This is a genomic window from Chitinophaga tropicalis (assembly GCF_009758205.1).
GTDB lineage: Bacteria > Bacteroidota > Bacteroidia > Chitinophagales > Chitinophagaceae > Chitinophaga > Chitinophaga tropicalis.
This window is the reverse complement of the sequence record NZ_WRXN01000001.1, coordinates 403,701-461,371: the sequence shown is the minus strand read 5'-3', so window position 1 is coordinate 461,371 and position 57,671 is coordinate 403,701. Positions and strand designations below refer to the sequence as shown.

Below are 57,671 nucleotides of genomic sequence, written 5' to 3'. Positions count from 1 at the left end.
GAACAGTTGCAATTGATATAATGGAGTTTGGCACGCCATACGGCTGGCTGGGCAGGATGTTTGAACGGTTTTACCTGAATAAATACATGACCCGGCTGCTGCAGGTGCGGAACGAAGTGATAAAAGAGTATGCGGAGAGTGAGAAGTGGAGAGTGATTTTAGACTAAAACAGGGCCATAGCCTTTGATTGTCATGGGCTATGGCCTTAAAATAACGAGAATGACAGGAGAGCAGAAACCTTCTTTAGAGGTATGTTTATCGCCGGCACTATTACATTTATATGATGTAAAGAACAGTATAGTCGTGATCATCGACGTATTGAGAGCTACTTCCACCATCTGTACCGTGTTATATAATGGCGCCAGCCGGGTTATTCCGGTAGCCAGCGTGGCAGAATGTATAGAGATCGGAAATAAGCTGAATGCTATTACTGCCGGAGAACGTGACGGAAGAATTGCGGAAGGCCTGGAACATGGAAACTCTCCTTTTGAATACCCCAGGGAGTTCATTGAGAACAAAACCCTGGTGCTGACCACCACCAACGGCACCAAGCTGTTGCATATGGCTAAAGACGCCATAGAGATCATTACAGGATCATTCCCCAACATTTCTGCCGTATGTGATTACCTGGTGGCGCAAAAGAAACCGGTCATCCTGGGCTGTGCCGCATGGAAAGACAGGGTAAACATGGAGGATACACTTTTTGCAGGAGCAGTAGTGAGCCGTATCCGGGAACATTTCTCTGTAGACTGTGATTCGGCGCTGGCAGCGGAAGCATTATACCAGACATCTGCCGGTAATATTCATGAAGTAATGAAACAGGCATCCCACTACAAACGCCTGGCTAAATACGGACTGGAAAAAGATATTCATTACTGCCTCACTCCCGATGGCGCCAATGTACTGCCCATTTACCGGAATGGAGAACTTATAGCTGCGGAATAACTGCAGATAATCGCTTTTTATAAAGTGTTTGCCCCTGTGTGCTATACCATGTAGCGCAAGGGTTATCTGTGTTGTAGCTTTTTAAGTTTTTTCTGCGTACTTTTGTGAATTGCCTTTTCACCAGCTGCTAAATATTTTAGTTTAACCCAGGCTGGCAAATAAAGCAGGCAATTTTAAACTATGTCGCTGCCCCAGCTGCTGAAATATGTCTATAATAACGGAACCGATGAGGTGATCCGTAGGGGGAAGCGCATATTTGCTACCGGCGGTGTTGAGCTGCTGGAAGCTGATCCCATCCTCAAATCAGCCACTTTCCGCGTAAAAAGTGATACCCACGCTAATTACTACCGCGTATCCATCAATAAGTATCACGAAACATCCAGCATGTCTGTACGCTGTCAGTGTCCCTACAATCTCGGAGATATATGCCGGCATGAAGCGGCTGCTATGTTCCAGTTGCAGGAAATGCTGGATAAGAATCACTTCGAAAGCTATGATACTCAATACAACCAGCAGCATACGCTGGTGAAAATGAAGTTCATAGATATGAAATCCCTGAAGTTGCTGACTTCAGCAGATATATTCAACGAAGCGGAAAAGATTGCCAAACAGGTAAAAAACATTAAGGTCACTTCTGCCAAAGATGAGAAAGTAGAGGCCACCCTGAAATTTGAAGGGCAGGAATACCCGCTTATCATCCAGCGGAATGAAGAAAGACATTTTGATACCCATTGTACCTGCGACGAAACAGAACATGCCCTCTGCAAGCATAAAACAGCTTTGTTCCTGTATCTGCTGAATGCACACGGGCCATACTATTTTGATACGCTGCGCAACTGGGACAAGGAAAAGAACAAATTACTTTCATTATACGGCTATTCCCTGAGTGACGACCTGGATGGTAAATTCACTTTCTCCTATATGGAAGGAAAGCCATTCCTGCGTGTGCTGGACCCCAGTATCAAACGTGTGGATGGCGCCAATATCAGCCGTCAGCAGGCCCCTCCTCCTCCACCGGATACAGCTGCCGTGATCACACAGCGCCTGGGAGTGGTGTTTAACGGGAATGAACAATTATACCCGTTCTTCAGAATAGACCTGGTAAGCGGGGAAGTGAATGATGAACAGACAGGCTTCGTGTCTCTGGTAAGCAGGCTGGACCTGAGCAAGTACGTAGATTTCTATCAATATAAAGAAGCTGACCGTGACCTGATCACGCCTGTACGTAAGGTACAGGGCATGGAAGTCAGCAAGTTCCTGAGTAAAAACTCACCTTTTGCAGGCATATGGGAGAATATCACGCATGATGATAATGAATCTGCATTGCCTACAGAGACGAAGGAACTGATGCTGGAATACCTGCATCCCAAACTGGCCAAACTGTTCCCGCAGATAGCGGCGCACGGATTGTTATTCCTGCTGCCCAACCGCCAGCAATTTAAAACCAAGAACCTGCAACCCGTACAGCTGGCAGGAGAAAGACTGCAGCCGGTGTTTAAGACACATGCCGGAGCAGATCATGTGGAAGTGACCTGCCATGTGTCTATAGAAGGTGAAATCGTGAATGTGGCAGACAATCAATGGGAAAGCTCCCTCCTCTTCCTCAGGAACCAGGTGTTGTACCTCTTTGAAAATCCACAGGATGCGTTGCATGTAGAGCTGTTCCGTGAAAACGGAAAGATCAGTATCCCTGCTTCCCAGTGGGACACTTACCTGCAGGACTACCTGCTGCCGCTGAGCAGGCAATACCAGATACAGTTTGATAATTCCCTGCTGGCAGAAGTAGATGATATTGTACCTGAATGCAGGGTATTCCTGAAAGAAGTGGGCGAGACTTTCATTATCCAGCCGGGATTTGCATATCACGGGCAGGAAGTGGAATGGAATGATGAGAGCAGGATCACCATGCAGGAGGGCAACAAAGTGCTCATCATTCACAGGAACAAAGAAGCAGAACAGCAATTTGTAGAGAAGCTGAGCAGCCTGCATACCAGCTTTGCCCAGCCTACCAACAATAATTATTTCTTCCTGAAGGCGAAGGAAGCATTGAAGAACAACTGGTTTTTCCTCTTCTTTGACGCACTAAAGGAAATGAACGTACGCGTATTCGGGTTCGATAACCTGAAGAACTTCAAGTTCAGCGCACATAAACCGGTTACCAACCTGCAGATCAGTTCCGGTATAGACTGGTTTGATGCACAGATCGAAGTGGTGTATGGCGATCAGAAGGTCAGCATCCGCGATATTAAACAGGCGCTGGCCAGTAAACAGAACTATGTACAGCTGGCAGATGGCTCTCTGGGATTACTGCCGGAAGAGTGGCTGAAGAAATATTCCCTCCTGTTCAAAATAGGGGAAGAAAAAGATAAAGGCGCCCTGAAGCTGAGCAAATACAACTTCAGCGTAATAGATGAACTGTATGAGTTTATCGATGACGAAGCCATCCTGATGGAACTGGAACAAAAACGCCGTAAGCTGCTGCAGTTCGATGAGATCAGGAACATTGCCCTGCCGCATAACCTGCATGCAACCCTGCGTCCTTACCAGGAGAGCGGTTTCCAATGGCTGAACTACCTGGATGAAGTGAAATGGGGCGGTATCCTGGCAGATGACATGGGTCTTGGTAAAACTATCCAGGCGCTGACCTTTATCCAGCATTATAAGAATAAACATGATGGCAAATGCCTGGCGTTAGTGGTTTGTCCTACAACGCTTATCTATAACTGGGAGAATGAGATCCGTAAATTCACGCCTTCCATCACCTATCATATTCATCACGGTCCTACAAGGTTGAAGAACATTGAGGAGCTGCAGAAATTTGATGTGCTGATCACTACGTACGGCACATTAAGAAGTGATGTGCAGACACTGATGAAGATGGAGCTGGACTATGTTGTGCTGGATGAATCGCAGGCCATCAAGAACCCGCAGAGTAAAGTAACCAAAGCGGCACAGCTGCTCAATACCCGCAACAAGCTGGCGTTGAGTGGTACGCCAATGCAGAATAATACCTTCGATATCTATGCCCAGATGAACTTCCTGAACCCGGGAATGCTGGGCAGCGTAGATTTCTTCCGTAACGAATTTGCTACACCGATAGATAAGTTCCAGGACGAAGAACGTAAGGACCATCTCCGGAAGCTGATCTATCCTTTCATCCTGCGCCGTACCAAAGAGCAGGTGGCAAAAGAACTGCCGGAGAAGATAGAGACCGTCATCTTCTGCGAAATGGATGCCGAACAGCGTCATATTTACGACGCTTACCGTAACTCTTACCGCTCCAAAATATTGGGTGTTATTGAGGACCAGGGCATGGAACGTTCACAGCTCACCATCCTGCAGGGCCTTATGAAACTGCGCCAGATCTGTGACTCGCCCGCCATCCTCAATGAAGCAGAGCAGTATCCCAATCACTCTGTTAAGCTGCATGAGCTGACCCGCGAAATGTCTGAGAACATCAGCAACCATAAAGTGCTTATCTTCTCTCAGTTCCTGGGTATGTTGGGACTGATCCGTGAGAAGCTGCAACATATGAAAATACCGTTCGAGTATTTTGATGGCAGCACATCTGCAACAGAACGTGAGCGCGCTATCCAGAACTTCCAGCAGAATGACGACTGCCGTGTGTTCCTGATCTCTCTGAAAGCTGGTGGTGTGGGTCTGAACCTGACTGCTGCTGACTACGTTTATATCGTAGATCCGTGGTGGAACCCGGCGGTGGAACAACAGGCCATTGACCGTACCCACCGTATAGGCCAGACGAAGAATATATTTGCTTACCGCATGATCTGTAAAGATACTGTGGAAGAGAAGATACTTCAGCTGCAGGAGCGTAAGAAATCGCTGGTGAAAGAGATCATTGCTGATGATACCGGATTTGTGAAGAAGCTTACGAAAGAGGATGTACTGTATCTGTTCAGTTAATTTCCCTGTAACTTTTTAGCCGGCCGAAGGTCAGATACCCCCTCGAAAAAAACGCTTTTGCCGAAGGCAAAAGCGTTTTTTTCGAGCAGTTTTCCTACTACCTGATCTTATCATGCTTTCTTCAGGGCAGGAATATATAGCTGGCCGGATATTTTTGCATTATTTTAACCCTTCATTTTATTCCTATTCCATTAAATTTGCTTAATATTCTCTTTCAAGACTTTATACTTAAACATGAAGAAACTATTCTTTACGCTGGGATTGATGGCGTTTTCGGTTGGCGTTTTTGCACAGGATGCCAAGAATGCAGTTGCTAACAGCGCCATGAGTGCTGCCTCACATTCCAGGGATTTCCTTGTGATCCAGCTTGGATATGTTGGGTTGACAGGTACCGGCGCCGGAAATATTAACACTGGATTTGATCGCCAGTTCAATATTGCGCTGATGTATGACATCCCCTTGCAAAAGACCAATTTCAGCCTTGCGGCAGGTTTAGGGATCGGGTCAGATCACTTCCTGCTGAAAAATCAGGCGCTGGACCTGACAAATACTTCCAGCACTCCTGATTTTGAGGATACAGATGCGTACAAGAAATTTAAATTCGCCACCACTTACCTGGAACTGCCATTGGAGCTACGTTACCGCCAGGTGCCTGAGAATGCCAATAAAGGCTTTAAAGTAGGCCTGGGCCTGAAAATAGGTAACCTGCTGAATGCACATACCAAAGGGGTAACTACCGTTAACGGTAACAGGAATACTGAGAAGATCGCTAATAAATACCTGTTTAATACCTGGCGTTTTGCCGGTACTGCAAGGATTGGTTACGGTAACTTTGCGATCTATGGTACCTATGCATTAAACTCTATGTTCAAAGAAACAGGTACGTACGATGTAAGAGCGTATTCTATAGGCTTTATGCTGAGTGGTTTATAAAAAGATAGTTTGTTTTCTTTTCAGCTGCGTGCAGCGAAAAGAAAACTCCACATAAAAAAGGCTTTAACCGAAGGTTAAAGCCTTTTTTATGTTAATTTCCTTTGAATGCAGGCTTTCGTTTTTCAAGAAAGGCCTGAATGCCTTCCCTGTTATCCTCCGTATTACCGGCAATTTCCTGGCAATACGCCTCATAATCCAACACCGCATCCAGGTTCTCTGTCATACCTTTTGTCAGCATCTTTTTAAGCAGTGCTATAGCTTTGGTTGGTGCATTTGCGTAAAATGCCGCTTCTGCCTGAACAGCCGCATCCAGCTCTTCCGCCTTTACCACTTTATTAACCAGCCCCAGCTCCAGTGCCTCAGTGGCCGATAATTTAGTGGCTTTTGTAGCCAGTTCAAAAGCGCGGTGATAGCCTACTGTACGGGGAAGAAAATAAGAGGACCCGGAATCCAGCACCAGTGCAATATTGATAAAGATCTCTACCATAGCGGATGCTTCGCTGGCTATAATCAGATCGCATGCAAGGGCCAGGGAACAGCCGGCGCCGGCAGCAATGCCATTCAGCTTGCAGATAACGGGCTTGGGCATATTGCGGATAGCACGGATAATAGGATTATAGCGTTTGTGAAGGGATTCGCTCAGGCTTCGCTTGCCCCCATCCATAGCTGCTTTCAGGTCCTGCCCGCTACAGAAGGCTTTGCCTGCACCGGTAAGCACCACTACTCTTACAGCAGGATCTCTTTCTGCCTGTTTAAGGGCATCCTGTAGTTCATAACTGAGCGGATCATTAAAAGCATTGTAAACATCGGGCCGATTAAGTGTAATGGTGGCGATATTGTCCTGGATATCCAGCAGAAGTGTCGTGAACATAACGTCGGGAATTTTTTGGGAGTTAAAGAAGGCATACGAATGGCGTTTGCCACTCGTATGCCAATATGATTAAAGAGTTTCTTTCAGCCATTTGAAGAACTCCCTTTGCCATACAAGGGCGTTCTGTGCTTTCAGTACCCAGTGATTTTCTTCAGGGAAGTAGAGTAATTTACTTTTGATACCCTTGAGCTGTGCCAGCTGGAAGGCCTGTAAGCCCTGCTCTATACCTACGCGGAAGTCTGTACCACCCTGGATGATCAGGATAGGTGTGTTCCATTTGCTGGCATATTCGCTGGGGTTGAATTCCTTATAGACCTTAGCATTTGCTGCATCCCAGTAAGCGCCTATATCCCAGTTGGCAAACCAGAGCTCTTCGGTGGTACCGTACCAGCTTTTCAGATCAAACAGGCCATCATGCGCAACGAATGATTTGAAGCGGTTGTTATGTGTACCTGCCAGCATGTAAACAGAATAACCACCATAGCTGGCGCCTACAGCACCAAGACGGTTCTTATCTACATAAGGCTCCTGGCTGACAGCATCTATGGCGCTCAGATAGTCGCGTATAGGCTGGCCACCCCAGTCCTTACTGATAGAGGCATTCCATTCTACACCATGACCCGGCATACCGCGACGGTTAGGTGCAACTACTATATAACCCTGAGAGGCTATAAGCTGGAAGTTCCAGCGATAAGAGTAGAACTGTGAAAGTGCTGCCTGCGGGCCTCCCTGGCAATAGAGCAGGGTAGGATATTTTTTGGCGGGATCGAAGTCCGGAGGGAAGATCACCCAGCTTAACATCTCTTTGCCGTCGGTAGTTTTGATCCAGCGTTTTTCGATCTTACACATGCCGGTATTGTCGTATATCGCTTTATTGACGCTGGTAAGCGGCTGGAGGGTGCCTTTGGGCAGGGAAACGGTAAAGAGCTCTGCCGCATGGTTCATATCAGTGCGGGAAACTACCAGCGTGTTGCCTGACTGACCAACAATGGCGTTGATGTCAAAGTCGCCCTCTGTTACCTGACGTATATGTTTTGCTGTAGTAGCAGCTATATCTTTCTGCAGTGTGATTTCCAGCAGTTGTTCGGTGCCTTTGATCACGGCCAGGAAGAAGAGTTGTTTATTGTCTTTGCTCCAGGAGATAGATGCCACGGTACCGTCCCAGTCTTTGGTCAGATTGGAGCGGGCGCCGGTAGCTCTGTTCAATACAATGATATCGTTCTTATCAGCTTCAAAACCATCTCTGGCCATGCTTAGCCAGGCCAGGTATTTACCGTCAGGGCTGAAGGAAGGGGCAACATCGTAACCGGCCAGTCCTTCGGAAAGGTTTTTAGTGGCGCGGGTTTCGATATTATATTCGTAGATATCGGTGTTGGTGCTGACTGCATATTCTTTACCGAATTTCTTTTTGGTAACGTAGATGATGGACTTTCCATCGGGCGCCCATATCATGTCTTCCGCTCCGCCGAAAGGCATTTGCGGGCAATCATACAGCTCGCCTTCCATGATATCTGTAGCTGTGCCTACTTTGCCGTTCTCATATGGGGCAAAGAATACGTGCTGGAAATTACCGTCTTCCCAGGTATCCCAGTGACGGTAATTCAGGTTATCATAGATCTGTACATTGGATTTGGGCAGATCGGGATAATGATCGCTGCCGCTTATTTTCTTCAGCTTCACTTCTTTGGAGAAGAGGATATATTTTCCGTCGGGTGAGAAGCGGATGTTCTGCAGTCCTTCCACATTGGCTATCTGTGCAGCGCTGCTGCCGTCAGCATTCATTTCCCACCATTGTCCTTTCAGGGAATACCCGATCTTCTGGCCGCCCAGGGCCGTTACATCGCCCTCTCCACCGGGGGATGTGGTGATCTGTTTAGCTGTGCCTCCTGTCAGTGGAATGGAAAAGAGATTCTTTTCGCTTTTGTTTTCGGCGATATTGTAATTAGAAACACCGAAGATAACTGTCTTACCGTCTGTTGTGATCGTTTCCCCGCTCACCCGGCCCAGTTGCCAGAGTTGCTCAGGCGTCATTTTCTGCTGGGCAGTTGCCATGGTTGTGATAAAAAGTGATGTTAACAAAAGAGGTTTATGCATGTTCAGATGTTGTTTGGAGGGCTAAAAGTAGGGAAAATAGTACCTTCGCATGAAAATTATTATATACTTTGATCGAGAAGAAACAAGTTGTACAACAGGAAGAGCGGGCTGTAATAGTGGGCTTGATCCACAAGGAGCAGACGGAGCGGCAGGTGCAGGAATACCTGGACGAGCTGGTGTTCCTGGCAGAGACAGCAGGAGCTACTACTGTTAAGAGGTTTACCCAGAAACTGTCGCATCCCGACAGAGCTACGTTTGTAGGGAAAGGTAAGCTGGAAGAGATGAAGGACTTTATCACCGGTAGAAATATTACCCTGGTCATATTTGACGATGAACTGACTGGCAGCCAGATCGCCAATATTGAAAAAGTACTGAATGTAAAAGTGATAGACCGCAGTGACCTGATCCTGGATATCTTTGCCCGCAGGGCACGTACTTCACAGGCAAAGGTACAGGTAGAGCTGGCACAGTACCAGTATATCCTGCCGCGACTGAAAGGTATGTGGAGTCACCTGGAACGTCAGGGAGGTGGTATTGGCAGCCGTGGTCCGGGTGAGACCGAGATAGAAACGGACCGCCGTATTATCAAGGATAAGATCTCTTTGCTGAGAAAACGCCTTGCGGAGATTGACAAGCAGGCCCTGACCCAGCGTAAGGACCGTGGTGAGTATATCCGTGTAGCCCTGGTAGGATATACCAACGTAGGTAAGAGCACAATCATGAACCTGCTGAGTAAGAGCGAAGTGTTTGCCGAGAACAAACTGTTCGCCACGCTGGATACTACCACCCGTAAAGTAGTGTTTGAACAGACCCCTTTCCTGCTGAGCGATACTGTAGGATTTATCCGTAAACTTCCCCACCACCTGGTAGAGAGCTTTAAGTCAACACTGGATGAAGTAAGGGAAAGCGATATTCTCATGCATGTGGTTGATATCTCCCATCCCCAGTATGAAGACCAGGTAGAAGTGGTGAACCGTACGCTGCAGGAGCTGAAAGCGTTTGACAAGCCCATTATCATGATCTTCAATAAAATGGACCTTTACGAAGAACAGACCTTCGATAAATGGCTGGCAGAAGATGTTAAACAGGATATCCTGAACCAGCTGAAGGCCGACTGGGATATCCGTACACATGGAAACTGTGTGTTCATATCTGCCCTGGAGCGCCGTAATATCGATGAACTGCGTAAAACCATCATGGAGAAAGTGGTGACACTATACCGTGAACGTTATCCCTACAAAACAGAGTTTTTCTATTAAACAATCACATGGCAAAGCAGTATAACTGGCATCGTTTGAGTGACCTGTACGTAATAGATGGAGAGATCACAGTAATAGAGGTTAGCGGTAAGAAGATCTGCATGACCCGCTACAACGGCCAATTGTACGCTTTTGCCTATAAATGTCCGCATGCCGGAGGCATTATGGCGGATGGTTATATAGATGATAGCGGTAACGTGGTATGCCCCTTGCATCGTTACCGGTTTAATGTTAAGAATGGCTATAACAGCAGCGGAGAAGGGTTTTACCTCAAGACCTATCCGCTGGAGGACCGGGAAGATGGGATATACCTGGGTCTGGAGAAGACCGGGTTATTTGGATGGTAACTTTCTGTTAATCCCCCGTTTTTGCGATTCTGCCCTGCATGGCGTAATTTTTACGCATGTCTACTATCTCTGAAAAACAGATCAGCTTCTGGATAATCGGGTTGCTGGTGCTGGTACACATTACCGGGTTGCCTGTAACTATTATGGAGCCCGATGGTGCTTTATATGCCGGCATTGCCAAACATATGGTACAGCATCATGACTATCTCAACCTCTTTGCCGACGGACATGACTGGCTGGATAAACCTCATTTCCCTTTCTGGATGGCGGCGCTCTCCTACCAGTTTTTGGGCTTTACTTCTTTTGCTTATAAGTTGCCGGCATTGATATTCCTGTTGCTGGGCGTATGGTATACTTATCGTTTTGCATTGTCCCTATACGGTGACCAGGTAGCACGGTGGTCAGCCTGTATCCTGCTGACTGCCGAGCACCTGGTCATTTCCAGCACAGATGTGCGGGCGGAACCTTATCTGACGGGACTGATCATTGCTGCCGTCTATCATCTTTACAAGCGGCAGTTGATACCGGGAGCTTTATTCACTGCCTGTGCTGTAATGACCAAAGGCCCTTTTGCACTGGTGCCTGTGGGAGCCGCTATAGCTGGTCAGTACATCTTTACGAAGCAGTGGAAGGAGTTGTTTCATGTTCGCTGGTTGCTGGTGGCTTTGTTGACAGGCATCTTTATCATCCCTGAACTTTATGCTTTGTATGTTCAGTTTGACGCACATCCGGAGAAGGTTGTTTTCGGGCAAACAGGAGTATCCGGTATCCGGTTCTTTTTCTGGGACAGCCAGTTTGGGCGGTTTATGAATACGGGGCCGATCAAGGGTAATGGAGATCCTTCCTTCTTTTTCCATACTGTGTTATGGGCGTTCCTGCCCTGGTCTGTTTTTCTTTATGTAGCAGTGATCATGTTTATCAGGAAAGGCCGGCAGGCGAAGGAATACTATTGCATCAGCGGAGCGTTGGCAACCTTCCTGCTGTTCTCTTTGTCAAGGTTCCAGTTACCGCATTATCTGAATATCGTTTTCCCTTTCTTTTCGATCTTAACTGCCCGGTATATTTTATCTGTCGAAAAGATCAGGGCTTTCCGTATCACACAGTATATAATCATGGGCATTATAGGTATTGCAGTGATTGGCTTGTGGGCTTTATACCGTCCTTCAGTCAACTATTTATTCGTTGTATTAATGCTGCTGGTAGCTGGCGCTTTCATCTTTTTACCCCTGAAAGGTCTGCCGTTGATCTTCTTCAGGACCTGTCTTGCCAGTGTGTTCTTAAACCTGTTTTTAAACGGTTTATTTTACCCGGATGTGTTGCAGTACCAGAGTGGCAGCACTGCAGCTTTTTATGCCAATAAAGCGCTTAAAGGAGAGGCTATAGGCTTTTATAAGGTGAACTCCTATGCTATGGAATATTATTTAGACGCCCCGGTCCTGAGATCTGATACCCTCTCCTCTCTCATCTTCACGACCCCTGAGCAGAAAGATACCCTGGAAATGAGGGGGCATCGTTGCAAGGTGATCAGTTCGTTTCCACACTTCCCTGTGACAAAACTGGACCTTCAATTTGTAAATGCTGGTACCCGTAGTTCCGCTACTGGAAAGCGTTTGCTGGTGTTGGTGGATTCTTTTTGAAAAAAAAGTAAAGAAAGATTTTGTGGAAATGAAAAATTATCTATTTTTGCAATCCCGAAACGGGAAACGCACTCCTCCTTAGCTCAGTTGGTTAGAGCATCTGACTGTTAATCAGAGGGTCGCTGGTTCAAGTCCAGCAGGGGGAGCGGAAAGGAAAAGGCTTGCAAACATCAGTTTTGTGAGCCTTTTTTGTTTTTAGTAACTTCAGAAATAGAGATGGTTTTCCATCTTTGAAAAAGTTTTGACTGGTTTTGATCATTTTGAGGCCAAAATGTAGTTTGAATACTCTTTATCTTTAAGATACCCGCTTCAATATAATACTTAATCAAGGCTATGAAAATTAAAAAACTTAATATAAAATCATACAGGCACCTGGAAGATGTAAATTTTGATTTTACTTATCCGGAGGGACATAAGAAGGAGGGACTGCCTTTGGATAAGATTTGTATTATTGGGCAGAGTGCAACGGGAAAGACAGGGATTTTGGAGTTGTTTAAAGATAATATATCAAGTCTGTCTAAGGCGAAGATTCTCGGCAACACTAGCAACACTTATTTACTCCAATATGATAATTCGCTTTTAGATGGGAATGTACAAATAGAATATCTATGCCATGATGGGAATCTGATTACTGAAAAAAATAAAATTAGTAAGAACGGGACTGAATTTCAGGATTTACCTTCTGAAGTTTCCGGTACTGAAAGTATGCTTATCCAAGAGGGATTGAAGTTACTGTATTTCAATGCTGATATTATTTCAAAAGAGACAATAGATATCCTTAATCAGAATCCTTTAGACATTCTTAGCGTCATGTCTGACAAAAGGCAAGGTAATTCTAACGCTAACGGACATTCTCATAACTCAGAATACATTTATGAATTTTCGCAAGCTGTAAATGTTGAAGTATGGCTTTTGTTGCTGAGTAAAATATTGAATTATAGGAAGGCATTTACGCAGTTGATGTCTGAATTAATAAATAAAGGCGTTATAGGAGACTTAAACAGACTGAACAAAGAATACATTAATTGGTCAAAAGTTCACGAAAATCCACTATCGGCTTTTGCAGAAGCGATTAATCCAGTCTTAGATAAATTGGGTTTGGAAGTTGATCTAGTTAATACAGAATATACGGTTCCTATCCGCTCAAAAATTACTGGAGATATTATTTCAATTTCAAACTTAAGTACAGGGACTAAAGGACTATTACTTTCTTTATTTCCTTTAATGCAGTTGAATACTGATAATGCTATTATCCTATTAGATGAACCTGAACGGTCCCTCTTCCCCGATATTCAGATTGATCTAATGTCCTATTATCAAAAGCTGGCACCTAATGCTCAATTTATAACTGCGACTCACTCCCCCTTTATTGCTGCAGCTTTTGAACCGGAAGAGAGGTTTATTTTATACTTCGATGCAGATGGTAAGGTAGCTGTTCGGAAAGGAGAATCTCCAATTGGAGATGACCCTAACGATATGCTTATGAATGACTTCAAAGTGAAATACTATAACGAATTCGGAAAGGAGGCATACAAAAAATATCTCGATCTTAAAAGAAGAATAATGCAAGAGAAAGATCAGGATAAAAAAAATGAGCTGCTTATCGAATTAACGAAGTTGGGTGATAAATACAATTTTTAATGAGAAGGGCCATTAAAGGGGACAATTCGAGGATTGTAACAGAAGAATTGAAATACAAACCTCAAAATTCCACAAATAATAGAAAGATTGCAGAAATTCTATGGAAAGAGCAGAAAGGTTTTTGTGCCTATACTGATGAATATATCAGTAGGACAGATGCGAGGGATATTGAGCATTTTAATCCAACCTTAAAGGGTACAGATGACGATCACTATTCTAATTGGTTTTTAGTGAAGCATCAATGGAACCTGGAGAAAAAGAATTGGATTGAATTCCAGCCGGTATTACATCCTACGGCAGATAAGCTGGAAGACAGGATTGTGTATTGGGAAGGAGATTATTTTGTTAAAACGGAAGCAGATACAGAAGCTGTAAATCTTTTAAAGTTATTAAAACTTGATGATCCGGAATTGGCGGAAAAAAGGAAAAAATACATACGAAGAAGAAAGGAAGATATAGCTATTCGGGAAAATGATCCCCTAACCTATTTCATCAATCTAATTAGTGATAATGAATGTGAGGTCTCTTATCCAAGAGCAATAAAGGAGGAGTTTGGTGTGGACATATTGCAGATATTGGATTGATTCTACTTAAAGCGTAGGTGATAGTTGAATTTATTATATTCGATTTAATGAACTAAGCAAAAAAGATTTACATTCTGCTAAGCCTTTTTTGCTTAGATGTACGTTCTCATGTCTTATCTGGTATGCCGGATAAGACATGAGTACCCTGGTTTTTGGTATATTAACAGTGCAAACGAATCCTAACATAACGAAATCTGTATTATCCCGTAGAGCATTCTGGGATGTAGATCTGAAACAATTAGATTTCGATCGGTATCCAGAGTTTACTATTGTACGGATAATGGAACGAGGGACCTCGAATGACATTGGGGAGGTTATTCGCTATTATGGTAAAGATAAAGTACAAAGTATTCTTACTAATTCAGAATGTCTTCTACCGCGGGCACAAATAATTTCACGTAGACTTTTCCACCTGCACAATAGTGATTTTAAATGCTCTACGGGAACACAACGAGCGAAAAATTATTCAATGTTTTAAGTCGGCTAATGAGCTACTTGAACTAAGCTTCAGAAGTGGCGAAGGTTTTAGGGATTACCAGTTACATCATCGTTAAAAATTATTCAAAGTTTCCTTTGTTAAATCTGTCAATTCCGAAAAGGTACTGATCCTGAGATCAACTATGTTTAATCCCACAATGGCGGCCGAATACCAGGCAGGATAAGTATCTGTATGAGGCATTAAAGCCCAGATCAAAGGACTGTATGGGCTTGTGTCAGTGTCATTATCGGGGAGCTTATCTTGTAATTGCTCCCGGTAAGATATACATTCCTGTAGTGAAGCCTGGCCTGATGTAAGTTGTTCTAAAAGTTTAAGTGCACCTTTACCAAGGTCGTCCAGGTCTTTCTCGACTAGCGACCAACGGGAGCGGTGGGCAAGCGGTGTTTTTGTCGAACCGTTTTGTGTTCGACAAAAACACCGCTTGCCTTAAATCGGGCGCTTAAAATCGATCCTGCAAGCCACCGCAGTTTTGAGCAGTGGCAAAGCGGGGAAAAGCCGCGTTGCTCCCAATGATTCGACCGCCATCATTTGCTGGATTCCTGGTTGAAAACCTTCGGGCTATCCACGCCATATTTCCGGAGGTTGGCTTTCAAATTCATCCAAAGCTAGATGTTGAAGTCGGCCAGTTCCATTAGATCTTCCCGGTCGAGCTTGTGAGGATTGGTAACTTGACCGGCCTCCTTTCCTCCAGACTGACCTTCGGTGAAGGAATAAATATTAGGCGCGTACCCTTCCCCGATCTCCAGGCTTTTTGAAATGGCAAGGCTGCTACCGTAAAGTTTCAGGAGCTTTCCGCAGGAAAGGGAGAGCGTTTTGCGTTTCAAATCTGCCATCTGCGTCGTTTTTTATGATTAAAAAATAGATTGAATTGGTTTAAGAGATTATCATCTTGAAGAACTTATATGCGCTTACCCTTCTTGCTTTGAGAAATATCCGGTGGAGGGTGTTGGACATCCCGCAAGACCTTACCTGCCTGTGGGAGGATAGATTGATCCTGCTTCAACTTTGGGAAATTTTGGATCAGCCAGTCGTTCAGGTCATTATTACCGGCGTAGAGGTGGCTCCCGTCGCGGAATTGCGGCCCGAACTTCAACGCCTGGCTGGTGCATTGGAGTCCTGCGGCATCCCGGTCCAGGTAGAGGGTCACCCCGGCATGTTGGGCAATGACGGATCTGTTCTTTTGAAAGTAGGCGAGGGAATTCAGGACCAGGAAATTGCAGGTTGGTAGAGAGCGGTATTGCCCAACGGTAAGAAAGGACAGGAAATTGAAAAAGCCTTCAAACACCGCCAGCTTTAAGAAATAACAGCCAAAGGAAATCACAGTTTGAGCCATCTATGTTCGAAGTTTGGCCAATTCGAAAGCAAAATAACCTATTGTTGAATTGCACCATCGATTAGCCTTTCACGTCTTTTCTAGTTGTCGCAATCGACCTTGATACGATTGCCAATAATTGCGTTTGGTGGTTTCATCCAGATAGGACGCCAACGTTAATTCCTGCACCTTATTTGTTTCGGAAAGCATAAGTTGCCTGATTGCATCGAAGGAGGCCCGGGAAATGCCTGCCTGATCGGCTAATACTGAGAATTGCTGCATAATTTTACCCTGCGCTAAATTCTTGGGGAGTAAGCCATCATCTAAGGCGAAATCCTTGTCTTTAATGTGGATCCGACTGTTAAGCAAGTCATACGCCGGACTCAGGCGATAATCCCCCATTGGCGTTTCGAGGAGAGAAAAATTCTTGAAATGTGCATCTCCATTTGAGAATAAATAGTTGAACATGAGTAGTTTCAGTAATTTGGGCGCTTCCACGGGATAAGCCGGGACGTATTTCTGCATGAGCTGAAATAACTCCAAATAGTTACCGAGATATTTATAATGTTCTCCTTGTGTTTGAGGCATGCGCCCGGCTAATGATGCGAAATCTTCCTGCGCAAGTTTCCTATCATTTTCATCGACATCAAAACGTTTGGTGATGTACGCGGGTGCTCCATTCCGGAAGAAGATCAGCGCATTCTCCGCCGTTTCAATATGATATACTTGTCGCGCAATCTGCATGGTAAGGTGTTCATTTGCTGGCATCTGGTCCGGTCGCCGGCCGGCTGCCGGAATTGGTTTCAGGATGTAACTACCTCGTTCGCCCTCTTTAATCAATCGAAGTTTGTTCTTCTCGAGCAGAACGGAGAATTTTTCTTGTACACCCGAGATAGATATTCGTTTTCTGTTCTCATCAAAGAGTTCGTCCATTGCCGCATTAGAGGCGGGTGAATCATAGGGAAGAAGATGACTTACCTTGCGGCCCTTGAAGACCCTGACGAGTGCCGTTCGACTATAGGTATGGTAGCCAGGGGCCAGCGTACCGGGACAGTGTTGGATATCTGGTAAACTCATGTTTAATCGATTTTAGATACGGTAACTGCGCCGATGGTATCTGTTTGGGCAATCGTCAGCAATAACCCGAAATAGTCGGTTTTGTCCAAGTGGTTAAGTTGGCAAACGACCTGTTTGTTTGATCCTTCCGGCAGCATGTTGTAAAAGAACGGGAATAGGTAATTAGAATGGTATGGTGAGGCGGTCTTCGGCAATGTAAGGCTGATGGCTGGCTTGCTACTGTCTTCTACCCACGATGCATTATACTGGAACGTGAACGTACCATCATCATGTTGTGTTAATACGCCGGCTTCTTGCCCTTTGAAAAGAATGTTGGCTGCTCTCATGTGTTAATCCCCTTGTTTTTAATAACGACCGTTACTTCAAGTCCCAGTGCGTCACCGAGCTTTTGGAGTGTTTGTAAGGTAGGATTGCCCTTGCCGCTTTCAAATTGTTTCAAGGTTCTCAATGCTACGCCGGAAAGTTGGGCGAGCGTCTCCTGCGTCACATTTAGAGATTCTCTTCTGGCTTTCACGATGTTGAATATTTTTCTAGAGTGCATTATAATACCTTTTTCAGAGTAAATTTAAGCATTCTGAAGTAAAAATTCATTGTAAAGTGCAGCAAAAAGCACTTTTCGAAGAAAATATGTGTAAAGTACACCCAAATATAATAAAAAGGGCATTGTAATGCCCTTTTTAGATTTATCTGCCCGTTAACTGGATCGTAGCTATTAGCCAATTGTTCACTTTTTTGAGACTGTTCACTAAAAATGAACGGCCCAAAAAAGTGAACAACCAGGCCTTCCTGTCGCCCTGTTGAAACCTCCTAGAAGATTTTCATTAAGTGTAGAACGTAACAATGAGGTTATTAAATTTCCAGCTAATGAATGGGATGGAAACTTTTCTGATAAATCGGAGAGCACTTCGACAACAGTTTACATTATAGACCTGATAATACTAATCGAGTCTGTTTATCAGAATATAGTTAAAGAAAACGATTCCGACAATTTAGAACTATTGCTTGCTGATGGAATTGAAGAATTAAAAACAAGATTTACAATTGTTTATTGACTTGAAGCAGTTGTGATTTAATCTGACAGTTGGGTTAATTTTAAGTTACCACATAATGTTAGTTTTTTAATACGTTATGGTTTCCTCCTATTAAATACTTGCAACCGGCTTCCCCTGAAGTCCTTGCAATACTAAATTACCTATAAATGATGCAAAAGGCCTGATGTCCTGACCAACACTTGCACTTTCTAGCGCCGCCATATATTCGGCTCTACTTTCCACCGGGATTACCGTCCAGGGATATCCTCCAGAAGCGAGCATAGTATTCATGAGAAATCGCCCCATTCTACCATTTCCATCCATATATGGATGAATAAACACAAATATAAAGTGACCTAATACTGCCCTGACCCCGGGTTCTGATTCTTCTGCCAATAATTCAAATAGGGTCGGCATTGCGTCTTTTACTGCGTCTTTATTTAATGGTACATGTTTCGAGCCGAAAAGATATACCGGATGATTTCTATAGCCTGCTAAATCTGCTGGTTTTAATAAGCCGGCTGCTACACTTGGCGTAAATAATTCGCGGTACCAATCCCCATGTTCATTATCCGCTACAACACCAGCATTCTCATTATTCAAAATTTTCCGGATGCTTGATTCAACTTTTTGGAATGCTTGCCAATAACCTCTTGCTGCCATCGCATCTCTTTGTTTCTTATCTTCTTCGTTGTCTTTATGGTTCCATGCTCCTGTACGTACTCTTTCGATTAATTCTGGTGTCACTTTATACTTTTCAATTGATAACGAGTGATAGGCATCTGTGACATAAATCGCATTAACTTTACGTAAATACTCGTCCTTATCAGCAGGAATTCCGGGAGGCCCCGGAAATACCTCCAATATAGCGGGACGCATTGCATTCCACATTAATTTGATTCTGTTCACATAGGAAGATCTTTCCCGTGGACTTAACTTTATCTGTAATTTTTCTTCGAATGGGTCTGCTTCTCTCACATCATAACCTGCAGCTTTCATTGTTTTTACAATGTCATCTGCTATTCTATCCTGCCCATTATTCCGAAATGCACCTGCTAACCTTCCGGCAACTGTTGAATGGCCTCCTTCTAATAATATCCCTAATATATCAGATGAATCCGGAATGATTGATAATGCAGTTCTGATATCGGTAGTATTGCGAGTGAAAATTGTTGGAGAACTATGAACTAGTGCAGCGGGTAAAGTCAGCATCTTTATCCCATTTATAGTAGTTGTTTCCCTGACTTCCGGAAGTTCAGACTTAATGTTAAAAATCGACGTTTGATGCAACAGTTCTGTTTGATGGTTACTTGCTTCAGGAGATCTGATAAGTAGCTGAGTGGGTACTGTCCAGTTTCCGGCATATATTAAAACAGATTGTTCAGGCGATATACACCAATTATCCTTATATCTTTCATGTAGAAAAGTCGAACAAAATTCCCAAAAGTTACTGTACCATGAAGTTGTATCCCCAGGACGTTCGTCAGGGCTAGAAATTATATACCATCCTCTTAATACTTCTTTTAAAAACCCATTGGCGATCAACCTATCCTTGTGCGTCCGTGATAGTTCATCCGATTTAATTGCGACTTTTCCTTGTTCTTGAAGTTTTCGCAATTCATCTAATGAAGCAGCTAATCTTTCTGCCGGAGTAGCCATAATATTGTATATTATTTATTATATATTTGTTATGAGCTAATAAACAATAATTGTTCCCTTAACTCTATCTATTAACTAACTATCTTATATCTTACCCACTAACTTATTTAGTGTTAAGTTAAGTGTTAAAGTTAGACTTAAGTGATGTGCTTAAACTAGAGTTTAATGTTGTGTCAAAATTAGGTTTAAATGTTGTATTGAAGTTAGACTTAGTTGCTAAATTTATAAATTATTTAATATTGCAGTAATCTTGGGTCTAAATAGCAATCAAATATCAAAGGTTAAATAGCTAAAAGTTAATTTACCCGGATAAACTCGGTACTCACTCCCGACAGCTTCATAACTGTTGAGAAAGTATGCCTTGCCATATACGTGGTTACCTTCTTCTCAGTACCTAATTTTTACACGAATCTTCTCATCCAGTCATTTATTGACTGGAGGAACAACTCAATCAACTCAACCTGCCTGAGTGGGGTGATGCCATGTTCCAGAACGGGAAAGAGGTAATTATCTGGTTTCGATCCTTATTGCCCCAGTAATCTATAATCTTCTGCATATCCTCCGTAATGTAGACGATGATCGGACGCGGATCGAGGCGGGTGGTGTTCTCTGTTTTGGAGCGTTCGAATATGGATGGATGAAAAGCAAAAGTTAACCTTTCATGTATTTGCCAGGATGCTTATTAACATACTTTATAAATTCTTCAGAGCATGCTCCAAACTGCTGATAATTGTTGCGTGCGTCTTTTAAACTCATATGATTGACGGCACTTACCTTATCGTCTTCAGCCGTCCCGTCATCTTCCCAGAAGCAATTCAGGCAGATATCATACTGACCTCTTTCCCGGATAGTTCTGTAGCCACAGCATGCACAAACTTCATACAACATCGGCTCTCCTTCTATGGCGAAATGTACGTGCTGTATTTTTAACAATATCTCTCGGAGATATTCATTCGTAACATTCAGTAATTGGAATTTAATGAAGTTGATGATCTCTGCATCATATTTTTCATCTGCGGCATCAACAGGGACTTCATCAAGGATGTCCAGAATAATATCATACCGTTCATTGATATCGAGTGATGCAAGGTCGTTCCAGGCTACAAGATCAATAGCCTCGTTCCGGCTTATCACTTTATTTGTGAGAATAGCCCTTACACATATAAAGTGCGGATTTTCCTTCAGGAACGTATACTCATCCGGGTATTTTTCTTTACACGTTTCCGTAGGCTGAGGTGTGATGATCTGTTCGATATGAAAGTTACTTCCCTGGAGCGTCTCTTCTATTTCCTGCCATGTCCGGTGATATACGTCCATGTAAATACCAAAGCTTTTCCAATACACGCTTTCCATTTGTTTCCCGGAAATCTTTTTATCCTTTAAAGCAGGGCTTTCAGGATGATCTGTTGAAAAAACCAGGTACCCTCCCGGCTTCAGCACGCGGGCAAATTCTCCAAATACGTACTGCAGGTCATCCAGGTAGTGAATTACAAGGGAGCAGTAAATAATATCGAACTCAGCATCCGCAAACGTCTCCAGTCCCTTATTCAGATCCATTGCCAGCACCCTGGCTTTACCTTCCGTTGCCTTCCGGGTAAGTTCAACCATTGTATCACTGTAGTCAATAGCAGTAACAACCCCGTCATTTTCCAGAAGTGATTTTGCAACAATACCAGGGCCGCAACCGGCATCGAGGATACTTTTCCCTTTCAGATCTTCAGGCAATAGCGACATAGATGCAGGCCTTTCGTAATAGGCATTCCATGGATTGGCTATTATTGAATCTGCATACTGTTTTACAAATTCAGGGTTAGAATAGATCTTATGCGAAAGAGATTGACTCATGAGGGCATGTATTAATGACCAAAACTACTTAATGACAACTAAATTACGCTATCCTTTTCTGCCCGATTGCGATACCCCCCTATTTTTGTCGCTTTTAGTCCCTTTTCATTTCGAAGATGACGGCTACTTTTGAGAAGCAAAATGTTGAACTATGCGTAAGCTAATTATGAAAATGTCAATATCGGTCGCTGGGTTTGTTGGTGGTCCCAGATAGCCACTTCAAACTATCCCATCTCTTTTTTGACCGTCACTTGCTATATTTATATCTGACGTAATCTATATCCACAGACCCTTTATCGGCATTATTGTTATAGTTATAAATGGCCAGCCTGTCTCCTCTGTAATCACCCCACATCAATTCACAAGGTTCACCAAGAGGTGTATATATTTTTCCGTCCAGACTGTAAAAATATTGGCTTCTGCCATCCAGTCCCCATATAGATTTCAACCAGAGGTTATTACCAGTAATTAAAGGTCCTTTTGTAATCTTGCTTTTAAACGTGACTTCTAAAGTTTTACTGTTTCCTTTGCATGTAACCCCGATGGCTGAATATTCCGGAGTACTGAAGTGTGCAAGACCGGCTCTTTGCCCGTCTAGCATGTTACTGATATCCAATCTTATAACCGCTTCATTAGAAACGGTTCGATATGAGCGCTGGGTAAGTGTATTGCCAGCCTTCAGGAGATTATCGTTTTCCAAAGGTTTGAAAGCATGCAGCCTTAACCAGCCCAGCCTTTCAGTCAGGGACCATTTTTCCCGGCGTGGTTGGTAATTCCACTCCCATTGTGGAGAAAGCATACTGCTCTTAAAATCATCGTCAGTTTGGGGAGTGAGTATTTTACCTGTGTTAGCAGGATTTTTTCCCGACCAAACCATTTGACCTATTTTATCGGGACCGGGTTTGCCAATTATAGGCCAACCCTCCATCCAGAAGACAGGCAGTAAACTCACGATCCGGCCAGACCAGTCGCCGCCGGAACCATGGTGAGTAAGAAAATACCAGTCTCCCTTAGCTGATTGAATAATGCCACCCTGGTTAGGTTCATTAAATTCCCGTTGAACATGGCTTAATTTCCTGGGGCCTTCATATGGCCCCCAGATGTTTTGCGAGCGCTCCATCATAATTGCACGACCTCCATCCCGTACTTCGCTGAAGAAGTGATAGTAAGTGCCGTTAATTTTATAGAGCTTGTTGGCCTCACTTCCTTTCGACCGATAAATAACTTTATCAGATTCTCTGATTAAGGTTTTTCCATCAGCAGTCATTTTGAAAAGATGGATTTTATACCCGTCAGCGAAGTTTGTTCCTATGAAATATCCCTGTCCATCATCATCCCAAAATGGACAACAATCATCCCATCCTTTTTCAGCCATCACCTGGTGCAGTGGTTCCCATGGACCTTCTGCCCTGGAGGCAGAACTCATAAAATATCCCATATCAGGATCGCCAAAATATACCCAGAACTTATTATTGTGATAACGGATAGCCCCTGCCCAGACACCCCTGCCATAACGGTTCATCCTGTCCCAATTCATTTCCGGAGAAATGGTGGAAATATCATTCACCACGTGGCCCAGTATTTTCCAGTTCACTAAATCCTTTGAATGAAGAATGATGAATCCTGGTGAGTATTGAAATGTGGATGAAACAGCATAATAATCATTACCGACACGGATACAATCTATATCGCTGTAGTCGCCTGGTAATACAGGATTAACATAAGTGCCGTTGCCCTGATCTCCCCAGGTTTTCCATTCCCCCCATATACGTGTTTTTGTATCTGTTTGGCTAAAACATTTTAAAGACGTGAGCGTAGCTAAAACGACAGAGACAAACGCAATCCTGTAAAACATATAAGTAATTAATTATTGAAGAAGAATGATCATTATACTAAACAACAATATACCCCTTTAAGATCTTGCGGCGAAAATTCATTGAATAATAAACGGTGGGCTGTAATCTTTCATTGCTTCATCATCCAGTTGACTGATGGAATAACCAATATTATAGGAAAACCGGTATGTACCTTTTAAGAGTTTCTTCCTGTCATAAAGAGCTAGTTTGTTAAGATCGCATTTCAGCTTTTCTATTTTTGTCAGGCGTAATACTTCTATCCTTTTACTGGCAAAAGAGGGTTTGGAGATATCATTTGTAATCTCCATCCATCCCTTTTCCGTCAGTGTTTCTAAACCGGTTGAAAGGTATAAGGTATCGGCGTTCTGAGGCGTTATCTCAAAAGAAATGACTGCCTTAGGTGAGTACTGCTTTTTTAAATTATTAGTAGTTATTAAATGTTGTCCATATGCAAGCGCGTTTGTGAACAAGCAGCAAATAAATAAGAGTATCCTCATTAAGTATTATTTGAGTTCCAACTTAATAAAGTATTCTTGATTTTTCGAATTTTATGTAATTCATTACGATCCCTGTAAAAGATCAATATCCGGAGAGGCTTAGTTAAATACTATGAAACACTGAACACTAATGAGGACTATCTTAGTATGAGACGGAAATCCTAATATTCATTTAACCCGAACTCAAAATGACAAAGTTTATCCTATATCTGACCGTAGCAATCAGTGCTATTTCCTGTTCCTGTAATAAGGAGATCACTTCCAAACCATTAGAGAAAACCCTTTCGGGTAATATACTCCCTTTAGCAGCTGCCAAGAAAGTGTATATCCCGAGAGTTATCTGGAATATTCCGAACAATAATGACTACAATAACGATGCAAGCCTTTATAGTAATGTGAGAAGGGCTGAATCGGCAGATTTTGTAGCATTCTGGGCAAAGGATTTCGGGGCTACTCCAGCTGCCAATACAGATCCTAACAAGAGATTTGATATTAACAGGATACTCCAGGAGTGCGAAAGATTTTTTCAATACTATACTGATACCTTAAAGTTTGTTGAAAGAGGGCGATCTGTTTCTGATTCGCTAAAGGCGCTGATATATGTAACCAACTCCACCGATGGCACTGCTTACGGCGGCGGTGCAGAGAATAAAGTAGGAGTACTCTGGGTAACTCCTCCCCGTATTAATACAGAACCTTTTGGCGCTGTGGCTCATGAGCTGGGACATGTATTCCAGTATTATGTTCAGGCTGACGGCAGCTGGGGATATACCTCCTCTCCGCAGGGAAGTAATGGTCAGACTATATTTGAAATGACAGCTCAATATATGCTCTGGCAGGTATATCCTAACTGGATGACTTTTGAGAATTACCATCTGAAAGATTTTATGAAGTATACCAACTATGCTTTCCTTCATGAGATCAACCAATACCACTCCCCTTATGTACTGGAATATTGGTCTAATAAACGGGGAAAGGATTTCGTAGCAAAGCTCTGGAAAGGCGCTAAACGTGGAGAAGACCCGGTTGCGACTTATAAGAGGATTACTTTGGTAGATCAAACGACTTTCAATGACGAGATGTTTGATGCCTACAGAAGGTTTGTAACCTGGGATATGCCAAGAATAGAGACTGTGGCTAAACAATATGCCAATCAGCATACATCTAAACTGAACTTAGTTACTGACGGGTGGTACAGGATCAGTCCGGATGTGTGTCCGCAAAACTATGGCTATAATGCAATCAGGCTGGATGTGCCGGCTGTGGGTACCAATGTTAAACTGCAGTTCAAAGGGATTGCCGGTCAGCCGGGATTCAGGAGTATTAAAATTGATAAAGCCGGCTGGAGATATGGTTTCTTAGCCGTGAAGCAAGATGGTTCCCGTGTATATGGTAATACTTATCGCAATTCTACCGGAGAAGCAAATTTTACTGTGCCGGAAAATACTGCGTTCCTGTGGTTAGTAGTTAGCGGCGCTCCTGCTGAACATTGGGAACATTTAAATGATAATAACGACAGCAATGATGAACAATGGCCGTACGAGATCAAACTGGAAGGAACAACTATCAATAAAGCTTTTATAAAATAAGCTGAAAACCTGTGAGAATAAAAAGGTCTGCAAATGCAGGCCTTTTTTCGTTTTGCAGATAGGCCGTAAAAGATACAAGAGAAACGATAAAAGTGCATTCAACCTTTTCCCTGCTCAATATGTTAAAAGGGTACCTTTAAACCATTAAAATAACCAATAAAAAACGCAATATGAGCAAGATTACAGTAAAGGACGGTACAGAAATTTATTATAAAGACTGGGGAACAGGACAGCCCATCGTTTTTCATCACGGCTGGCCTTTATCAGGTGATGATTGGGATACACAAATGATGTTTTTTCTGAATAAAGGATTCAGGGTAATTGCACATGACAGAAGAGGTCATGGAAGATCTTCCCAGGTAGCACATGGTCATGACATGGACACCTATGCTGCAGATGTAGCTGAGCTTGTAAAGGCGCTTGATTTAAAAGATGCGATACATGTTGGACATTCAACCGGTGGTGGTGAAGTGATCCGCTATGTGGCAAAGCATGGCGCCGGCAGAGTAGCAAAAGCTGTATTGATAAGTGCAGTTACCCCGATCATGGTGAAAAATGACAATAACCCCGACGGTATTCCCCTGTCTGTATTCGATGAGATACGTGAAGGCACTGCAACGAAGCGTCCACAGTATTTCCAGGATTTTACCATACCATTTTATGGCTATAATCGTGAAGGCGCACAAGTATCGCAGGGAGTAAGGGATAATTGGTGGCGTCAGGGTATGATGGGTGGAATAAAAGCTCATTATGATTGCATCAAGGTATTCTCAGAAACAGATTTCACAGAAGACCTTAAAAGTGTAGATGTACCTGTGCTTGTTATGCATGGTGAAGATGACCAGATCGTTCCATACCAGCTTACAGCTGTAAAGGCTGTAAAGCTTTTAAAGAATGGAAAGCTCATTTCATATCCTGGCTTTCCTCATGGAATGCCAACTACCGAAGCTGCAAGAATAAATGCTGATCTGTTGGATTTTATTAAATCCTGATAAGAGTTTAAAAGGCAATCTGAAATGATTGCCTTTTTCGTATTCGCCAGGAGGCTACTTGCCACGTCTGCCAGTACATAATTGAATATATCGTTCCTGTATCCTGCTGCTCCTGGCTTCTGTATTTGCAAGAAAGGGTTCCAGTATCATTATTGCGTTTTCAAGATCTTTAAGATTCTCGTAAGCGTAAGAACACAGAATGGCTGCGTTAATTTCAAACTGGAAATACTCTTTCATGTCAAATATATACTTAAAATAGTGAGGCCTTTCGTGCTGATAAAAATCAATCACTTTTTTGAAGAAGACATTGGCTTCTGCTTCTTTCCCTTGTTGCTTCAGGCCGTTAGCCTTGCGGGATAAGATGATCAGCCTGTAAGGGACTGTTAGTGGGAAATCATATTGCAGATAAGTAAAGATCCCTGTCTCTATGATTGTTGTATCAAGTTTAGAGTTTACGATCTTTACAGTATCTCCATATCTGATCAGTGTATCATGCTGGTGATATAAGGTTTCCAGTAAATCATAATCTGCAAATTCTTCAACATCATTGTTGTAATTGCAGGAGGAGACTATAACTGATAATAGAATAAGATATGTGGTCTTCATTAATAATAGTTAGATTTTAAATTATTGATCTGTCTTTCCCGGGATATCTCCCTCTCTTCTTTCCTTTTGGCGGTATTCGTATTGCTGCAGATCCTGTGGTCTTTATCAAGCTATACCAATCCTCCAGGTGATAGGTAAATGAGATCTTCCCATTCTCAATAGTATGGAGCTCTTCCAGGATGATACTTGTTTTAAGCCCTGTAGGCGCTAATCCCATGAAATCGTTCTCCTGAGTGAACAACATTTTAGCATGTACTTTTGCGCGTCCTTTATAATCATACATGCCTAATATTGAGACCTGGGCATCAGGAAAAGAGAAGATGAACTGCCTGATAATATTTTTAAATCCGTCAGGACCGGCCCGTTGTCCGGGGAAAAGAGGAGTGTTTTCCCAATGAGGATTGACGACCTGGTCAAGCAGATCCGGATCGTGATTGGTGATAGTTCTGTAGAATGTTGTAATGACCTGCCGTTGGGCTTTGGAAAGAGGTGGCTGCGTACTAAGGTCTATTCTTTTGGATTTACAGCGCATAGGTACGTTAAGACAAAAGGGATCACAGGGATACATTACGTTTGTAATGTATCCTTATCTGTTCACCCGATAAAAGTAGGAGGTACAATATGAACAGGGCTAATGCTGTTCTATGTAGGCGTTTGCATCAATTGCCTGGTTGGGTAAACTACGATTAAATAAAAAGCGTATTCCCAACCATCTTTGATACACCGGGCCATATCTGTATAGTAAATACCGGATGGCATGTTGTTCTATCAGAACAGTACTACGAAGCGATAAGAAATTGGGTAAAAAGAATGATTGAAGAAATGAAGAATGGCACAATTGATAGAATTGCTGATAAGCAGATAATTTGGGTTGCACAATCAGAAAAGTTTATAGGTACAAACGAAATGAGTGGAATTGAGCTGTATGATTTTGTTAGCTACGCTGATGTCAGGGTAATGCAGAATTGATTGAGATATAGAAAGGGAACTACTGATTATGTGATGTATTATAAGAGGATTGAGAGAGAGGCTCTTCAGAAGTGAAGAGCCCGTTTAACACAAACACATATTACTCAGAAAAAATTATCTCAGTGTAGCTTTATTGATCTAACCGGAAAGGGCTATTGCAGGCAATTCCCTTGTTGTTGTCATTATCGTCTCATACTCTTTGTCAACAAGACTTATACCCCAGGAAGTTCTTGTTGTGTGACATGCATATAGTGTAATGCCTGGACATATTCCTGCATGATCAAAAGTTTTTCTCATCATAACATTTATATTTTAATGAACAATTTTATTGGCGCAGGAAGTGCTGGCAAAAGCATGAGGTTTGGCTCTGAAAGTGAAGCCCATTCCCATGATATAACCCATTGCCTCCTTTAAAGCATCGTTGCTTTTGAAGTTTGGATTAGTGTTGATATCTGCATGTACTTCCATGTGTACATTATACCTGGAGAAAATATGACATAGCGGGTAAGCAACTTCAATACTCTTTCCTACTTCAACAAGCATCCTTTCTTTGACGCTCATCTTGCGGGTAGTACTGTCGTTGAGTATGTACATGAATCCTCCTTTGCCTTTCCGGATGAATACTATTACAGTGGCAAATTCAGTGACCCGGCCTTTCACCTGGCTGTCTGTACCTATGCACACACTTACTGTGTGGCCCATTTCATATTCAAGAGATAATGTTCTGTTGATCTCTTCTTCAATAGGAGTGTTGATTGTCTTGCCATTCAACCGTCTCCACCGTTTAACATGTTCCATTGCTATGTCATTTTTTATACGAGGTTTTTGTATGGGTGTCAGGGGGATTCGAACCCTCATGTCCCGGTTCACAGCCGGGACGTTTTGCCATTAAACTACTGACACCGTTTATGTTCAGGTTGGTCTGGTAGGATTTGAACCCACAACCCGCTGCGTATAAGGCAGAAGCTCTGACCGTTGAGCTACAGACCAATGTGGGAACGGCATAGGGATAATAAAAAACCCGGCCGTGATGAACGACCGGGTTTATATTGCGTGAACATAATTTTATTACGTCAGTATATAATCGGGTCGTAGCTGAAAGGGGGGTATGACATTTATATGCAGTATGGCATAACGTATCCCTATGAGTGATATGACATCACTCATTGCAATGGGTTTTATGTTTGTAAAATATAGCTGCATAATGATAATTTTATAAAAGAAAAAAGCCCCGCAATCTCTTGCAGGGCTTGTGTTATATCGAATTCGTTTTTACAACTCAGTTCGTAGCATAACCTGCCCCGCAATCACGTATTATTCCTCCGCATATTATTCGGAAGGATATAATGAGTGTTGAACTATGTAGTGGTTTGCGTTGCATGTTATCGTAATAATTTTGCTGATGCAAAGATGAAGTTATTTTTTTGATTCGAACAAATAATTTAAAACTTTTTTCTAAAATTTTATACTTTGCTGAGTAGGAACCTTATACATTATGAATGAAATAATAGCAGGGAAGCTGCTGGAAATAGAAAGAGATAAAAACGTCAGAATCCTTTATGCGTGCGAGTCGGGGAGCAGGGCCCGGGGTTTTGCATCGCCGGATAGCGACTATGATGTACGCTTTATCTATGCGCAACAATCCAATGAGTATTTAAGTATACGCGAACGTAAAGACGTAATTGAACTGCCCGTAAATGAAGTGCTTGATATAAGCGGATGGGATATGATAAGGCGGGTTTGAATATGATGATCTGCTGAAAATGGTAGAAGAAAAACTTGCCAGGATTGAGGAGCTTTATAAAAATGCTGATCTGCCTGATGAACCAGATATGACACAGGCAGAAAGGGTGTTAGTTGAAATACGGGAGAAATTTTATTGCGCATGATACCTGAACTGGAAATAAACGGATTTGCTGTAGTCGAGAATGTATTTACTTCTGCGGAAGTAGAACAACTGATAGCAATCATAGGGCAGGCTAATAAAGAGAAAGATACTTTCCGCCATTCGGAAGATCTGTTTGCCATCAGGCAGTTCCTGAAGGAAGTGCCGACTACAATTCCGCTGGTGTTTACTGACAAGCTGAATGCCTGTCTGCAGCAATTATTTGGAGAAGGATACTTTCCTGTGAAATCTATCTATTTCGATAAGCCCGGCGCTTCCAACTGGTTTGTGTCTTATCATCAGGACTTAACTATTTCTGTAAATCAGAAAGCAGATGTTGCTGGTTATGGCCCATGGACAGTGAAACAGCAGCAATATGCAGTACGGCCACCGTTGGATTTGCTGGAGAAGAATTTTACAATCCGCATTCACCTGGACGATACAGATGAGCACAATGGCGCATTAAGGGTTGTACCTGGTTCTCACAGAAAAGGGATTTATCGGCCTGAAACAATAGATTGGAATACGGAAAAAGAAGTTACCTGCAATGTGGGCAAAGGAGGTATTATGATCATGCGCCCTTTGTTACTGCATGCGTCCAGCCGTACCACCAATAACCGGCAGAGAAGAGTGATACATATTGAGTTCAGCAATCAACAGTTGCCTGCGCCGCTATTATGGTCTGAGGCTTTGTCTTAAGAACGAGCGGTATTTCCTGATAAAATATATCATACAGATACAGGTGCCGATGATGCCGGCCATGCCAGTGGTCAGTACCACCTGTATGTAGAATTGCAGCCAGTTGGCCTGTACCTGGAACAGGGATTTGGTGAGTAATACGCCTACACTACCCAGGTAGCCGAATGAGTCTGCAATGTAGATGAGAAAGCCAACATTGCCGGCAAAGCGGAAGGTGGCAATAAACCTGTCAAAGAGAATACTGTTGAAGGGAATATATACAAGGAACAACCCCAATCCTACCAACACCATCCAGTTATACAGGGAACATGCCTGTTGCAGGTAAATGATGGTTGTCAGCAGAGCGATAATAAACCCTATTAGCATGATCACCTGTGTGATAAGGAATGCTTTGAAGTTATTACGCAGAAACATCATAGAGGCAATCAGTATAAGAATAATAACGGAGATAGTGGCTTCTGTCTGCGCAAATACACCGGCTTCAAAATGTTCGCCGGAGGCGCGCCACATATCGGCCATAAAGCTGTCTCTTATTTCACGGAGGATGGTGACAAGAATGTAGATGATAACTAATAGTACAATACCGGGAAGAAAACGGGACAGTAGTTCAAGACGTTTTTCTGCCGGCATGGGCAGACGGTGCATGCGTTCTGCTTCGTCTTCTTCGTTAGGCGGCGGTATTCTTTCCAGCAGGTAAATGAATAAGAGCAAAGGCGGCATGAAAATGGCGCCAACGGCAAATGGCATCCAGTATTCGCTGATATGCCAGCTTTCCATTACCCATTGGGCAGTGGATTTAGCCAGGCCGGAAGCAAAGATAAAACTGACTGCCAGTGCAGCACTGATCAGATCTGTTGTTCTCCTTCCCTCTACATAGGAAAAGACCACGCCCCATAGCATACCGAGGGGAAAGCCATTCAGGAAAAGGCACCAGCAGTTATAAGGAGGAGGGAACAGGGCAAAGAATAACCAGGATAACCATGCAATGCTTACCAGTATAATAATCAGTTTCCACCGCCCTATCCGCTTCATTTCAGAGATGAACCGGATACCGTAAAATTTGCTGGTCATATACCCCATCACCTGGGTGATAACCAGGGCTATTTTATAATTGATACCTAGCAGGATATGCCCTTCATATGAGGCTACATTAAATGCTTTGCGGAATGCAAAGATGCAGGTATAGGCGGCAAAGCTGGCGAATGCGGCAAAAAGGGCAACAAAGACCTGTTGCAGGGAAAAGCGGGAAGTTGCTATATGCTCCAAAGGTTCTGGTTGATAGTACACTCTAAAATAACGATAAATTTGAAGCAACCCGTTACTGATAGCATGTCAATTGGAGCTTTTTATGCAGGAGTGATGCCAGACTGATATATATTCAGTTACGTTCCCGGAATACCCTTCTGCTTTCGATAGTTATCTGTTTCCGGAACGACGAAGGAAAGGCGTCAGTGCCGGAAATGATACTTCCATTGATGGAAACCAGGTATTTGTAAGGAGGCTTTTTATGCGTATCAAATGCAAATGTAAGTATGGGGTAGGCCGGGTTTTTACCCGGGATCAATTGCTTGCATTTGGGCGGCAGTTCCTGGAAAGAAGCGGCAGTATCCATACAGATGCCGTTGTTGGCGGAAGCTGTTAGCAGAGGAGATGAAATATCTACAGCCAGATCACTGATCTGCGCTGTATCCTGTATATTTTCAAAGTTGAGGTATACCTTGAGTTCCCGGTCATTTTCTATGGCAAATTCGGGTTTGATGGAAAGACTGTTCCCCACATCGATATAAGCTGCCTGACGGTCATAGATAACAATTGTATCCAGTTTGTAGGACAGCAGAAGATAGCAGCTTGCAATTGCCGCCAGAAAAATAAATCCGGTAATGCTGTATTTAAGCATAAATAAAAATAACGCCGGATACCCGGTAGGAAAATCCCTGAAAACCGGGGTTTTATTAAAAAAAGAAAGGGTGAGAAATCACCCTTTCTTCACAGGTACGAAGATCTGCTTCAGCTGGCCGACTATATCGCCCGCGCCATTCACAGAAATATTACTGATCTTATCTGCTATCTTTTCCACATATTCCATCTCTTTCAGCTTGAACAACATCTCGTTTTCTTCCATTAGTTTGGCTGTATTCAACAGGCTACGTGTGCTGGCGGTTTCTTCCCTACGCATGATAATATTGGCCTGAGCTTTCTTTTCGGCCATAAGCACCTGGTTCAGGATCTCCTTCATATCGCCAGGGAGGATCACATCACGGATACCGCAATCCAGCAAGGCTACTCCCAGGGACTGTGTTTTTTCTTTTACAGCAGACATCACCTGTGTGGAAAGCGTTTCCCGTTTATCCAGCAGTTCGTCCAGCGTATAACCAGCTACCTGCTCACGCAGTGCCAGCTGCAGAAGAGTATACAACTGCTTTTCATAATCCTTGTTCTCAACAGTTTTGAAGATATCTGCTATCTTATACTGTATAGAACAGTTCAGGCGGATATTGGCCTTATCTTTTGTAAGGATCTCCTGACCGTTTATTTCCATCTGTAGTTGTCTTATATCTGCAGTGGTTACAGTCATTGTAGTTGTATTTCTCCAGAAGTGGTAAATACCAGGTTCCAGTATGCGGTCAAATTTTCCATCTATATACAGCAGCCCTTTTTCGTAAGCACCTACATTGAACATTCTCACATAAGACTGCAGTTCATTTCTTGCAAGATGGGCTTTGTTTACAGGCTCGGTGATCTCGTATTTACCAAGATCGGCTATGATGGTAGTATATTCCCTGATCCCTTTCCAGAAAGCATGTTTACCAGGAGTCAGCACTGTTTTGAAAAGACGGTTCTCAAACAGTAATGCCAGTTGGTTTTCCAGTACGTCTATAACCTCCAGCGCATCGGCCAGGTCTTTATCCTGCAGCAGGATATCCAGGTCTACAGTTGGAACAAATGGTTTTGTCATATCGTAATGGATAAGCGTATTGAACGCTTTGATCCAGTATGTGCCCTCGTTCAGCATTTTAACGTAGCGATTGTTTCTGAATACCAGTGCTTTATGGTATGCTTCAACTCTTATTCTTTGTATCATATATCTATTGTTTAAGGGTTTAATTAAGAAGAAAACAATATAAGGGCATTCCATTCGTTTCCGGCGGAATTGACTTGAGCGGTTGTTGGCGGAACTTTGCCAGGTAATATCTCCCACAGGCTAACACGGCATGGCGCCGAAGGATGAAGAGAGATGCACCTGGATCAGCAACGCTTTCAAAAGCGGTATCTGCCTTTTCAGGCCGTAACAGATTTTCCCGGGAAACCTTTTGCTTCCCTCGGGGATGCGCTTATACTGTTTTCAAAGCAGTGAAGTGTTTATGGCCACTCCAGGCCGGATAAATGGATTTTGAGTCCATGTGTTGCTAATCTATTGCTCTACCACTGAGCCATCTTGTTAAAAGAGCAGGATTCGAACCTGCGACCCATAGATCCTTACGCACAGTCCTGAAACTTACGACGGCAGCATATTATGACGCAGCGCGCTAATACTACGGGGTGTTATGAAACCCCTCGTCCGGTCCGTCAGTAAGCTTTTCGTACTGTATCATTCATAATGACAATACAAAGCTGCGAAGCAAGTGCGCAGTTTTTTTGCGCACTTAATTTTTTTTCCTACTTTTTGAAAAAAAGAGGAAATGCCTGTTAATAAGAATGCCCTGATACGCTACAAAACTATTGATGCATGCTTACGTAACCGTAGACGTAAGTGGACGCTGGAAGATATTATAGACGCGGTATCAGATGCATTGTATGAAATGGAAGGGATTGACAAAGGCATCAGCAGGCGGTCTATACAGGCAGATATACAACTGATGCGGAGTGATAAGCTGGGATATAACGCACCTATTATGGTAGTGGAGAAAAAATACTATACGTATGAGGACCCCACATACAGTATCACTAATATTCCGCTGAATGATCAGGACCTGAACAGGATGAATGAAGCTGTGGAAGTATTGAAACAATTTAAGGGATTCTCTCATTTCAGCAGTCTGAATGAGGTGGTACAGAAACTGGAGGACCATGTATATGCCGCGGCCCATAATACACAGTCGGTGATAGATTTTGAAAAGAATGAGCGGCTGAAAGGATTGGAACATCTTGATACCATCTACCAGTCAGTAGTACAGCAGAAGCCTGTTACGCTTATTTACCGTTCGTTCAGGGCAAAAGCAGAGAGTGAATTTGTATTTCATGTATGGTGGCTGAAAGAGTTCAAGAACCGCTGGTTTGCGGTAGGGGTAAAGGGAAAAGATACGACAATACTGAACCTGGCGCTGGACAGGATATCTACAGTGGCAATAACAGAAGGTGTATTGTATATTGAGAATGATGACCTCTCTCCTGCTGAATATTACAAGCATGTGATAGGGGTGACTGTTTCCAGGAATTCACGTCCTTCAAATGTCAGGTTATTTGTCACAAATGAACATGCTCCCTATATTCTGACCAAACCAATGCATCATTCACAGACATTGGTAGAGGAAAAGGAGGATGGTGTTATCATCAACCTGAAAGTGCAGCTGAATTTTGAACTGGAAAGGGAGATACTTGGATATAGTGATGGGATGATCGTTCTCTCTCCTGAAGGACTGAGAGGGAGGATCAGTAAAAAGCTGAAGCAAGGCGTCTTCAATTATACAAATGAAACTGAGGCAGAAGAGGCCTCATGATCAGATCAGTAGCTACTATTCCACAAAAATGAAAGAATGAAGTCGAAGCTTATTTGTTTATACTTATTATTGACCGTTAGATTGGCATTTGCCGGCGCCGGTAATGATACTCTTTTAGACCGGTTGAACAAGACCATAGACCATGCCCATGTTCTGGATGCTGAAAAGATAAGACAGATCAACTCAATACGCCAGGAGCTGAGTATTGGCCAGTCCCTGTCCTTACAGGAGCAGTTCAGGTTGTGTAACCTGTTGTATGAACAATTTAAAGTATTCAAATATGATTCCGCGTTTGCTTATGCCCGACGTCTCCGGCAGCTGGCTACCCTCATGAATGATCCGGCAAGGATCAATTATGCCGGCGTCAAACTGGGATTTGTCATGCTTTCTTCCGGTATGTTCAAGGAAACCGGCGATTACCTGGCCACCATTGATGTATCCTCTCTGCCTGATAGTGCCAAAGGAGAATATTATACCCTCAAGGGAAGATATTACTATGACCTGGCGGATTATAGCAGTGATGAATACTTTGCACCTGAGTATACCCGGCAGGGGAATATTTATACTGATTCTGCACTGATGTTTTCTAAACCTCAAACTTTTCAGTATGCCTACAATGCCGGATTAATGTATCAGAAGAAAGGGAACCTGGACAGTGCGCGGTTTTATTATATGCAGGCCGTGGCCCATCCTGATATTACTACACACCAGGTAGCCATTGCTACTTCATCCCTCGGAAATATATATATACGTACAGACAAGCAGGATAGTGCCCTGACAATGATGACCCGGGCGGCCATTGCAGATATTGCCTCCTGTACCAAAGAAACTACCGCTATGTTTATACTGGCGGAGATGCTTTTCAAGGCCGGGGACGTAAAACATGCCTCCCGGTATATAGAGTATGCGGTTGCCGATGCCTCTTTCTACGGAGCAAGACTGAGAAAGGTACAGGTCAGCGCCATTCTGCCTATCATAGAAGGCGAAAAGGTGAACTCGGTCGAGGCTCAGAAGAAACTGTTATTCATTTATGCGGCCATTGTTACCCTGCTTCTTCTGGCGCTTGTCTGGCTGGCGGTGATCATCTTCAGACAATATAAAAAACTGCAGGTGGCACAGCAAGCCATTACTGCTGCACATACTCTTCAGCAGGAGATCAACGAAAAGTTGATGGAGGCGAATAAAATAAAGGAAGAATATATAGGGTACTGTTTTCAGACAAACTCAGCTTATATTGACAAAGTCAAGAAATTTAAAAAACTGGCTGATCAGAAGCTGGCTGATAGTAAATATGGAGAAGTGAAATACCTGGTCAATAATATTGACCTTAAGGAGGAACGTGAAGAGCTGTTCCGGAACTTTGACCGCATCTTCCTGAAGATCTTCCCCAACTTTGTTACGGTATTCAACTCCTTCTTTAAGGAAGAGGACAGGATACGTTTAAAAGATAATGAACTGCTTAATACTGACCTCCGGATTTTTGCATTGATCAGGATAGGGGTAAGTGACAATGTCAAAATTGCGCAGATACTGGAGTACTCAGTCAATACTATTTACACGTATAAAACAAAGATCAAAAACAAGGCGATTGTTCCAAAAGAGGAGTTTGAAGAACGTCTTATGGACATTAAAGCCCTTTGAAAAAGGGCAAAACTGTAAGAATCCGGTTCATATTTAAATTTTTATAATGATTTTACAGTTGTTTGAAAACCAATTAATTGTTTCTTCCCGGAACGGTTTTTGCGGCTATATTTTCTATATGAGACCCATATAAATTGTTATCCTGTCGCATCATATTTTACTTTGACTATTGACTTAAGCCATGATTGCTGTTAGTAGCATAAACTGGCGTATCCACGTTTAATTTTTACCAGTTATGAAAACACCAGTGTTCAACCAAAATTCGCTTTTGTCAAAATCATCTACCGGGTTCAAGAGAAATGAAGGGCCAGCTCCGCATAGATGATCTCATTCCTACCGGCATCATTATTCCACAAACCAATAAACATCCGTTATGAAACTACTCTTTAACAAAGTGCGTTTGTTATGCTCGTTATTACTGCTGATGGCAGGGATAGCCAGTGCACAGACCAAACCCGTGACCGGAAAGGTGACGGACGAAACCGGTAACCCGGTGCCCGGCGCTACCGTTCAGGTAAAAGGCACCAGCACTGGTACTGCTACTACTGCAGACGGAACCTTTAAAGTAAATGTACCCGGTACTGCCACAACCCTGGTAGTCTCTTTTGTTGGTTATGTACAGCAGGAGATAGCTATTGCCGGAAAAACTGAGTTTTCCATTTCATTACAACCAACAAGCACTACCCTGACAGACGTGGTAGTGGTAGGTTATGGTACTACCCGTAAAAAGGACCTGACAGGGTCGGTAGTGTCTATTAAATCGGCCGACTTTAACAAAGGTATTGTTACCGCACCTGACCAGCTGATACAAGGTAAGGTAGCTGGTCTGATGGTAATGAATAACAGTGGTGCTCCGGGTGGCGCCACAACTGTAAGGATCAGGGGAAACTCTTCTGTGAGAACAGGTAACCAGCCGCTTTATGTAGTGGATGGTATGCCGCTTGACGGCCGTACAGCCAAGCCTTCTGTAAATGCCAATGGTCTTGGGCAGACGCCGGATGCCAACCCGCTCAACTTTATCAACTCTTTCGACATCCAGTCTATGGACGTATTGAAAGATGCGTCTGCCACAGCCATCTATGGTGCAAGAGGCGCTAATGGTGTGGTTATTATTACCACCAAGAAAGGGCAGCAGGGCCCTCCCCGCCTGGATGTTTCTTACTCGGCCGGCATAAGCAAGATCCTCAAGAAGCTGGACGTGCTGGACGCCAACGGTTACAGAGCTGCCCTGAAACAATACCAGCTGGCTGGCGGAGATGAAGGCTCCAGTGCAGATGCTATGGAAAGTATTCTGCGTACGGCCAGTACCCATAATGTGAATGTGGGCATCAGCGGGGGCAGTGAAGTAAATACTTATCGCGCTTCCTTTGGTTTACTGGACCAGCAGGGTATTGTTAAAAAGACTGGTCTTAAGAAATATACTGCCAACCTGAACGGTCAGTATAAACTGATGGACAACAAGAGATTAGGTGTTGATTACTCTATCCAGGCCGCGCATACTGTAGAGCAGATCGCTCCTATTACCAACAACGCAGGCTTTACAGGCAGCCTTGTAGGTCAGGCGCTTCAATGGAACCCTACTATGGCGCTCCGGAAAGCAGACGGTTCCTTCAACACGCTGGGTGTAGGTTCTGCTATCAACCCGGAAGCTATGTCGGCCGCTTATGATGACAAAGTGAATATCAACAGCATACTGGCTAACATCTCTCCTTATATTAAGTTTACCGACGACCTGGAGTACCGTTTTATGTACAGCATCAACCACCAGATGGGAGAAAGGGAAACACAGATCGCTTCCTTCATTAATATAGACCAGGTATTTGGTAACGGTCAGGCGTACTATGGAACCACGACACTGACCTCCCAGTTGTTTACCCATACCCTGAACTATAACAAGCAGCTTTCTCAGGCCCTTTATCTCAGCGCTGTACTTGGTTATGAATACCAGAAATTCAATTATAAAGGCAGAAGTGTGGCCGGGCTTGGATTCTCTACGGACGAGCTGAAGTATACCGATATTCTTCAGAGCCCGAACCAAACCAATACTTTCATCTCATCTTTCCGTAACCCGAAATCAGAGCTGCAATCATATTTTGGAAGGGTAAACCTGAACTTCTTTGACAAATACCTGCTGACAGCCACTCTGAGAGCTGATGGTTCCAGTAAGTTCGGTTCCAATAACAAATATGGTTACTTCCCTTCATTTGCTGCCAAATGGAATCTCAGTAATGAAGATTTCCTGAAAGATAATAAGACCATCAACCAGCTGGCTCTGCGTGTAGGCTGGGGTATTACCGGTAACCAGGAATTTCCTGCCGGCGCAGCCCAGGAGCAATATACTATCAATTCGGGAGGTGCAGCCAGTCTTAATAATGTGGCTAATCCCAACCTGAAATGGGAAAGTTCAAAGCAGCTTAACGCCGGGATTGACTACACTTTCTTTGGTGGAAGACTATATGGTAGTGTAGATTATTTCCGTAAGAATACAACGAACCTGCTGTTTAACTTCCCGGCCATTCAGCCGGCTCCGGCATCCAATTACTGGATCAACCTGCCCGCTAATGTGATCAATAAAGGTGTGGAAATTGTATTGCGTGGGGACGTGGTTTCAACAAAGGACTTTAACTGGAACCTCGGCGTAAATGCCACTTTCCTGAATAATGAGCTGAAGAATTATGATGGTCCGCCGGTACTGACAGGTTCCATCAGCGGACAGGGTGTTTCTGACGCCTATGCGCAGCGCCTGGTTAATAATAAACCGCTCAATACTTTTTACCTGAGGAAGTTTGAAGGATTTGACGACAATGGACAGGGTGTCTATGCTGATAATGGTAACACACTTTATTATATGGGTAATCCCAATCCTAAAACCATGTTGGGTATCATAACCTCTGCCAGCTATAAACAATGGACGCTGAGTGTGAACATGCATGGCGCTTATGGCTTTGACATCTATAACAACACTGCCAATACCGTACTGCCTATTAATAACCTCGGGTCCAGGAATGTTGCCGCCAAAGTAATAGGCACAAAGGAAAACCTGTCTAACCCCATCACTGTATCCAGCCGTTACCTGGAAAAAGGCAATTTCATGAAGATGGATAATGCTACAATCAGCTATAGTATCGGGAACATTGGAAAGGTGATCAAGAATGCTTCTATCTATGTAACAGGACAGAACCTGTTCATCATCACCAAGTATTCCGGTTTTGATCCTGAAGTGAATACAGACAAGAACATTAACGGGGTTACTTCCCTTGGGATAGAGTATTCTCCATATCCTACAGCCAGAAGTTTCCTGGCCGGTATTAATTTCTCGTTATAGTTCACTTACCTGATTTTTCTATCAGCTGTGGTCTGGTTGCCGCAGGCAGCCGGAGGCAGTATCTAAAAATTACACTTATGCGTTGCAATAAAATATTCATCATACTATCTCTCATTATAAGTACAGGGTGGATATCCTGTACTAAGCTGGATGAAAGCCTGGGATCTACCCTTACCCGCAGTCAGGCAGATTCCGTGATCCAGGTACAGGCCCTGCTTACATCTGCATACAATGGTTTGCAGCTGGCATACCAGGACCAGTCAAACTGGTGGGCATTACAGGAAATGACGGCAGATGAGGCCGTAGCGCCTACCCGTGGCGGCGACTGGGATGATAATGGTGTATGGCGTGCCCTGAAGCTCCACAATTGGACGCCCGATCATACTTATATTGGTAACTCATTCTCAAATATCCTGAGACTGCAGTTTGCTGCTACTAATGTGCTGAATTTCAAACCTACCAATTACCAGTCAGCCGAGGCACGGTTCCTGCGCGCCTTTTCGATGTTCACCATATTAGACGGCTGGGGGCAGGTTCCTTTCAGGAAACCCACCGATACCCTGCTGAATGCACCGGTAGTACTGAAAACTGCAGAAGCTACAGATTATATTATCAGTGAGCTTACAGAGATAATCGGAACACTGACTGATACTGTACCGGCCTATGTAGCTAATAAAAGTGCAGCGCGGGCGTTGCTGATGAAATGCTATCTGAATAAAGGTGCATTTGCAAATCGTACTACTCCTACTTTTGACGCTGCTGACATGCAGAAGGTGATTGAACTGGCAGATGCTATTATTGCTACTGGTAAATATAGCCTCACCAACTACTTTGACAATTTCGCCTATAATAATGACGCCATCTCGAAAGAGAACATCTTCACCCAGCGCAATGGTCCCGGCATCAGTACTATCAGGGATGGAAATGCCGTATTCTGTCATTGGGCGCCAACCCTGCATTATAACCAGGACCCCAGCGGCTGGAATGGTTATGCAACTATCTCTGATTTCTATGATAAGTTTGAAGCCAGTGATGTGCGCAGAGGCGGTAGCTATCCCGGTGTTACAAACGTAAGCGGGTTGAAGGTAGGTTTCCTGGTTGGGCAGCAGTATAATGGAGCTGGTGTGGCCCTGAAAGACAGGAAGGGTAATATGCTGAGTTTTACGAGAGAGCTGAAGCTGCAGGAAACAGATCCGAATACATTGGAAGTAACAGGGATAAGAGTGGTGAAATATCCGCCGGATATGACATCCTCTGAAACCAAAAGCGGCAATAACGCTAATAACGACTATGTATTTCTGCGTTACGCAGATGTACTGCTGATGAAAGCAGAAGCGCTGCTGCGTACAGGAGATGCTGCCGGCGCACTGACAATAGTAAATACGCTGCGCGCGCAACGTAATGCTTCTACCTGGGCTTCTGTAGACCTGGATAAGCTGCTGGATGAAAGAGGCCGTGAACTGTACTGGGAAGGATGGCGCCGTGAAGACCTTATCCGCTTTGGTAAGTTCCTGGATACCTGGCAGTTAAAGCCATCAGACAATCCCAGAAACCTGCTGTTCCCCATTCCAACCAGCGATCTTGCTGTGAACAAGAACCTGGAACAAAACGACGGATATTAACAGGATGGGCGGGTATCGAAAATGATACCTGCCCTTTTTCAACTATGATTTATGGATAAAAGAATATTACCTGTCATAGCAGCGCTTTGCTGGCTGGTATGCAGCGGGAATGCTTTTGCGCAGAATAAGGTCGTGAATGCAGGGGATGTAAAAAAAGTGGAGACCGCGAAAGGACAGGTGAAGATTGTCACAACCAATGCCTTTGCAGATATCACCGTGTATGATGAAGGGATGATACGCGTACGTATGGATAAACAGGAGCCCGGTGATGATTTTTCCTATGCAGTGATTGCCAAACCATCAGCAATTACGGCAAATATTAAAGAGGATGCAGGCAGTATTACCATAACTACTTCTCTTCTGCAGGCCAGGATCAGTAAGAAGCCTTTTTCAGTTGCTTTCTATACTGCTGACGGGCGGCTGTTAAATGAAGATGAAAAAGGACTGACCACCTCCTGGGTGGGAACCGTAGTAACTACTTACAAAAAATTGCAGGAAGGAGAACGTTTTCTTGGACTTGGGGAAAAGAACGGGAACCTGGACAGGGCCGGTACTGCATACACGAACTGGAATTCAGATGTATTTGGATACCGGGCGGACCAGGACCCATTGTACAGTACCATCCCTTTTTATATAGGTGTACATCATGGTCTCAATTATGGGATCTTTTTTGATAACAGTTATCAGAGTGATTTTAATTTCGGCGCCAGTAATAACAGGTTTTCCTCTTTTGGCGCCAGAGGCGGTGAAATGAATTACTACTTTATTTACGCGCCGGATGTTGCAGGTCTTATTAAAGCATACACAGGATTGACCGGGAGAATGCACATGCCTCCTTTATGGAGCCTGGGATATCAGCAGAACAGGTATAGTTATTACCCCGATACAGAAGTATTACGTATTGCACAGACATTAAGGGAGAAGAAGATCCCGGCAGATGGGATCACGCTGGATATTCATTATATGGATGCCTATAAGCTGTTTACATGGAATAAAGAGCGTTTCCCTGATCCGGCAGGCATGACGGCCAAGCTGGCTGGAATGGGCTTTAAAGTAACAGTGATCAATGATCCTGGTATTAAAGTAGAGAAAGGCTATGAGTCATATGAGAATGGGGTTAAGGAAAATGTGTTTATAAAATATGCAGATGGAGAGCTATACGCAGGTCAGGTATGGCCGGGTTGGTGTCATTTTGCAGACTTTACAGGTGAGAGGGGAAGGAACTGGTGGAAAGCACAAATGAAGGGATATGTAAATAACGGAGTGGCCGGGTTCTGGAATGATATGAATGAAATTGCTACCTGGGGACAAAAGATGCCGGATAATGTACTCTTTGATTTTGAGGGCCATGGTGCTACTCATCAGCAGGCGCACAATGTATATGCACTTGAGATGAACAGGGCTAGTTATGAAGGCGCCCGCAGCCTGATGAACAAACGTCCTTTCCTGCTTACAAGGGCCGGATATGCAGGTCTGCAACGTTATACCGCTATCTGGACCGGCGATAACCGGTCTGAAGATGATCATATGCTGGCAGGTGTACGTTTACTGAATAGCCTGGGGTTGAGCGGTGTTGCTTTCACGGGAATGGATATTGGTGGTTTTACCGGTAACCCTACGGTACCATTGTATGCAAGATGGATGCAGATAGGGGCGTTCATTCCTTACTACAGGAATCATACGGCTGTGAATACAAAATCTGCAGAGCCATGGACATTTGGTGAGGAGGTGATGGAAGTATCGCGTAACTACATTAACCTGCGTTACCGTTTACTGCCTTATATCTATAGCGCCTTCTATGAAGCGTCTGCAACGGGTATGCCTGTTATGCGCACGCTTGCAATAGATTATACAAATGATCAGAAGATTTACAACACCCGTTATCAGCAGGAATATCTGTTTGGGCCTGCGTTCCTGGTAGCGCCTTTTGAAAGTACAAAGGAATATGGAGAGGTGTATTTTCCGGGAGGTAAGTGGTATGATCTTTATACTGATGAACTACAGGAGGGGCAACAGAGCCGGGTTATACCGCTGAATCTTCATAAACTGCCTGTGTATGTAAAGGGAGGAAGCATTGTTACTATGCAGACGCTGGTGCAATCAACTTCGGAAAGGCCGGCAGATACGCTTTTTGTTCATTTGTACAGGGGAGATAGTTCCAATACAGTGACGTATTATGAAGATGATGGCGAGACATATGACTATGAGAAGGGAGTGTATTATAAACGTATTATCAGTTACGATAAGCAACAACTTGTTTTTGAAAAGCCCCTGGGTAATTACACATCTAAGTTTGGGAATATCAAGCTGATCCTGCATGGCTTTGATGGATTGAGGCAAGTGAAGGTAAATGGGAGTGTTCAGTTGCCTGTATCATTAAGTATCAATTTTCTTGATCCTGTTTCGCGTTTTGATCCACAGGGGGGATATACAGCCCCGGACATGTGTAATGTGCTGGCGGTGGCCCTGAAGAATAGTGCGGATAGGATTGTGTTGGAATTTTGATGCAGCTTATTTTCCGGTTGGGGGCAAGGGTTGTTTGCCTCCACCGGGAATAGGCATATGTTTTTGGAGAGATATTTCCAAGGGAGAAAATTGTCGTGAATAAAATGAATAACCATTGTTGAATGAATAGAAAGGCACATTGATAATTGAAAGTGACCTTTTACATTTGTTGTGTTGTTAATCTGAGTGCAGGAGATGCAAGTATGATGACAGCGGCTACGTCTTTTTTGTTAACTATACCGTATAAAAAGATATGAAAGGGGGACACAACAAGATCAAAACTGCTACTACAGCAGACAGCAGAAGTATGCCTGGATAGTAAGGCTATCGTGATCTGTATATCGATCTCATTTATTAGCAGAGGTAAAACATGGTAACTAACCCGGAGATTATTCATGATATCCGGTTATTAATGAGCTTTTTTTCAAAGAGTGATTGTTTCGCTTATTCGTGTGAGCGTGGGGGAAATATTATGCGTAGGGGGTGAAGGATATATCATGTGTGGGGGGATGTATTGTGAGTGGGAGAATATGTTGTGAATGAAGGATGTCATGTGTAGGGGGATGTGTTGTGAATAAAGGATATATCATGTGTAGAGGATGTGGCATGAGGGGAGAATATGCTGTGAATGAAGGATATATCATGCGTAGGGGATGTGGCATGAGTGGGAGAATATGCTGTGAATGAAGGATATATCATGTGTAGGGGATAAGGCATGAAGGAAGAATATGTCATGAAGAAAGATATGTCATGCGTGTTTGAGATACAGTTCAGGTTTTGTTACGGATAGATGTTACACAAGGCCAGCTATCCCGGGTATCATTCCTGATACCCGGATTTTATCTGAAAAAACTATTGTTCAACATAAAAGAATTGATATGAAAATCACAAACGATAAGTGTAAAACAAAGAGAGGAGTTTTCATTTTAGGGGTTAAAAACAGAACAACCCGGGGACTATTCATGGTTCCCGGCTTTACTGCTGAAAATGTTTACAGAAGGATCAGAATGCCTATGGCATCCTGTTACAGGATGATACCGGCCAATACGTTATTTCGTGTTTTGGGGGAACGGGACTGACTCAGGATATCCAGAGATTTTGTTCATTTTAATAGTGTTTTCGTAACTGAAACCGACACCAATCCTGGTGACGGATCTTAACAAGGGTTAATTAGATAACGGTAATGTAAATAGCGGGTACTTTTTTTGGTACCTGAAATTTTTTGATTCATGCAGAACATAACAGTACAATACAATACACAGGTAAAGCCGGGCACCATTCCTGGTACCCGGTTTGTTTTTTTATTTGCCGGAGGCTTTCTGCAGTGTTTGTAGTACTTCAGGTGTTACATGTCCAAAAAGTGATACGCCGGCAGCACCATTCTGAGCAGCAAGGCGTATACCTTTTTCAAGATCATCCATATTACCATTAAAGTCCGGAAGATACAGGCCTGCATATAATGGAAAGCGGCCATGCAGCCCATTTACACCTTCTGCCACGGCATCTCCGATCCAGCTTACGTCTTCTTTATAAAACCCATGATAGATCATTGGGCAGATAGCATCCAGCGGCCAATTGGTCCAATCCTGCCTTACTATACGTTTAGCTATTTCAGGAGTAGGAAATACTGCTGCAGAGATAGGCTTTTTATATTGTTTTGCTACCTGTGCCAGGTTGCTTACTACATTAGTGATACGGTCATACCTGAATTTACGCCATGAGGGACTCTGGTCGGGATGTTCCATTTCCAGGGGATCTTTTCCTTTTAATTCCTTGTATTTACTGCGGCAGGTATCGCAATAGCAGAAATCATATTCAGGCAATTCCCTGGATTGATCTATTTTATAATTGCTCCAGAGATTTACGGGCAGGATCACATCGCAATAACGTACATAGTCCAGGTGTAGTCCATCTACATAATCTTTTGACAATGCAGCTTCTGCCTGTTCCTTCAGATAGTTCACTACTTCAGGTTTGCTGGGGCATAGCCAGCGGTAATAGCCAACATAAGGGGGATGATCTGCGCAGGATTCTCCTTTACGGTTTTTAGCATACCATTCCGGATGACTGGCCAGCAGCTCTTTTTCTCCCCTGTTCATAGTCCATATCCAGCGATGTGCTTTGATGCCATTGTCTTTGGCAGTTCTGAAATGTTTTTCACTGTCTGCTTCAAAAAATATGTCTCCAATGCCTGCTTTTTTATATGCGGCATAACGCTGCTGAATATCTGCAAGTGTATCTTTTTCATCCGGGTTTATCCATACACGATGCTTCCCTGTTGTTTTACCTGGCTGAGAGGAAGATTTGTTACCTGGCATGGACATGGCCGGCAGGGATGGCTGCATGATGGCAAGGCTGCCAAGACCGATTGATTTCAGAAAGTTCCGTTTATTCATTTTTGCAGTTTTTGAGATATTTTTCCTTCCTGGTTAATAGAACAGGTTTCTTTTGAATCTTGTTTACGTATGGTTGCGGTGAATTGTTCAGAGATGCTTTCAAGCTGTAAGGTATAGATGGTGTTCTGTACTTTGACAGGGCCTTCCTGTATATTCAGTTCTGCCAGTGTTTGGGCAAAATGCCCATGATCACGGTAGTATTTGCGTTGCTTTTCATATACTTCCCACAGATATTCTTTAGCAGCTTCAATAGGAGGAAGTGTTATAGTGCCTTCTGTACTGCCCGCAGGCTTACCTATGAAGTGCAGATAACCCCATTTCTCAGGGGCATGCATATTAATAATGCCTTGTGGAGACCATACCCAGTTATGTTCCGGTAGTGGTTTGCCGGTTTTGGGGTCCTTTCGTTTTATGTATTGGCTGTTCACAATATCTGTATCCCACTCTACGCGGGAGAAATTGATCCGCCAGGTGGAGCTGTCGCGCGGGGCTAATTTCCAGTTATAAAAGCTCAATGCGCTGAAGGGAATGGCCATTTCAACCGTCCATTTTTTGTCTGTATCCCCTGGTTTGTTAAGAGTGCCGTCAATTTTTACAGCAGTTTTGATGCCTTTGGTATCCCAGCTCATTAATGCATCGCCATTTTCCCTGTATGCTTTGGGCATGAAGAGGTCCATTACGGTGTTATGTGCGTTGATCTCTATTTCGAAATATTGCTGGGTGTCTCCATCAGGGTCGATGAACACTTCGAAGTCGTTGTCCTGGAAGATAATGGTATCATGCTGATGAAGGGTTGCCCATATGTGTGGGTCTTCCAGTTCGGCAAGCACGTAGAGGTATTGCTGGTCCCACAGCATTTTCAGACGGGTGCGCATAGCGGGAGCAGGTTGCTTATCCCCTTCTATGTCTGTAAAGTCATCGCTCCACCTGACTTTCTGCCATACTGCATCTTGTACTCCGTCTATTGTGACGGGAGTGGGAGCCTGGAAACATTGATACTGCCTGGGAGGCACATAGGCCGGTTTGATTTGTGCGTAGGATGGGAGGTGCAGGCACACAGCCCCCAGCCCTGTAATCACATGACGAAGAAGTTGAGACATGGCTTAAATATAGCAAAGCCGGCTCTTATATTCAGGTTTTTTCAATAAGTGGCGGGAAAAGCTGATTGAGTTATAAGAATAGGGCATTATCCCAGATAATGCCCTATTCTTACAGCTTTAATATATGTAGTATCAGGCGCGCTGGTTGGTTAAAAGCGCGCTGATCTCTGCAGGATCGTAATCGGGACAGCCGCCGTGGTAAGAGGCTATCAGCGCTCCCAATGCAGCAGCGAAGGAAAGGCACTCTTCCGGTTTGCTGCCTTTGATGGTACTGTAAAGAAAGCCTGCGAGGAAAGCATCTCCGCTGCCTATTGTATCGGCCACGGTCACTTTATAACCGGGGTGCCGGTAGAAAGTACCGTCTTTCAGGAGGGCGGCTCCTTTGGCGCCCCGTGTGATGATAATTGTGGGAATGGAATATGACACGCTCAGTGCCTTCGCTCTTTCTTCCATGTTATCCGGCCATTGGTGCCAGCTGCTGATATGGGTCAGTTCTTCCTCATTGATCTTCAGGATATGGCAATGATGCATTAATTCTGTTATCAGCTCCTTACTATAATATGGGTGCCGGAGGTTTACGTCAAAGACGAGGGTACGATCTCCTTCCAGCAGTGATAACAGGGTATTGCGTGATACTTCGTTCCTTGCCGCCAGGCTGCCAAACACCAGGTAGTTATTACCGGATTGCCTCATGAGCGCCTGTAGCGGAGGGATGTCTGATATATAGTCCCACGCTACCGGCTTTACTATCTCATATTTCATTTCCAGAGGATCGACAGGTGATACCCGTGCATATACTTTGCCGGTTTCGTAGGTTGGGTCCTGCTGAATAAAGTCTCTTGTCAGGCCGTATTGTGCCATGACTTCCAGCAGGGCTTCTCCTTTTTCATCATTCCCCACGCTGGAGATCATAGCTGTAGGAATGGAAAGCCTTTGCAGATGGTAGGCTACGTTCATGGGCGCGCCTCCTGGTAATGACCGGTCAGGCAATATGTCCCAGAGCACTTCTCCAAAACAGGCTACTTGATATGACATCATTCTGATCAGTTTTAACAAAATTACCCGCATAATAGTATTCTTTTTTAAATGTTAGTGATAGCTTTTTACCAGGAGTAGTTTGGTCCACAGGGCCAAACCAGGACACTACCAGTGAAAGAGTAGTGGAAAAGGCCCGGACGCAGGATAACGTCTTTGGGCGGTATTTCTTCTCAACCTTGGATTTCGGAATGAAGATTGGCCTACATTATAAAATGAATTATAATGTTTAGGTACAAGCAATGGATGGCCGGAAAGTCAGTATGAAATCTGGTTAACGCATAATTTTTGGGTGAACAATCATGACAACAGAACAAAACTAAGGGGAAAAATCAGGAATTGATGAGTCCATTCTGTTCATTATGATATTGAAAGTTTCGTTTCGTTCACATCAAAATGAAGCAGTTATGTAGGGTTAATTTGCCGCATTTGCCCCGTTGCGCCTTAAAATCCCCTTAAAAATGATTAATATTTAAACGATCGTTTGATTTAATTAAATGTTTGTTTAACTTTGCGGCAGCAATTCGATCTACACATGGAATACAATCAAAAGCAAGTATCTATTCTGGAGGCAGCGGAGAAGCTGTTCGCTTCCCAGGGGTTCCACGGAACCTCTGTAAGGGATATTGCTCATGAGGCAGATGTGAACATCGCGATGATATCCTACTATTTCGGTTCGAAGGAGAAACTGATCGAAGCCATTTTCCTGAAAAGGATCTACACCTGGAGGCAGACTCTTGAGGGAATACTGAGTGATTCATCAAAGTCTTTTATAGAAAGATTTGATGCCCTGGTAGAAACCTATGTGGTAAGGGTGATGTCAAATCCCTGTTTTAACCTCATACTGATGAGGGCGCAGATACAGTCAGATATGACAGTAAATGAATTGATACACCAGAACAAGAAAGAGGTGTATGAACTGATAAGCGGCTTTATTGGGGAAGGGCAGGTACATGGGATATTTAATAAGGATATCGATGTGATAATGATGATAAACACGCTGATAGGGACTACTAACCATGTTATGTCTACAAGGCATCACTTTCAGCGTCTCACCAATCTTGAACATCTTTCAGATGAGCAATTACAGGAATATTTAGTAACACATACCAGCAATCATTTAAAAAAATTGTTAAAAGCCATTCTAATCCATGAAGCTTAATAGCACATACAGGCGATTATGGTCTCTTGCAATTTGCGTACTGATAGTACTGCCATTTGGTAGTCAGGCGCAGGATAAAAGGGCCTTGTCTTTGAAAGAAGCCATATCGCTTAGTATACAGAATAGTAAGGAACTTAAACTCAGCAAGACGAAAATTGACGCGGCTCTGGCTTCAGTAAAAACTGCCAATAGTGCTCAGTTACCTGACGTAAGTGTATCAGGGTCCTATCTTAGAGTGAATGAACCCAACATTAGTCTTAAAACCGGTGGTTCCGGCGGCGGAGATTCCAGTTCAGCTTTTCCCAAAGTGAATTCTGCGGCTTATGCTATGGCATCGGTTTCAATGCCTCTTTTTTCCGGTTTTATCATGCAGAGCCAGAAAGCATCGGCCCGTTACCTGGCAGAAGCAGCGAAGCTGGACGCAGATAAAGATCGTGAAGCTGTTATACAGAATACGGTAAATGCTTATAGTAATCTGTATAAAGCGCAGCAGGCAGTAAAGCTTGTACAGGAGAATTTAAAACAACAGCAACAGCGTGTAACTGATTTTACCAACCTGGAAAAGAACGGTTTGCTGGCAAGGAATGATCTGTTGAAGGCGCAGCTGCAGCAGTCTAATGTTGAAGTATCGCTGCTGGAAGCAGAAAGCAATCTGAAACTGGCAAATATCAGCATGGACCTGCTCCTGGGTTTACCTGACGGAACAGTGCTGGAGGCAGATACCACTACCTTTGAACAGGGACTACCGGCGGGAACGAAAGCGGTAGCGGAATGGGAACAGGTGGCCCTGCAGAACCGTAAGGACGCTGCGGCACTCACGGCACGCGAAAAAGCGGCTAATGAGGGAATCAGGACAGCTAAAGGAAGTTACTATCCTTCTGTTGCATTAACAGGCGGGTATATAGCGCTGACGATCCCAAATTTTGTGACGGTAACGAATGCGGTGAATGCAGGTATAGGCGTGAAGTACTCTCCGTCTTCCCTCTGGAAAAACAATTCTAAAGTTGCAGAAGCCAAGGTGCGTTTACAGGAAGTAAAAGTGAACGAAGAATTATTACAGGATGATATTCACCTGTCTATTAACAAGGCCTACCAGGATTACCTGGTAAACCAGAAGAAAATAGACATGTACCAGAAGGCAATAGAGCAGGCAGAAGAGAACTATAAGATCGTTAAGAACAAACAGGAGAATAACCTGGCCACTACTACAGACCTGCTGGAAGCAGATGTGGCAAATGTACAGGCTAAACTGAATCACGCTTTCTCAAAAGCGGACGCGATGGTGTCCTATAGCAAACTGCTGGAAACAGCCGGGGTATTGAATGAAACAGGAACAGAGGCGGGTAAATAATCAGATTTTATTACAACCAATACAGAAACAATTACATATATACTTATATGGAAACGCAAACTACGACAGCTACACATAAAGGTACCAACGGTGTACAGGATGCGCCGAAGAAAAGGAACTTCCGTTTCATCATTGTCTTAGCCATTCTGGTGATCGGTGGCGGGGCTTTTGGTATCTCTAAATATATTCATGGCCAGCACCATGAAGAAACAGACAACGCGCAGCTGGAAGCAAATGTAAGTCCGGTGATACCAAGGGTAACAGGTTATGTGAAAGAAGTGCGTGTGAAAGATAACGACCGTGTGAAGAAAGGCGACACGCTGGTGATCCTGGACGACAGGGACCTGCAGATAAAACTGGCACAGACAGAAGCGGCACTGGCAGCAGCTGAAGCGAATGTACAGGTAGCGGTGGCTACCACCAGTGCGGCCCGCTCCAACGTTTCTTCTTCTGAAGCTAATATCTATGCGGTGAATGCACAGATAGAAGCGGCTAAAGTGAATGTATGGCGTGCTTCACAGGACTATGACCGTTATGCCAACCTGATCAAAGATCATTCTATTACTCAACAGCAATATGAGCAGGCCCTGGCTGCAAAGCAGACAGCGGAACGCCAGCTGAAAGTGCTGGAAGAACAGAAAACAGTGGCCAGCAGGCAGACCAATGCAGTGGCTACACAGAGTAATGCAACTGCAGAACAGATCAACGCAGCAAAGGCTATCATTAAAGAGCGTCAGGCTGATGTTGACAATGCAAAGCTGAACCTGAGCTATACTGTTATTACTGCGCCTGAAGACGGGGAGCTGTCAAAGATCTATGTTCAGCCAGGCCAGCTGGTACAGGCGGGCCAGTCATTGTTCAGTGTAGTACTGTCTAACGATATATGGGTAGTTGCCAACTTTAAGGAAACGCAGCTGAATAAAATGAAACTGGGCCAGAACGTGGTAGTGCATATAGATGCTTACCCCGGCGAAGAGCTGAAAGCTAAAGTAGCTTCCTTCTCTCCTGCTACCGGCGCCCGTTTTGCCCTGCTGCCTCCTGATAATGCTTCCGGCAACTTTGTGAAAGTGGTACAGCGTCTGCCTGTGAAAATTGAATTCACTGATGCTGCGCAAAAAGAAGAACTGAGAAGGCTCCGTCCAGGTATGAACGTACTGGTGGATGTGCATCTTGACTAATATTCGGGTACGGATGGTCCCGCCTGGGACGTGATGGATTTCGATAACAGGTATTACTCTCTGACTGGCTCTGTAAATAGTATAGCATTATTCGTGTTGCCAGGCGGGAACATCTGATAACCGTTCTTTATATAATTAATTGATAAACGTGATGCAACAAGAATCATTGGTAGAGTATGGCGCCCGCAGGGTGATCATTACGATCACTGCCATTTTCTGCGCACTGCTCGAAATAGTGGACACTACTATTGTGAACGTGGCATTGAATGATATGCGCGGTAACATGGGTGCTACACTGAGTGAGATAGGTTGGGTGATCACTGCTTACGCTATCGGTAACGTAATTATTGTGCCGATGACAAGCTGGTTATCACAGCAATTTGGCCGTCGTAACTACTTTGCCGCTTCTGTTATAATATTTACCATATCTTCCTTCCTCTGCGGTAACGCAACCACTATGTGGGAACTGGTATTGTTCCGCTTTATCCAGGGTTTGGGCGGTGGTGCGCTGCTGGTAACATCGCAGACCATTATTACAGAAAGCTACCCGCCCGAGAAACGTGGTATGGCCCAGGCAATTTATGGTTTAGGTGTGATTATCGGTCCAACGTTAGGTCCGCCGTTAGGTGGATATATTGTAGATCATGCTTCATGGCCTTACATATTTTACATCAACATTCCTATTGGGGTAATTGCCACATTACTTACGCTGCAGTTTGTGAGAAGCCCGAAATATGGTGAAAAGAAATCGGCCAGTGAGATTGACTGGTGGGGTATTTCATTCCTGGCAATTACAGTGGGATCGTTACAATATGTACTGGAACGCGGGCAGGAAGACGACTGGTTTAATGATGGGGTTATCCTCTCATTAACTGTTGCGGCAGTATTAGGGCTCTTCTTCTTTATCTGGCGAGAGCTGACATACAAGAATCCGATAGTAGAACTAAGGGTATTAAAGAATGGTAACCTGAGGGTAGGCACAATATTATCTTTCCTGCTTGGCTTTGGTTTGTATGGTTCAACATTCGTAATCCCGCTTTATACACAGGGTGTGCTGGGGTGGACGGCTACACAATCAGGTTTGCTGATGATACCGGCGGCACTGACCACAGCGTTTATGATGCCTATTATTGGTAAAATGCTGGAACGGGGTATACCGCAGCAATACCTGGTAGCAATAGGCATGGTATTGTTCTTTATTTACAGTTTCTGGGGATTTAAGATCATTACACCAGATACGGGAGAGCCTGATTTCTTCTGGATGCTGATAGTGCGTGGGCTTGGTATGGGTATGTTGTTCATTCCTATTACAGCGCTTTCACTGTCTTCGCTTAAGGGCCAGCAGATAGGACAAGGAGCTGCATTTACTGGTATGATGAGACAGTTGGGAGGTTCTTTTGGTGTGGCGCTGATCACAACTTTTGTGTCCCGCCGGAACGAACTGCACCGGACAGACCTGGTGAGCAAACTGGATATAAACAGCCCCGATGTGGTGAATAGGGTAAACAGAACCGCTGCTAATTTTGTTTCTAAAGGAATGGATGCAAAAACGGGATTGCAAAGTGCTTATAAATCATTGGAATATACCATTACGAAGCAGGCAACGGTAATGTCCTATATGGATGTGTTCCTTTATCTGGGGGTGCTTTTCCTGGTATGTGTACCGTTTGTGCTGCTGGTAAGAAATAATAAGCAACAGGGAAAACTGGATGCAAGTGCGATGCACTAAAAGATATTAAAGATATGTTACTAACAGTGTAACAGTTGTAGGTTTAGGTAATGAGCCGGAATAATCTTATTCCGGCTTTTTAATGAAGGTCTTTATATAAGAAGGCCCTCCTAACGAATAGGAAGGCCGGTTGCTTTTGGTGTGTTTAATAGCAATTATGAAATACTTTACCGGCAAGGGACATAGACTGGCCCCTAAGCCTGGCAAGACTTTTAGATCTTATCCGAAAAACCAATTGAAAATGTTCAGTGTAGGTAAGCCGCGTTTATACCGGGATATCTATAATATAAACGTATGATAAAAGTAAGAGAAAAAGATTGATAAAGTAAACGATTGCGTAAGTTTTATCAGCTCGATCAGTTTAGGATATATTATGATTTTTAATGAATCATTTTTTAAATAGTTATTCACATTTTGTGTGTTTTCCTCAAATGTGGATAAGTATCTACATCAAACTCATCCTTCGTAGTACCTTTGCAGTATTAAATGCAATGGCATTTTGTTTGTCCCCTTATTAGTAATTAATAGGAACAGAAACCATCAAAAAACGGACAGTAAGTAATTAGTAGGAAAAAGATTAGTCATCAAGATCCCAAACTTAACCTTTATGAAGAGAATTGCATTCGCGTTTGCGGTAACAGGAACAATATTCGCAGTGTTAGCTCAATACGCTGTATTAAATGACTGGACCATGTTCTGGTTTTTCCATACCATGGGTTTTATCGGATATATACTGATAATCAGTGCAGCTGCATATTTTTCACTGTTGTTCATTCACCAGATGTCAAGAGATGAAAAGATGAGGATCAGGAACAGCAGAGGTGTTGACGCCTGATTCACCTATTGCTGACAAGAAATAACAACCTTTCTAAAGTGGAACCTTTTATATTAAAATTTGAATATTACGGGAAGCCTCACATTCTTGAAGTAGTACCCGTGGAGCAACGGTATAAAACTGTTTACAAGGTAACTGTTGAAGAATGTGAGATCACCTTTGAAGAGGATGAAGAAGGCTATCCCCGGGCTATCGGGGACGTCCACTCTCCTTCCTGGCGTCATATTGAACCGGGATTGCTGGAAGATATAGGGCGCAGAATAGCTGAGACCATTAACAGCTGATCCCTCTTAAGCATCCTGGTTAGCTTCGTTGATCAGGGATTGTTCATCCCAGCCTTGTGCAGACGGATTCCACTTTGTAACCTTATCGGTGTTCATCAGTTTTTCCAGTTCTTCTATACGTTCCCTGACTGTATTGATATACAGTTTTTTGTCATTCCTGATAGCGGAAAGGCCTTTCAATGCTTTTTCATCCTGCTTGCGGAAGGTGCTCATATTGCGTTGTGCATGATAAGCGCGTACGCCGAGCATTTTCAGCGTGTCTGCGCCCATGCGCAGGGAAGTGTCCAGTGTTTCACGGTAGATATGTAATACGCCGAGGTCCATCAGCTCGTAGGTATCGTTGATACCTTCTGCTTTCACCAGCATCTGGAGGTGTGGGAAGTGTTTGCGAACTATTTTTACGACATCGAGTGTTTGTTCCACAGTATCCATTGCAATGACAATGACTTTTGCGTCTGCTGCTCCGGCGGCGGCCAGCAGATCATGCCGGGAAGCATCTCCGTAATACACTTTTACACCGAGGTTGTGGAGTGCATCTACCCGGTCTGAATCGAGGTCGAGGATGGTTGCCGGAACGCCGTTAGCCCTGAGAAACCTGCCAACAATATTTCCGAAACGTCCGAAGCCGGCAATGATGACGGGATGTTTTTCGCGGATCTCATCGGCTTCCCGGTCGTCTTCTTTTGTCTCTGCATTGAAGCGGGGTTGGATCAACCGTTCGTATACCATCAGCAGCAGTGGTGTCAGGGCCATGCTGATGGCTACAACAGCAGTCATAATACTTACTGTTTCTTTAGGCAGGATATTATTCTGTTGGGTGAATGATAGTAATACAAAGCCAAACTCGCCTACCTGTGAAAGCGCCATGGCAAACAGCAGGTTTTGTTCCATACTGATCCTGAAAATTTTGCCCAGTCCGTAGAGAATCACGCCTTTGAGTATTATTAATCCTGCTACGAGGCCCAGGATCATCCAGGGCATTGAGAGTACGAGTTTAAAATCTATAGAGGCGCCGACGGCCATAAAGAAGAGGCCGAGCAGCAGTCCTTTGAATGGTTCAATATCACTTTCCAGTTCATGCCGGTATTCACTGTTGGCGAGTACTACTCCGCCGAGGAATGCCCCCAGTGCGGGGCTTAAGCCTACGAGGCTCATAAGTACTGAAATGGATACTACGAGCAGCAGGGCAACTGCGGTAAAGAGTTCTCTTACGCGGGTACGTGCTATTACGCGCAGTAAGGGACGTACCAGGTAACGGCCGGCAATGAAAATGGCTACTACGGCGCCTAACACTACCAATGTCTGCATCCAGGCCGGGAGGTTATCGCGCAGCGTATGTGAGTGCCCGTTATCGCTGCCTGCATCTGGTCCTGCCAGCAGGGGGAAGATGGCCAGCATGGGGATGACGGCAATATCCTGGAAAAGGAGAACGGAAAAGGAGCTTTGTCCCGCGGCAGAAGATAACAATCCTTTCTCCTTCAGGCTTTGTAGTACAATGGCCGTTGACGAGAGTGAAAAGGTCATACCGAGGGCCAGTGCCGCATTCAGCGGTTGTTTCAGCAGCAGTGCCAGGCCGGCAATGGCAACTGTTGTGGTGAGCACCTGCAGGCCTCCCAGTCCGAGGATGGGCGCGCGCATACTCCATAAGAGGGCTGGTTCCAGTTCAATACCTATCAGGAACAGCATCATGACCACACCGAATTCAGCAAAGTGCATAATATCCTGTCCTTCCTGCCCGATAAAGCCCATGAGCGAGGGGCCTATCACTACGCCTGCCAGCAGATAGCCCAGTACTGAGCCTAGGCCCAGTTTCTTTGCTATGGGAATAAAAACTACCGCTGCTGCCAGGTAGATCATTGCTATAAAAAAGTATGAATGCTCCATGTTATTGAATTTGAAGTTGGCCATCGCGCAGCTTTTCCAGCATCTGCCGGTAGGCTACTGCTTCTTCCCTGATACCTGCGTAACTGAGGCGGTGTGTGCCGTAAACGACATATGGCGGAAGGTATTGCATGTTACACAATGTTGCTGTCTGGTGG

The 57,671-nt window shown here is 43.9% G+C and carries 48 protein-coding genes and 3 tRNA genes (2 of these 51 cut by a window edge); 26 read left to right on the top strand and 25 right to left on the bottom strand.

From position 1 onward, the window contains the following. The 4 genes from GO493_RS01925 to GO493_RS01910 form a co-directional block, all read left to right on the top strand. On the top strand, positions 1 to 167 hold the end of the coding sequence (locus tag GO493_RS01925; RefSeq protein ID WP_157304370.1) for an SRPBCC family protein. The gene continues 307 nt to the left of window position 1, outside the view; 167 of the gene's 474 nt are visible here — the last part of the coding sequence; its start codon lies beyond the left edge, outside the window; the stop codon is at positions 165 to 167. Between the two features lie 52 nt (positions 168 to 219). Beyond that, positions 220 to 945, top strand: coding sequence for a 2-phosphosulfolactate phosphatase (locus tag GO493_RS01920; protein WP_157304369.1), 726 nt, complete (start codon positions 220 to 222; stop codon positions 943 to 945). 180 nt (positions 946 to 1,125) lie between these two features. Beyond that, on the top strand, positions 1,126 to 4,869 hold the full coding sequence (locus tag GO493_RS01915) for a DEAD/DEAH box helicase (RefSeq protein WP_157304368.1): 3,744 nt from the start codon (positions 1,126 to 1,128) through the stop codon (positions 4,867 to 4,869). A 234-nt stretch (positions 4,870 to 5,103) separates the two neighbouring features. After that, the gene (locus tag GO493_RS01910) at positions 5,104 to 5,802 is read left to right on the top strand and encodes an outer membrane beta-barrel protein (RefSeq protein WP_157304367.1); all 699 of its coding nucleotides are present in this window, start codon (positions 5,104 to 5,106) and stop codon (positions 5,800 to 5,802) included. A 91-nt stretch (positions 5,803 to 5,893) separates the two neighbouring features. On the opposite strand, the gene GO493_RS01905 is transcribed toward GO493_RS01910, so the two are convergent. Together GO493_RS01905 and GO493_RS01900 are read right to left on the bottom strand one after the other, a co-directional pair. Next, positions 5,894 to 6,673 (bottom strand): enoyl-CoA hydratase-related protein, encoded by a 780-nt coding sequence (locus GO493_RS01905; RefSeq protein WP_157304366.1) that lies wholly within the window; start codon positions 6,671 to 6,673, stop codon positions 5,894 to 5,896. 69 nt (positions 6,674 to 6,742) lie between these two features. Beyond that, positions 6,743 to 8,767 (bottom strand): S9 family peptidase, encoded by a 2,025-nt coding sequence (locus tag GO493_RS01900; RefSeq protein WP_157304365.1) that lies wholly within the window; start codon positions 8,765 to 8,767, stop codon positions 6,743 to 6,745. Positions 8,768 to 8,835: 68 nt separating this feature from the next. On the opposite strand from GO493_RS01900, the gene hflX reads away from it, so the two are divergent. The 7 genes from hflX to GO493_RS31385 all read left to right on the top strand — a co-directional run bounded on the left by hflX (position 8,836) and on the right by GO493_RS31385 (position 14,713). Further along, entirely contained in the window at positions 8,836 to 10,026 is a 1,191-nt protein-coding gene (gene hflX, locus GO493_RS01895; RefSeq protein ID WP_157304364.1) for a GTPase HflX, read from the top strand. Between the two features lie 8 nt (positions 10,027 to 10,034). After that, positions 10,035 to 10,373 (top strand): Rieske (2Fe-2S) protein, encoded by a 339-nt coding sequence (locus tag GO493_RS01890; RefSeq protein ID WP_157304363.1) that lies wholly within the window; start codon positions 10,035 to 10,037, stop codon positions 10,371 to 10,373. A 56-nt stretch (positions 10,374 to 10,429) separates the two neighbouring features. Then, positions 10,430 to 12,010 (top strand): ArnT family glycosyltransferase, encoded by a 1,581-nt coding sequence (locus GO493_RS01885; protein WP_157304362.1) that lies wholly within the window; start codon positions 10,430 to 10,432, stop codon positions 12,008 to 12,010. A 72-nt stretch (positions 12,011 to 12,082) separates the two neighbouring features. Continuing rightward, a tRNA-Asn gene (locus tag GO493_RS01880) sits at positions 12,083 to 12,156 on the top strand. 187 nt (positions 12,157 to 12,343) lie between these two features. After that, positions 12,344 to 13,651 (top strand): AAA family ATPase, encoded by a 1,308-nt coding sequence (locus GO493_RS01875; protein ID WP_157304361.1) that lies wholly within the window; start codon positions 12,344 to 12,346, stop codon positions 13,649 to 13,651. After that, the gene (locus tag GO493_RS01870; protein WP_157304360.1) at positions 13,651 to 14,235 is read left to right on the top strand and encodes an HNH endonuclease domain-containing protein; all 585 of its coding nucleotides are present in this window, start codon (positions 13,651 to 13,653) and stop codon (positions 14,233 to 14,235) included. Before GO493_RS01875 ends, GO493_RS01870 begins: the two co-directional genes overlap by 1 nt. A 136-nt stretch (positions 14,236 to 14,371) precedes the next feature. Beyond that, entirely contained in the window at positions 14,372 to 14,713 is a 342-nt protein-coding gene (locus GO493_RS31385; RefSeq protein ID WP_394350707.1) for a DUF6922 domain-containing protein, read from the top strand. Between the two features lie 626 nt (positions 14,714 to 15,339). On the opposite strand, the gene GO493_RS01865 is transcribed toward GO493_RS31385, so the two are convergent. The 9 genes from GO493_RS01865 to GO493_RS01825 all read right to left on the bottom strand — a co-directional run bounded on the left by GO493_RS01865 (position 15,340) and on the right by GO493_RS01825 (position 23,822). Continuing rightward, positions 15,340 to 15,567 (bottom strand): hypothetical protein, encoded by a 228-nt coding sequence (locus tag GO493_RS01865; protein ID WP_157304359.1) that lies wholly within the window; start codon positions 15,565 to 15,567, stop codon positions 15,340 to 15,342. Positions 15,568 to 15,632: 65 nt separating this feature from the next. After that, positions 15,633 to 16,067: a toprim domain-containing protein gene (locus GO493_RS01860; RefSeq protein WP_157304358.1), complete on the bottom strand. Its 435-nt coding sequence runs from the start codon at positions 16,065 to 16,067 to the stop codon at positions 15,633 to 15,635. A 69-nt stretch (positions 16,068 to 16,136) separates the two neighbouring features. After that, entirely contained in the window at positions 16,137 to 17,123 is a 987-nt protein-coding gene (locus tag GO493_RS01855) for a type II toxin-antitoxin system HipA family toxin (RefSeq protein ID WP_157304357.1), read from the bottom strand. A gap of 2 nt (positions 17,124 to 17,125) precedes the next feature. Then, a complete protein-coding gene (locus tag GO493_RS01850) occupies positions 17,126 to 17,449 on the bottom strand; it encodes a HipA N-terminal domain-containing protein (protein ID WP_157304356.1) in 324 nt (107 codons plus the stop codon). Beyond that, positions 17,446 to 17,637, bottom strand: a complete 192-nt coding sequence (locus GO493_RS01845) for a helix-turn-helix domain-containing protein (RefSeq protein ID WP_198315432.1) — start codon at positions 17,635 to 17,637, stop codon at positions 17,446 to 17,448. Before GO493_RS01845 ends, GO493_RS01850 begins: the two co-directional genes overlap by 4 nt. Positions 17,638 to 18,265: 628 nt before the next feature. Next, the gene (locus GO493_RS01840) at positions 18,266 to 19,813 is read right to left on the bottom strand and encodes a Fic family protein (protein WP_157304354.1); all 1,548 of its coding nucleotides are present in this window, start codon (positions 19,811 to 19,813) and stop codon (positions 18,266 to 18,268) included. Positions 19,814 to 20,464: 651 nt separating this feature from the next. Next, the gene (locus tag GO493_RS01835; RefSeq protein WP_157304353.1) at positions 20,465 to 21,658 is read right to left on the bottom strand and encodes a methyltransferase domain-containing protein; all 1,194 of its coding nucleotides are present in this window, start codon (positions 21,656 to 21,658) and stop codon (positions 20,465 to 20,467) included. Between the two features lie 247 nt (positions 21,659 to 21,905). Next, a complete protein-coding gene (locus tag GO493_RS01830) occupies positions 21,906 to 23,513 on the bottom strand; it encodes a glycoside hydrolase family 43 protein (protein ID WP_157304352.1) in 1,608 nt (535 codons plus the stop codon). A gap of 78 nt (positions 23,514 to 23,591) precedes the next feature. After that, complete coding sequence (locus tag GO493_RS01825) at positions 23,592 to 23,822, bottom strand: hypothetical protein (protein ID WP_157304351.1); 231 nt, start codon at positions 23,820 to 23,822, stop codon at positions 23,592 to 23,594. Positions 23,823 to 24,199: 377 nt separating this feature from the next. On the opposite strand from GO493_RS01825, the gene GO493_RS01820 reads away from it, so the two are divergent. Together GO493_RS01820 and GO493_RS01815 are read left to right on the top strand one after the other, a co-directional pair. Beyond that, entirely contained in the window at positions 24,200 to 25,600 is a 1,401-nt protein-coding gene (locus GO493_RS01820) for a DUF6055 domain-containing protein (protein ID WP_157304350.1), read from the top strand. 170 nt (positions 25,601 to 25,770) lie between these two features. Beyond that, positions 25,771 to 26,592 (top strand): alpha/beta fold hydrolase, encoded by an 822-nt coding sequence (locus tag GO493_RS01815; RefSeq protein ID WP_157304349.1) that lies wholly within the window; start codon positions 25,771 to 25,773, stop codon positions 26,590 to 26,592. 54 nt (positions 26,593 to 26,646) lie between these two features. On the opposite strand, the gene GO493_RS01810 is transcribed toward GO493_RS01815, so the two are convergent. The 6 genes from GO493_RS01810 to GO493_RS01785 form a co-directional block, all read right to left on the bottom strand. After that, positions 26,647 to 27,198 carry a hypothetical protein gene (locus tag GO493_RS01810; RefSeq protein WP_157304348.1) on the bottom strand — a complete coding sequence of 184 codons (552 nt, stop codon included), beginning with the start codon at positions 27,196 to 27,198 and terminating at the stop codon, positions 26,647 to 26,649. Positions 27,199 to 27,214: 16 nt separating this feature from the next. Beyond that, entirely contained in the window at positions 27,215 to 27,730 is a 516-nt protein-coding gene (locus tag GO493_RS01805) for an ester cyclase (RefSeq protein WP_157304347.1), read from the bottom strand. Positions 27,731 to 28,305: 575 nt separating this feature from the next. Beyond that, positions 28,306 to 28,467 (bottom strand): hypothetical protein, encoded by a 162-nt coding sequence (locus GO493_RS01800; protein WP_157304346.1) that lies wholly within the window; start codon positions 28,465 to 28,467, stop codon positions 28,306 to 28,308. 12 nt (positions 28,468 to 28,479) lie between these two features. Then, on the bottom strand, positions 28,480 to 28,965 hold the full coding sequence (locus GO493_RS01795; protein ID WP_157304345.1) for a ribonuclease H-like YkuK family protein: 486 nt from the start codon (positions 28,963 to 28,965) through the stop codon (positions 28,480 to 28,482). 33 nt (positions 28,966 to 28,998) lie between these two features. After that, positions 28,999 to 29,071: transfer RNA gene (locus GO493_RS01790), tRNA-His, on the bottom strand. 13 nt (positions 29,072 to 29,084) lie between these two features. Further along, positions 29,085 to 29,157 (bottom strand) — tRNA-Ile (locus GO493_RS01785). A 505-nt stretch (positions 29,158 to 29,662) separates the two neighbouring features. Here GO493_RS01785 and GO493_RS01780 point away from each other — a divergent pair. After that, positions 29,663 to 29,911, top strand: a complete 249-nt coding sequence (locus GO493_RS01780; RefSeq protein WP_157304344.1) for a DNA polymerase beta superfamily protein — start codon at positions 29,663 to 29,665, stop codon at positions 29,909 to 29,911. Between the two features lie 141 nt (positions 29,912 to 30,052). Further along, positions 30,053 to 30,751, top strand: coding sequence for a phytanoyl-CoA dioxygenase family protein (locus GO493_RS01775; RefSeq protein ID WP_157304343.1), 699 nt, complete (start codon positions 30,053 to 30,055; stop codon positions 30,749 to 30,751). Here the strand turns inward: GO493_RS01775 and GO493_RS01770 are convergent. The 3 genes from GO493_RS01770 to GO493_RS01760 all read right to left on the bottom strand — a co-directional run bounded on the left by GO493_RS01770 (position 30,728) and on the right by GO493_RS01760 (position 33,833). After that, positions 30,728 to 32,017 (bottom strand): DUF5690 family protein, encoded by a 1,290-nt coding sequence (locus GO493_RS01770; RefSeq protein ID WP_232538717.1) that lies wholly within the window; start codon positions 32,015 to 32,017, stop codon positions 30,728 to 30,730. The genes GO493_RS01775 and GO493_RS01770 overlap by 24 nt on opposite strands. Positions 32,018 to 32,129: 112 nt before the next feature. Beyond that, complete coding sequence (locus GO493_RS01765; RefSeq protein WP_157304342.1) at positions 32,130 to 32,648, bottom strand: hypothetical protein; 519 nt, start codon at positions 32,646 to 32,648, stop codon at positions 32,130 to 32,132. A gap of 78 nt (positions 32,649 to 32,726) precedes the next feature. Then, positions 32,727 to 33,833: a slipin family protein gene (locus GO493_RS01760; RefSeq protein ID WP_157304341.1), complete on the bottom strand. Its 1,107-nt coding sequence runs from the start codon at positions 33,831 to 33,833 to the stop codon at positions 32,727 to 32,729. Between the two features lie 598 nt (positions 33,834 to 34,431). Here GO493_RS01760 and GO493_RS01755 point away from each other — a divergent pair. The 5 genes from GO493_RS01755 to GO493_RS01735 all read left to right on the top strand — a co-directional run bounded on the left by GO493_RS01755 (position 34,432) and on the right by GO493_RS01735 (position 44,562). Further along, positions 34,432 to 35,469, top strand: a complete 1,038-nt coding sequence (locus tag GO493_RS01755) for a helix-turn-helix transcriptional regulator (protein WP_157304340.1) — start codon at positions 34,432 to 34,434, stop codon at positions 35,467 to 35,469. A gap of 36 nt (positions 35,470 to 35,505) precedes the next feature. Then, positions 35,506 to 37,110, top strand: coding sequence for a DUF6377 domain-containing protein (locus tag GO493_RS01750; protein ID WP_157304339.1), 1,605 nt, complete (start codon positions 35,506 to 35,508; stop codon positions 37,108 to 37,110). Between the two features lie 373 nt (positions 37,111 to 37,483). Then, positions 37,484 to 40,435: a SusC/RagA family TonB-linked outer membrane protein gene (locus tag GO493_RS01745; RefSeq protein ID WP_157304338.1), complete on the top strand. Its 2,952-nt coding sequence runs from the start codon at positions 37,484 to 37,486 to the stop codon at positions 40,433 to 40,435. Between the two features lie 77 nt (positions 40,436 to 40,512). Beyond that, positions 40,513 to 42,057, top strand: coding sequence for a RagB/SusD family nutrient uptake outer membrane protein (locus GO493_RS01740; protein WP_157304337.1), 1,545 nt, complete (start codon positions 40,513 to 40,515; stop codon positions 42,055 to 42,057). 51 nt (positions 42,058 to 42,108) lie between these two features. Beyond that, complete coding sequence (locus GO493_RS01735; RefSeq protein WP_157304336.1) at positions 42,109 to 44,562, top strand: glycoside hydrolase family 31 protein; 2,454 nt, start codon at positions 42,109 to 42,111, stop codon at positions 44,560 to 44,562. Between the two features lie 1,301 nt (positions 44,563 to 45,863). Here the strand turns inward: GO493_RS01735 and GO493_RS01730 are convergent. The 3 genes from GO493_RS01730 to GO493_RS01720 form a co-directional block, all read right to left on the bottom strand. Further along, positions 45,864 to 46,958 carry a family 10 glycosylhydrolase gene (locus tag GO493_RS01730; protein ID WP_157304335.1) on the bottom strand — a complete coding sequence of 365 codons (1,095 nt, stop codon included), beginning with the start codon at positions 46,956 to 46,958 and terminating at the stop codon, positions 45,864 to 45,866. Continuing rightward, the gene (locus GO493_RS01725; RefSeq protein WP_157304334.1) at positions 46,955 to 48,058 is read right to left on the bottom strand and encodes a carbohydrate-binding family 9-like protein; all 1,104 of its coding nucleotides are present in this window, start codon (positions 48,056 to 48,058) and stop codon (positions 46,955 to 46,957) included. The genes GO493_RS01730 and GO493_RS01725 overlap by 4 nt, the downstream gene beginning before the upstream one ends. Before the next feature lie 132 nt (positions 48,059 to 48,190). Beyond that, positions 48,191 to 49,096: a carbohydrate kinase family protein gene (locus tag GO493_RS01720; RefSeq protein WP_157304333.1), complete on the bottom strand. Its 906-nt coding sequence runs from the start codon at positions 49,094 to 49,096 to the stop codon at positions 48,191 to 48,193. A 532-nt stretch (positions 49,097 to 49,628) separates the two neighbouring features. Here GO493_RS01720 and GO493_RS01715 point away from each other — a divergent pair. The 6 genes from GO493_RS01715 to GO493_RS01690 all read left to right on the top strand — a co-directional run bounded on the left by GO493_RS01715 (position 49,629) and on the right by GO493_RS01690 (position 55,632). Next, a complete protein-coding gene (locus tag GO493_RS01715) occupies positions 49,629 to 50,255 on the top strand; it encodes a TetR/AcrR family transcriptional regulator (protein WP_157304332.1) in 627 nt (208 codons plus the stop codon). Beyond that, on the top strand, positions 50,245 to 51,606 hold the full coding sequence (locus GO493_RS01710) for a TolC family protein (protein ID WP_157304331.1): 1,362 nt from the start codon (positions 50,245 to 50,247) through the stop codon (positions 51,604 to 51,606). The genes GO493_RS01715 and GO493_RS01710 overlap by 11 nt, the downstream gene beginning before the upstream one ends. A 47-nt stretch (positions 51,607 to 51,653) precedes the next feature. Beyond that, positions 51,654 to 52,784 (top strand): HlyD family secretion protein, encoded by a 1,131-nt coding sequence (locus tag GO493_RS01705; protein ID WP_157304330.1) that lies wholly within the window; start codon positions 51,654 to 51,656, stop codon positions 52,782 to 52,784. A gap of 151 nt (positions 52,785 to 52,935) precedes the next feature. After that, positions 52,936 to 54,513 carry a DHA2 family efflux MFS transporter permease subunit gene (locus tag GO493_RS01700; RefSeq protein WP_157305218.1) on the top strand — a complete coding sequence of 526 codons (1,578 nt, stop codon included), beginning with the start codon at positions 52,936 to 52,938 and terminating at the stop codon, positions 54,511 to 54,513. Positions 54,514 to 55,120: 607 nt separating this feature from the next. Beyond that, positions 55,121 to 55,348, top strand: a complete 228-nt coding sequence (locus GO493_RS01695) for a hypothetical protein (protein ID WP_157304329.1) — start codon at positions 55,121 to 55,123, stop codon at positions 55,346 to 55,348. A gap of 38 nt (positions 55,349 to 55,386) precedes the next feature. Beyond that, on the top strand, positions 55,387 to 55,632 hold the full coding sequence (locus tag GO493_RS01690) for a hypothetical protein (RefSeq protein ID WP_157304328.1): 246 nt from the start codon (positions 55,387 to 55,389) through the stop codon (positions 55,630 to 55,632). A gap of 6 nt (positions 55,633 to 55,638) precedes the next feature. Here GO493_RS01690 and GO493_RS01685 read toward each other — a convergent pair whose 3' ends face one another. Beyond that, complete coding sequence (locus GO493_RS01685; protein ID WP_157304327.1) at positions 55,639 to 57,516, bottom strand: monovalent cation:proton antiporter-2 (CPA2) family protein; 1,878 nt, start codon at positions 57,514 to 57,516, stop codon at positions 55,639 to 55,641. 1 nt (position 57,517) lies between these two features. After that, positions 57,518 to 57,671 carry the end of a glutathione-regulated potassium-efflux system oxidoreductase KefF gene (kefF, locus tag GO493_RS01680; RefSeq protein ID WP_157304326.1) on the bottom strand. The gene runs 395 nt beyond the window's last position, so the window shows 154 of its 549 coding nt (coding positions 396-549); its start codon lies beyond the right edge, outside the window — the gene reads right to left on this strand; its stop codon occupies positions 57,518 to 57,520.

Bases quoted from the DNA above. Each gene is read 5' to 3' on its own strand.
- GO493_RS01685 (WP_157304327.1), bottom strand. From the start codon at position 57,516: ATGGAGCATTCATACTTTTTTATAGCAATGATCTACCTGGCAGCAGCG.
- GO493_RS01775 (WP_157304343.1), top strand. From the start codon at position 30,053: ATGATACCTGAACTGGAAATAAACGGATTTGCTGTAGTCGAGAATGTA.
- GO493_RS01890 (WP_157304363.1), top strand. From the start codon at position 10,035: ATGGCAAAGCAGTATAACTGGCATCGTTTGAGTGACCTGTACGTAATA.
- GO493_RS01900 (WP_157304365.1), bottom strand. From the start codon at position 8,767: ATGCATAAACCTCTTTTGTTAACATCACTTTTTATCACAACCATGGCA.
- GO493_RS01820 (WP_157304350.1), top strand. From the start codon at position 24,200: ATGACAAAGTTTATCCTATATCTGACCGTAGCAATCAGTGCTATTTCC.
- GO493_RS01865 (WP_157304359.1), bottom strand. From the start codon at position 15,567: ATGGCAGATTTGAAACGCAAAACGCTCTCCCTTTCCTGCGGAAAGCTC.
- GO493_RS01915 (WP_157304368.1), top strand. From the start codon at position 1,126: ATGTCGCTGCCCCAGCTGCTGAAATATGTCTATAATAACGGAACCGAT.
- GO493_RS01810 (WP_157304348.1), bottom strand. From the start codon at position 27,198: ATGAAGACCACATATCTTATTCTATTATCAGTTATAGTCTCCTCCTGC.
- GO493_RS01840 (WP_157304354.1), bottom strand. From the start codon at position 19,813: ATGGCTACTCCGGCAGAAAGATTAGCTGCTTCATTAGATGAATTGCGA.
- GO493_RS01720 (WP_157304333.1), bottom strand. From the start codon at position 49,096: ATGATGTCATATCAAGTAGCCTGTTTTGGAGAAGTGCTCTGGGACATA.
- GO493_RS01750 (WP_157304339.1), top strand. From the start codon at position 35,506: ATGAAGTCGAAGCTTATTTGTTTATACTTATTATTGACCGTTAGATTG.
- GO493_RS01920 (WP_157304369.1), top strand. From the start codon at position 220: ATGACAGGAGAGCAGAAACCTTCTTTAGAGGTATGTTTATCGCCGGCA.
- GO493_RS01700 (WP_157305218.1), top strand. From the start codon at position 52,936: ATGCAACAAGAATCATTGGTAGAGTATGGCGCCCGCAGGGTGATCATT.
- GO493_RS01805 (WP_157304347.1), bottom strand. From the start codon at position 27,730: ATGCGCTGTAAATCCAAAAGAATAGACCTTAGTACGCAGCCACCTCTT.
- GO493_RS01815 (WP_157304349.1), top strand. From the start codon at position 25,771: ATGAGCAAGATTACAGTAAAGGACGGTACAGAAATTTATTATAAAGAC.
- GO493_RS01825 (WP_157304351.1), bottom strand. From the start codon at position 23,822: ATGGAGATTACAAATGATATCTCCAAACCCTCTTTTGCCAGTAAAAGG.
- GO493_RS01830 (WP_157304352.1), bottom strand. From the start codon at position 23,513: ATGTTTTACAGGATTGCGTTTGTCTCTGTCGTTTTAGCTACGCTCACG.
- GO493_RS01740 (WP_157304337.1), top strand. From the start codon at position 40,513: ATGCGTTGCAATAAAATATTCATCATACTATCTCTCATTATAAGTACA.
- GO493_RS01710 (WP_157304331.1), top strand. From the start codon at position 50,245: ATGAAGCTTAATAGCACATACAGGCGATTATGGTCTCTTGCAATTTGC.
- GO493_RS01795 (WP_157304345.1), bottom strand. From the start codon at position 28,965: ATGGAACATGTTAAACGGTGGAGACGGTTGAATGGCAAGACAATCAAC.
- GO493_RS01850 (WP_157304356.1), bottom strand. From the start codon at position 17,449: ATGAGAGCAGCCAACATTCTTTTCAAAGGGCAAGAAGCCGGCGTATTA.
- GO493_RS31385 (WP_394350707.1), top strand. From the start codon at position 14,372: ATGAGTACCCTGGTTTTTGGTATATTAACAGTGCAAACGAATCCTAAC.
- GO493_RS01800 (WP_157304346.1), bottom strand. From the start codon at position 28,467: ATGATGAGAAAAACTTTTGATCATGCAGGAATATGTCCAGGCATTACA.
- GO493_RS01715 (WP_157304332.1), top strand. From the start codon at position 49,629: ATGGAATACAATCAAAAGCAAGTATCTATTCTGGAGGCAGCGGAGAAG.
- GO493_RS01760 (WP_157304341.1), bottom strand. From the start codon at position 33,833: ATGATACAAAGAATAAGAGTTGAAGCATACCATAAAGCACTGGTATTC.
- GO493_RS01730 (WP_157304335.1), bottom strand. From the start codon at position 46,958: ATGAATAAACGGAACTTTCTGAAATCAATCGGTCTTGGCAGCCTTGCC.
- GO493_RS01780 (WP_157304344.1), top strand. From the start codon at position 29,663: ATGAATGAAATAATAGCAGGGAAGCTGCTGGAAATAGAAAGAGATAAA.
- GO493_RS01855 (WP_157304357.1), bottom strand. From the start codon at position 17,123: ATGAGTTTACCAGATATCCAACACTGTCCCGGTACGCTGGCCCCTGGC.
- GO493_RS01905 (WP_157304366.1), bottom strand. From the start codon at position 6,673: ATGTTCACGACACTTCTGCTGGATATCCAGGACAATATCGCCACCATT.
- GO493_RS01910 (WP_157304367.1), top strand. From the start codon at position 5,104: ATGAAGAAACTATTCTTTACGCTGGGATTGATGGCGTTTTCGGTTGGC.
- GO493_RS01695 (WP_157304329.1), top strand. From the start codon at position 55,121: ATGAAGAGAATTGCATTCGCGTTTGCGGTAACAGGAACAATATTCGCA.
- GO493_RS01835 (WP_157304353.1), bottom strand. From the start codon at position 21,658: ATGAGTCAATCTCTTTCGCATAAGATCTATTCTAACCCTGAATTTGTA.
- GO493_RS01725 (WP_157304334.1), bottom strand. From the start codon at position 48,058: ATGTCTCAACTTCTTCGTCATGTGATTACAGGGCTGGGGGCTGTGTGC.
- GO493_RS01755 (WP_157304340.1), top strand. From the start codon at position 34,432: ATGCCTGTTAATAAGAATGCCCTGATACGCTACAAAACTATTGATGCA.
- GO493_RS01735 (WP_157304336.1), top strand. From the start codon at position 42,109: ATGGATAAAAGAATATTACCTGTCATAGCAGCGCTTTGCTGGCTGGTA.
- GO493_RS01870 (WP_157304360.1), top strand. From the start codon at position 13,651: ATGAGAAGGGCCATTAAAGGGGACAATTCGAGGATTGTAACAGAAGAA.
- GO493_RS01745 (WP_157304338.1), top strand. From the start codon at position 37,484: ATGAAACTACTCTTTAACAAAGTGCGTTTGTTATGCTCGTTATTACTG.
- GO493_RS01885 (WP_157304362.1), top strand. From the start codon at position 10,430: ATGTCTACTATCTCTGAAAAACAGATCAGCTTCTGGATAATCGGGTTG.
- GO493_RS01875 (WP_157304361.1), top strand. From the start codon at position 12,344: ATGAAAATTAAAAAACTTAATATAAAATCATACAGGCACCTGGAAGAT.
- GO493_RS01765 (WP_157304342.1), bottom strand. From the start codon at position 32,648: ATGCTTAAATACAGCATTACCGGATTTATTTTTCTGGCGGCAATTGCA.
- GO493_RS01860 (WP_157304358.1), bottom strand. From the start codon at position 16,067: ATGGCTCAAACTGTGATTTCCTTTGGCTGTTATTTCTTAAAGCTGGCG.
- GO493_RS01705 (WP_157304330.1), top strand. From the start codon at position 51,654: ATGGAAACGCAAACTACGACAGCTACACATAAAGGTACCAACGGTGTA.